Below are 57,671 nucleotides of genomic sequence, written 5' to 3'. Positions count from 1 at the left end.
CGCGGCCGCCGCTGAGGCCCGGGCCCGCGGCGCCCGATGGCTGCACGTCGACTACGAGCCGCACCTGGACTCCTTTTATAAGGGCTGCGGATTCAGCCCGACCGCGGCCGGGCTGCTGCGCCTGTGAGCCGGCCGGGCGCGGGGCCCGACCGGCCTCCCCGGTGCACCTGAGTACGGGTGCTCAGGTGCACCACGGGCGGGGGCGGCAGGATGGCGGGCACGGCGCAGCGCGCGCCACCACGCTCCGAGGTCTTAGGGATCCGCCATGCTCGGTCGCATTGCCACCACCGTCGTGCCGCTCTTCGGGACGCTGACGATCAGTACCGACGACCGGGCCGAACTCGCCCCCGGGAGCATCGTCGCGGCCAACCACACCTCGCTGGCGGACCCGGCCGTCGTCCTGGCCGCGCTGCACCGCTTGGGCGTGCGCCCGGTGGTGCTGGCCACGGCCGGCCTCTGGCGGATACCCGGGCTCGGTCGCGCGCTGGAGCGCGAGGGCCACATCCCCGTGCACCGCGGCACCCGGCGGGCGGCCGAGTCGCTGGACGCGGCGGCGCAGGCGCTGGCGAGCGGGCGGCTCGTCCTCATCTACGGCGAGGGCGGCCTGCCGCACCGCCGCGACGCCGGCGAGGCCGCGCCCGGCACCTTCCGCAGCGGCCTGGCGCGGCTCGCGCAGGCCACCGGCGCCCCGGTGGTGCCGCTCGGCCAGGCCGGCGCCCGGCGCCTCAGCTCCGGAAACTCCGCCAAGCAGCTCGCCGGCATCCTCACCGCCCCGCTGCGCCGCCCCGCCCTGCACGTCCACGTGGGCCCGCCGGTCCGGCTGACGGGTGACCCCGGACCGGCGAGCGCCACGGCCCAGCAGGCGGTCGCCGCCGCCTGGCGCCAGGCGGCCGAGCATGCGGCTGAGCGGTGGCGGCCGGCGCGGTGACCCGGTGGGGGCGCGGTCCTCGTGGCCTTCCGCGGCTGCCGTTACGTCGGGTCTGGCGGGGTGCGCTGGTCGAGGACGCGGACGGCGAGTTCGCCCCAGTGGATGTTCTCGCGTTCGAAGGCGATGCCGCGCAGCAGGGTGAGGTAGGGGCCGACGCGGCCGGCGGTGGCGAGGTGCTGTTCCTCGGTCCGGCCGTCCAGCAGGCGGGTGCGCAGGCGTTCGTAGCGGGCGAGCTTGGCGCTGGCCCAGGCGATGCGCTCGATGATGGCCGCGCGTACCGCCGCGCTGTCGCCGGCGTCGGCGCACTGCACCTTGACCAGGAGTTCGTCCCGGATGGTGGTGGGGCGGCCGGGGGGCTGCGTGGTGTAGGCGTGGACGGCTGCCAGGCCTGCCTCGGTGAGGGAGAAGACCCGCTTGTTGGGTCGTCGTTCCTGCTCCACGAGGCGGGCGGAGATGAGCCCCTCGCCCTCCATCCGCTCCAGCTCGCGGTAGAGCTGCTGGGGGGTGGCCATCCAGAAATTGGCGACCGAGGCGTCGAAGCCCTTGGCGAGGTCGTATCCCGATGCCTCGCCCTCCAGCAGGGCGGCCATCACCGCGTTGCGCAATGCCATCGCGCCAACCTAGCAGCCCTGGACGGGAGGCCCGGCGGCCCGCATAATCACCCACACACCTAGTCACTTAGTTGAATATGAGGGCTCGCCGATGCACCCCTTCCGCAAGGCCGTCGAGGACCGCGACGAGGACGCCGTGGCAGCGCTGCTGGCCGAGGACGTCGTCTTCACCAGCCCCGTCGCCTTCAAGCCCTACCCCGGCAAGGCGATCACCGCGGCGATCCTGCGCGGTGTGCTGCGCGTGTTCGAGGACTTCCACTATGTGCGCGAGATCGCCGACCCGGACGGCCGCGACCACGTCCTCGTCTTCGCCGCGACGGTGTCCGGCAAGCAGGTCCAGGGCTGCGACATCCTGCACTTCGACGAGGACGGGAAGATCGACGAGTTCACCGTCATGGTCCGCCCGCTCTCCGCCGCGCAGGCGCTGGCCGAGGCGATGGGTGCGCAGTTCGACCGGATCGCCGCGGAGGCGGTCGGGCGGTGACCGACCGGTGGTCGCTCGGGAGCCGCACAATGTCGACACCCGTATGCCGATAGCCGGTATCGGCGTTTGCATTGGTTGCTGACGCCGGGTCAGGTCTACCGTCGAGGGCAGCAGCACCCTGGCCTGCGTGTGCGGAGCGTCAGGGTGCGGACCACATGGCCACCACCCTCGGAGTGAATCAGACCATGGCAAGGATCCTTTTCGTACTGACCGGTGCCGACCACTGGACACTGGCGGACGGCACCAAGCACCCCACCGGCTTCTGGGCGGAGGAGGCCGTCGCCCCCTACCGGGCGTTCCGGGCGGCCGGCCACGAGATCGTCGTCGCCACGCCGGACGGCGTGGTGCCGTCGGTGGACCAGGGCAGCCTCGCGCCCGAGTTCAACGGCGGTGAGGAGGGCGCGCAGAAGGTCGCGGCCGCCCTCGCGGCGATGACCGAGCTCCAGCACCCGATCAAGTTGGAGGACGTGGTGCCGGGCGGCTACGACGCCGTCTTCTATCCGGGCGGCCACGGACCGATGGAGGACCTGGCCGTCGACAGCGACTCCGGCGCGCTGCTCACCCTCACGCTGCGCTCCGGCAAGCCGCTCGGCGTCGTCTGCCACGGCCCGGCCGCGCTGCTGGCGACCGGGGGCCAGGGCGGCGACTCGCCGTTCGCGGGCTACCGGCTGACCGCCTTCACCAACGTCGAGGAGGTCCAGGCCGGTTTCGCCGAGCGGGCGAAGTGGCTGTTGCAGGACCGTCTCGTCCAGCTCGGCGTGGACTTCCAGGAGGGTGAGCCCTGGGCGCCGCACGTGGTGGTCGACCGCAACCTGGTCACCGGACAGAACCCCGCCTCGGCGGCCCCGGCGGCTGCGGAACTGCTGAAGATGCTGCCCTGAGGGGACCGGTCACTGCTTCAGTGGCCGGGTCTCGGGGCGATGCGGTCGGCGGCTGTCAGTTGCAGTCGCCGCAACTGCAGCAGCACTCGCAGCATTCGATGCCCTGGCAGCAGCCGTTGCAGCACTCGAGCCCGCCTTCGCAGCCGTCGCAGCAGCCCGGGTGGCGCTCGCACCAGCCCTTGGTGCGCTCGCGGCTCCACGGGTCGTCGTGGTCGCAGCAGAGCAGCTGGCAGGTGCAGGCCATCAGCGTCCACATCGCGCAGCCGGCCAGGGCGGAACGCCGGGGCGGGCGCTTCTCGCCGCCGCCGCCGCCCGGGCCGAACGGCAGCCCGCCGGGGCCGCCCGGTCCACCCGGGCCGCCGAAGCCGCCCGGGTCGCCCGGCCCGTACGGCGGCTGGGCGCCGTAGCCGGGCGGCTGCCCCTGGTACGGGTCCTGCTGGTACGGGTTCGGGTGCTGCGGCGCGTTCGGATAAGGCGCGTTCGGGTAGGGCGCGTTCGGGTACGGCGGGTGGGGCGGCTGGTCCTGGTGCGGGCCCGGGCCGTACGGCGTCTGCAGGCGGGGAGCGCGGAAGACGCGGTCCACCGCCCGCCCGGTCTCGTGCGCGAGCAGCACGTGCACCAGCGCGCGGTCCGTGAACTCGACCTCGCCCAGCGCCAGTCGGATGCCGTGCACCGCGTCCCGGCAGAGGCGTTCGGCCTCCGCGCGGTCGGTGCCGGTCGCGGTGAGCGGGTTCCAGGCGCCGGTGGCGGCGTCCTCCGCCTGGTCCTCGGCGGCGTCCAGCAGGTGGGCCAGCCGGCCGAACAGGCGGCCGGCCTCGGCGAGGGCGTCGGCGTTGTGCGGGCACCCGGCCAGCACGGCGGTGTGCGCGAAGGCGGCCGAGGTCGCGCTCTCGGTCGGCTCGGTGACCAGCAGGACGGGGCTGCCCGGCGCCGCGTCGCGCTCCAGCTCGACCTGGCGGGCGGCGGCGGTGAGCAGCACGCCGGTGTCGAAGCCGAGCGTCGAGCCGCTGCCCGCACTCTGCCGGTCCCAGCGGCGGGCCACCGCGCGGGCGCCGAGCGCCACCGGCTGACGGGCGAACACACCGTCGCGGTCGGCGACGTGGTCGCGCATCTTCACCGAGGCGAGGGCCAGTGACACCGAGGCCGCGAGCCGGGCGCCCTCGCCGCGGGCCACCTCGGCGGTGCGCATCCCGCGCAGCGGGCACGGTCCGGCGGTCCGGCGTCCCGTCGGGTCGGCGGTGGGCCGTTGAGCCTCGACCAGCACCGAGATGATCAGGCCGTCGTAGTTGGTGGCGGTGCGCGCCAGCTGTCCGTGGTCGTCGCGCAGTGCGAGGCACAGGCCGCACAGGTGGGCCATCCAGGAGGTCCGCAGCCGCTCGGACAGATGGTGGCGGCAGGGCCTGATGATTCCGAACACGATCCCCCTCGTGAGCATGGGCCCGGACGGCCCGCGCTGGACGTCGCGTATCTTACGACCCGACAGTCTGACCAGCACGGACGGGTGCTGAGGGAGCCGGTGGGCCCGCGCGGTCCTGCTCCCCGTGGCGTCGGCCGTCGTGGCCGTCCGGGCCGCCTGGCCGGAAGTGCCTCATTGTGATCGACCGGTGACATTGTGTCGTCCGACCCATGGAGTTTCCTGTCGTGGACACGTAATGTTCCCCGCAGTCCGAACCACGGGATCGATCGAAGGGAATCGCCCCATGCTTCGAGCACTCGCGACGGGCGGCACGGCCGCCACGCTGCTTGCCGCGTCCCTCCTGTGCGGTACCGCCGCGCATGCCCGGACCGTCGATGTCACACCACCGGGATTCACCATCGGGCTCGTCAGCGTCAACGGCTCCGGCTGCCCGGCCGGGACCGCGGCGGTCGCCACCTCGCCCGACGACACGGCCTTCACCGTGACCTACAGCAACTACCTCGCCCAGGCCGGCGCGGGCTCCGGCCCCACCGACTTCCGGAAGAACTGTCAGCTCACCGTCCAGGTGAACGCCCCGCAGGGCTTCACCTACGCCGTCGCCGAGGCGGACTACCGCGGCTACGCCTACCTCGCCAGCGGCGCCAGCGCGCAGGAGGGGGCGAACTACTACTTCCAGGGGCAGCCGCAGACCGCCACGGCGACCCACAGCTTCACCGGGCCGATGGACGACAACTGGCAGGCCAGCGACACCACCACCATCGCCTCGCTCGTCTGGGCGCCCTGTGGTGCGACCCGGGATCTGAACATCAACACCCAGCTGCGGGTGAGTGCGGGCTCGTCGGATCCGAGCACCACCAGCTTCGTGACGATGGACTCCACCGACGGCAGCCTCACCACCATCTATCACCTCGACTGGGAACAGTGCGTCAGCTGAGCGCGACCGGTACGACCGGCGGCCGCTGACGGCTGCTCCGGTGGCCCCCGGCATGCCTGTGGCGTGCCGGGGGCCACTTGATGGAAACCTTTTCTGCATCTTGCTGAAATATCTTGCGAACAGTACGTTCTCCCTACTTGCCGCATCGCTGACGCCGCCTCAAGGGAGAGCCCGCGTGGTCAGAAGAGCCAGATTCCGCAGCCTGATCGTCTCGGCCGCACTCCTCGCGCCGATGGCAGCGCCGGCCTCGGTCCTCGCCGCGGTGGCACCGGCCGCCGCGGCCGCGCTGCCCGCCGCGCCGTCCGACCGGTCGCTCGCGGCCACCCCGGACCGGCACGATCTGACCCGTGAGCAGTACTACTTCGTGTTGCCGGACCGCTTCGCCAACGGCGACACCGGCAACGACACCGGCGGGATCACCGGTGGCCGGATGGACAACGGCTTCGACCCCACCGACAAGGGCTTCTACCACGGCGGGGACCTCAACGGCCTGATCGGCAAGCTGGACTACATCAAGAAGCTCGGCACCACCGCGATCTGGATGGCGCCGATCTTCAAGAACAAGCCGGTGCAGGGCACGGGTGACGCCGCGTCAGCGGGCTACCACGGGTACTGGATCACCGACTTCACCCAGGTCGACCCGCACTTCGGCACCAACGCCGAGCTCAAGCAGCTGATCGACAAGGCCCACGCGATGGGCATGAAGGTCTTCTTCGACGTCATCACCAACCACACCGCCGACGTCATCGACTACGCGCAGGGCAGCCAGGACTACCGCTCCACCGGCGCCTACCCGACCCTGGACGCCGACGGCCGCCCGGTGGACACCACCGCCATGGCCAACGCCAACGCGGCCAACGGCACGTCGAACTACCCGAAGCTGAACACGAGTTCCTTCCCCTACACGCCGGTCTTCGACAAGCCGGGCGACGCCACCGCGAAGAGCCCGGCCTGGCTCAACGACCCGACGCTCTACCACAACCGGGGCAACTCCACCTTCACCGGCGAGTCCGGCACCGAAGGCGACTTCTCCGGCCTGGACGACCTGGACACCCAGGATCCGCGCGTCGTCCAGGGGTTCGAGAAGGTCTACGAGGACTGGGTGAAGAACACCGGTGTCGACGGCTTCCGGATCGACACCGTGAAGAACGTCGACATGGCCTTCTGGCAGCAGTGGGCGCCGGCGCTGAAGAAGTTCGCGGCCGACCACGGCAACCGGAACTTCTTCATGTTCGGTGAGGTGTACGACAGCGACACCTCCACCACCTCCTCGTACGTCACCCAGGGCAAGTTGCAGGCCACGCTGGACTTCCCGTTCCAGTCGGCGGCGCAGAGCTACGTCGCGAACGGCGGGTCCGCCCGGGCGCTGTCCTCGCTGTACGCCGACGACTACAAGTACACCAGCGCCGACACCAACGCCTATGAGCTGCCGACCTTCCTCGGCAACCACGACATGGGCCGGATCGGCTACTTCCTGCAGTCCGCCAACCCGAACGACAGCAACGCCGAGCTGCTGAAGAAGGACCAGCTCGCCCAGCAGCTGCAGTTCCTGACCCGTGGCCAGCCCGTCGTCTACTACGGTGACGAGCAGGGCTTCACCGGCACCGGCGGCGACAAGTCGGCGCGGCAGGACATGTTCGCCTCCCAGGTGGGCGAGTACAACAGCGACACCGTCATCGGCGGCGCGGGCGGCTCCGCCGACCGCTACGGCACCGACACTCCGCTGTACGCGACCATCGCCGGCCTCGCCCAACTGCGCAAGGCCAACCCGGCCTTGGCGGACGGCGCGCAGGTCGAGCGCTACGCCGCGAACGGGCCCGGGGTGTACGCCTTCTCCCGGATCGACGAGAAGCAGCAGGTCGAGTACCTGGTAGCGGTGAACAACGCGACCAGTGCGCAGAGCGTCAGCCTCCCCACCTACTCGGCGGGCATGCGCTTCGACCCCCTCTACGGCGCCCCGGCCGGTGCCCTCACCACAGGTGCGGACAGCAGGCTGGCGATCACCGTTCCCGCGCAGTCCGCCGTCGTCTACAAGGCGGCCGGCAGGCTGGCCAAGCCCGCGGCCGGCCCCGCCGTCACCCTCACCGCCCCCGCCGCGGGCGCGACCGGCACCGCCACCGTGGCCGCGAGCGTCCCCGGCGGCGGCTTCGACCGGGTGACCTTCGCCGCCGCCGTCGGAAACGGCCCGTGGCAGACGCTGGGCACCGCCGACCACGCGCCCTACCAGGTCACCCAGAACCTCGCGGGCGTGGCCCCCGGAACGACCGTGCGCTACAAGGCGGTTGTCCAGGACAGCGCCGGCCGGCTGGCCGACGCCACCGCGAGCACCAGCGTCGGGACGCCCGCGCCGGTGACCAGGCCCACGGCTGCGAACCGCAGTTACGCGGTCGTCCACTACCACCGCGCCGACGGGAACTACACCGGCTGGAACCTCTACGCCTGGGGCGACCTCGCCGACGGCGAGGGCACCAGCTGGCCGGCCGGCCACCCCTTCGTCGGCCGTGACGCCTACGGCGCCTTCGCCTACGTGAAGGTCAAGCCCGGCGCGGCAGGCGTCGGCTTCATCGTGGAGAACAACGGCACCAAGGACGGCGCCGCGGACCGGTCCATCGACCTGTCCGCCACCGGCGAGGCCTGGGTGAACTCCGGTGACCCGACCACCTACACCAGCAACCCCGGCAGCACGCCGCCGGTTCCGGCGAACACCGCGATCCTGCACTACCACCGCGCCGACGGAAATTACGCCGGCTGGGGCCTGCACGACTGGACCGGCGCGGCGAACCCCACCAGCTGGACCGGCCCGCTGCAGCCCTCGGGGACCGACGCGTTCGGGGACGTCTTCACCGTGCCGCTGGCGCCCGGGGCCACCGTGCTCGACTACATCCTGCACAACGGCGACACCAAGGACCTGCCGGACAACCAGGAGCTGAACTTCGCCGTCAGCGGACGCGAGGTCTGGATCACCGACAGCACACCCGGCTACATCCTGCCGCAGCCCACCGCCTCCGCCGCCGACCTCGACCTCACCCAGGCCAAGGCCCAGTGGATCGACGCCACCACGGTCGCCGTCCCGGCCGGCTGGGGCTTCGGCCAGAACCTGGCCGCCGGCGCCTCGGCGGAACTCGTCCACTCGCCCACCGGCGCACTGGCCGTCAAGGACGGCGACCTCACCGACCCCGGCTACTGGCTGCGGCTGCTGCCCCGGGCAAGCGGCCTGACGGCGGCCCAACTGGCCGCCCACCCCGAGCTGAAGGGCTACGCCGCCTTCACCGTCGACCCCCGCGACACCCAGCGGACGGCGACCGCGCTGCGCGGTCAGCTGATCATGACCGAGCGCGAGGCGAACGGCGCGCTGCTCGCCGCCACCGGCGTGCAGACCCCCGGCGTGCTGGACGCGGTCTACGGCGCGAAGGCGAGCAAGGCCCAGCTCGGCCCGGTGGTCAGCGGCAACGCGGTGCGCCTGTCCGTCTGGGCCCCGACCGCCGCCAGCGTCAGCCTGGAGCTCTACGACAGCGCCACCGCCACCACCCCGCACCTGGTCGCCATGAAGCGCGACGACGCCACCGGCGTCTGGTCGGCGAGCGGCAACGGCTCCTGGAAGGGCAAGTACTACCTCTACCAGGTCACCGTCTGGGCCCCCTCGGTGCAGCGGGTCGTCACCAACCACGTCACCGACCCGTACTCACTGGCGCTGTCCACCGACTCCAAGCGCAGCCAGATCGTCGACCTCGACGACCCCGCCACCGCGCCCGCCGGCTGGCGCGGCGAGCAGTCGCCGCCGGCCATCAGCGCCGGGCAGCAGGAGGTCCAGGAGCTCCACGTGCGCGACTTCTCGGTCGCCGACACCACCGTGCCCGCCGCCGACCGCGGTAGCTACCTGGCCTTCACCGACCTGAACTCCGACGGCATGAAGCACCTGGCGGCCCTCGCCAAGGCGGGCGTCACCACCGTCCACCTGCTGCCCGCCTTCGACTTCAGCTCCGTCCCCGAGGCGAAGTCCGAGCAGTCCACCCCGCCCTGCGACCTCGCCTCCTACCCCGCCGACTCGCCGCAGCAGCAGGCCTGCGTGGCCAGGACGGCCGCCACCGACGCCTACAACTGGGGCTACGACCCCTACCACTACACCGTCCCCGAGGGCTCCTACGCGACGAACCCGGACGGTGCCGCCCGCACCGAGCAGTTCCGCCGGATGGTCGCCGCCCTGCACCAGGTGGGCCTGCGGGTGGTGATGGACGTGGTCTACAACCACACCGCCGCCTCCGGCCAGGACCCGCACTCGGTGCTCGACCAGATCGTGCCCGGCTACTACCAGCGGCTCTCGGCCACCGGCGCGGTCACCACCGACAGCTGCTGCGCCGACACCGCGCCCGAGCACACCATGATGAACAAGCTCGTGGTGGACTCCACCCGCACCTGGGCGACCCAGTACCACGTGGACGGCTTCCGGTTCGACCTGATGGGTCTGGACCCCAAGCAGACCATGCTCGACGTGCAGTCCTCGCTCCAGCAGACCGGCCGCAGCGAATTCCTCTACGGCGAGGGCTGGAACTTCGGGGTGGTGGCCAACGACGCCCGCTTCACCCAGGCCACCCAGGCCAACATGGCGGGCACCGGCATCGCCACCTTCAACGACCGCCAGCGCGACGCCGTGCGCGGTGGCGGCCCGTTCGACACCGACCCGCGCCTGCAGGGCTTCGCCTCCGGGCTCTTCACCGACCCCAACGGCGATGCGGCCAACGGGAGTCCGGACCAGCAGAAGGCCGCCCTGCTGCACGCGATGGACCAGCTCAAGGTCGGCCTGACCGGCAACCTGGCCGCCTACTCCTTCACCGACAGTGCCGGAAAGGCCGTCACCGGCTCGGAGGTCGACTACAACGGCTCCCCGACCGGCTACACCGCGAACCCCGGCGAAGCGGTCACCTACGTGGACGCGCACGACAACCTCACCCTCTACGACGCGCTCGCCTACAAGCTGCCGACCGGCACCTCGGCGGCCGACCGGGCCCGGATGCAGTCCCTGGCCCTGGCCACCACCGCGCTCTCCCAGGGCCCCGGTTTCGCGGTCGCCGGCAGCGACCGGCTGCGCTCCAAGTCGCTGGACGCCAACTCCTACGACAGCGGCGACTGGTTCAACGCGATCCAGTGGAACTGCGCGCAGGGCAACGGCTTCGGCCGCGGCCTGCCGCCGGCCTCCGGCAACCAGTCCTCCTGGCCCTACGCCCAGCCGCTGCTCGCCAACCCCGCGCTGGTGCCCGGCTGTTCGGCCGAGAACGCCGCCTCGCAGCAGTACCAGCAGTTCCTGCGGATCAAGCAGTCCACCCCGCTCTTCTCGCTGGCCACGGCGGCCGAGGTCCAGCGGCGGCTGAGCTACCCGCTCTCCGGTACCCCCGGCGAGGTCCCGGGCGTGCTCACCCTCCACCTCGACGGCGCCGGGCTGCCCACCTACCGCTCCGTCACCGTGGTCTTCAACGCCACCCCCACCGCCCAGCGCCAGACCCTGCCCGCCCTGGCGGGCAGCGCCGAGCAGCTGCACCCGGCCCAGGCCGGCGGCGCGGACCCGGTAGTGAAGACCTCGGCCTTCGACGCCACCACCGGCACCTTCACCGTGCCGGCGAGGACGGTGGCGGTCTTCGTCCAGCAGTAGTGAACGCTACACGTGCGCCGGTCCCGCGAACCGCGGGGCCGGCGCACGGCCGTGCCGGGGCGGTGCACCGCGTCGGCGAGGGATACGGCCGGTCAGTCTCCGGTGCCGGCGCCGGCGGTGAGCCGCCACAGGCCCGCGACCTCGTAGTAGACGCCGTTCACGAGCTGGAGCAGCACCAGCGTCACCGGCCACAGCAGGCCGCCGAGCCCGGGCACGGCGTCCACCGGCAGCGTGTAGGCCATCACGATGCGGGCCGCCGCGTCCGCGAGCATCGCGGTGCCCCAGATGACGGTGGACACCCGCCAGATCCGGCGGAAGGACGGCTCGCGCTCCCACAGGACGTCCCAGGAGGTGCCGTCGGAGCGGAAGCGCCCCTCCAGGAGCGGTCGGCCGCCGAGGAACACCAGCGGCCGCCGCGCGCGGACCGACGCCAGGAACCACAGACCGGCCAGCCCCGTCACCCAGCCGTCCCTGGCGAGCATGAACCGGGTGCTCCCGCTGACCAGCGAGGCCGCCACGCTCAGCAGCATCACACCCGCGACGAACGCGGCCATCGCGTCCAGGTGCCGCGCCCGCACCCACTGCACCGCGACACTCGCGGCGGGGGAGAGCGAGCCGGCCAGCAGCGCGAGGAAGGTGCTCGCGCCCGCAGGCCGTAGAAGAGGGCGATCGGCGCCGCGATGTCGATCAGCGTGGTCAGCAGCAGCCGACGTCCGCCGGGCCGTGCGCTCGGGGCGGTCACGGCTCGCGTACCGGGTCGAAGGCGCAGAACCGCACGGGGAGGTTCTTCCTCGCGCGGGCAGCCCGAAACCAGGCTGTGTGATCATGGCTGCTGCCGCGGCGGTGTCCGTGCCGCCGCGGGGGAGAACCGAGTACCACCCGAGGAGTTCGCGCGCGATGACGGACAGCTGGCAGACCCTGGTCGTCCCCGGTTACGACGGCTCCGGCCCCGAGCACTGGCAGTCCCGGTGGGAGGCCGCCGAGCCCGACTGGCGCCGGGTGGAGCAGCGCGACTGGCTGGCGCCCGAGCGCGCCGACTGGGTCGCCGCCCTGGACGCGGCCGTGGCCGGCGCGGAGCTGCCCGTCGTGCTCGTCGCGCACAGCCTGGGCTGCGCCACCGTCGCCCACTGGGCGGCGGCCCAGCCGGAGCGGGCGGGGCGGGTGCGGGCCGCGCTGCTGGTGGCCCCGGCGGACGTGGAGCGCATCGAGGACCTGCCGCTGAGCCCCTTCGCCCCGGTGCCCACCACGCGGCTGCCGTTCCCGACGCTGGTGGTCGGCTCGGACGACGACCCGTACTGCGCCCCGGAGCGCGCGGCCGGCTTCGCCCGCGCCTGGGGCGCCGAGTACGTCGAGCTGGCCGCGGCCGGCCACATCAACAGCGCCTCCGGGCTGGGGGAGTGGCCCGCCGGCCGGGCCCTGCTGGAGCAGTTGGTCGCCACCGCCGGCTGAGCCGCCGCTGGGGCCCGTCGTCAGCCGCGCGCCGGGAAGCGCTCCGCCAGGAACTCCTCGAAGGTGCCCGTGCCCACCGCCCGCTCCGGCGTCAGATGCCCGCCCGCCTGCAGCCTGCGGTAGGCCTTGCCCGCCAGCGGGACGTTGAGCAGCGGACGGCGCCGCCCGGTCGCCCGCTGGTAGGCGCGCACCAGCTCGGCCAGGGTGTGCACTTCGGGGCCGCCCATGTCGGGCACCCGTCCGGCGGGGGCGGCCAGGGCGAGGCCGGTGAGCCGGTCGGCGACCTCCGCCACCGCGATCGGCTGGTCGCTGATCCCGGCCGGCAGCAGCATCACCGGCGGCTTCGCCAGGGTCTGCAGCACCTGGAGCACCAGGTCGTGGAACTGCGTGGTGCGCAGCACGGTCCAGCCCAGCCCCGACTGCGCCACCTGCTCCTCCACCGCGAGCTTCGCCCGGTAGTAGCCGAGCGGGACCCGGTCGACGCCGACGATCGAGATGTAGACCAGATGGGCGACCCCGGCCCGGCGGGCCGCCGCGATCAGGTTCGCCGCGGCCTTCTCGTCCCCGCCGCGCGGGGTGGAGGCGCAGTGGACGACCACCTCCGCACCCGTGACCGCCGCCGTGAGCCCGGGGCCGCCCTCGCGCAGGTCGACGGCGTAGGGCTCGGCGTGCCGGCTGAGCACGCGGACCTTGTGCCCGCCCGCCCGCAGCCGCTCGGTGACGAGCCGCCCGAGCGTTCCGGTGCCGCCGGTCACCAGGATCGTGGTCATCGCTTCCGGTCCTCTCCTCGCGGGACGCTCCACCACGGAACGTCCTCGCCGAGGAGGACAACGGAGCTGCCGCAGGTGTGACATCCCGCGCCATGGTGGTGCGTGTGAGCAGCGTCACTCCGGGCGGCGCGTGCCTCAAGGGGTCCGCCCGACTGCCCTGACGTGGACCGTTGGTGACGGGAAGTCGGTCATTGGGGGCCCGGCCGCCCGCCGTGGCACGCTGGGCTCGCACCAGCGCGTGAGACGTGGAGTGAGACGAAAGCGAGCAGCCCATGCCCAGCACCATCCGTCGCGCCATCATCCCCGCCGCGGGCCTCGGTTCCCGGCTGCTGCCGGCCACCAAGGCGGTCCCGAAGGAGATGCTGATCGTCGGTGACCGGCCGGTGATCGAGCACACCGTGCGCGAGGTGATCGAGTCCGGGATCACCGACATCACCATCGTGATCTCCGGCGGCAAGAGCATGATCCAGGAGCACTTCCGGCCCAACCCCGCGCTGGTCGCCCAGCTCCGGGCGGACGGCAAGGACGGGTACGCCGAGGCGGTGCGCGAGATCGGTGAGCTGTCCCGGCTCGGTCACATCACCTACCTCGACCAGCACGGCCCGTACGGCAACGGGACCCCGGTCCTGAACGCCTACCGCCACCTCGACGAGGCCGCCCTGGTGATCTGGCCCGACGACGTCTTCGTCTCCGAGGTCCCGCGCGCCCAGCAGCTCATCACGGCGTACGAGAAGACGAACGCGCCGGTGCTCGCGCTGATGCCGATGGATCCCGTCGACTCCCACCGCTACGGCGTGCCCGTGGTGAAGGAGGACCTCGGCGAGGGCTCGCTGCGGATCACCGGTCTGGTCGAGAAGCCGAAGCCGGACCAGGCGCCGTCCGCCTACGCCGCGATCGGCGGCTACGTGATCACCCCGGGCATCGTGGACGAGCTGCGCGAGGCCACCCGGCGCTGGCACGAGAACCCGGTGGGCGAGATCTACCTGACCGACGCGATCAACCGCTACGCGGCGGGCCGGGCGGTGTACGGCCAGGTGATCGACGGGACCTGGTACGACACCGGCAACCCGCTCGCCTACATCAGCGCCCAGGTCGCCTTCGGCCTCGCGCACCCCGAGTACGGCCCCGCGCTGCGCAAGCTGGTGCCCGCCGCCGAGTAGGCCACGGCCCAGGGGCGGGCGCCTGGTCTGCCAGACTGCCCGAATGATCATCAGACTCGCGCGCGAGCAGGACGTCGACGGCTTCCTCGGCCTGGCCGCCGAGGTCGAGCACTGGTTCGGCCCGATGGTGGCGGAGCCCGGCTTCCACCGCGCCGTGGAGCGGCAGATCCGGAGCGCGACGGCACTGGTCGCCGTCGGCACGGGGCCGGAGCTGCCAGGGCCTCTCCTGGGCGGGCTGCTGTTCGGGGCCGAGGCGCCGACCTACCACGTGCACTGGCTGGTGGTCTCGCAGCGGGCGCGCGGGACGGGCGTCGGCCGGGCGCTGATGGCGGCGGCGACCCGGCGGTTCGTGCGGGGGCCGGGCAGCCTGGAGGTCGTCACCTTCGGCGCCGACCATCCGGGCGCCGTCGCCAGCGGGGCGCGGGTCTTCTACGAGCGCCTCGGCTTCACGGCCGGCGAGCCCACCGACCCGGGCCCGGAGGGCGGTTCGCGGCAGGTCTACCGCCGGGCCGTCGGGTGAACGCCGGCCCGCCCCGGTGCCGTGAGCGGCACCGGGGCGGGCCGGTGGCCGGCGGACGGAGGGGCGATCAGCCCATCTCCTCCAGGGACTTGCCCTTGGTCTCCCGGACGAACTTGAGCACGAACGGGACCGAGAGCACCGCGAACACCGCGTAGATCACGTAGGTGCCGGAGAGGTTCCAGCCGGAGAGCGTCGGGAAGGTCACCGTGATCAGCCAGTTGGCGACCCACTGGGCGGCGGCGGCCACACCGAGCGCAGCCGCGCGGATCCGGTTGGGGAACATCTCGCCGAGCATGACCCAGACCACCACGCCCCAGGAGAGCGCGAAGAAGAAGACGAACGCGTGGGCGGCGATCAGCGCCAGCATCCCCTGGCCGTGCGGCAGGGCGTGGTCGGCGCCGGTGCGGGCGGAGAAGGCCCAGGTCTCCAGGGCCAGCGCGAGCGCCATGCCGACCGAACCGACCACCGCGAGCGGCTTGCGGCCGACCCGGTCGACGAAGACCATCGCGACCACCGTGCCGATGATGTTGATGATCGAGGTGGTGAAGGAGTAGAGGAACGAGGAGCTGGGGTCGATGCCCACCGACTGCCACAGCGTCGAGGAGTAGTAGAAGGCGACGTTGATGCCCACCAGCTGCTGGAAGACCGACAGGCCGATGCCGACCCAGACGATCGGCAGCAGGCCGAAGCGCCCGCCGAGCAGGTCCTTGAAGGTGGAGCGGTGCTCGCTGCGCATGGCGTGCTCGATCTCGGCCACCCGGGCGTCCAGGTCGGCGCCGGCGCCCTCCACCTCGGCGATGACGGCCTTGGCGCGGTCGATCCGGCCGGTCGAGATCAGGAACCGGGGCGACTCCGGGATCGCGAAGGAGAGCAGCCCGTAGAGCGCGGCGGGCAGCACCATGACGCCGAGCATCAGCTGCCAGGCCTCCAGGCCCAGCACGTGGCCGCGCTGGTTGCCGCCGGCGGCCTGCAGGATGCCGTAGTTGGCGAGCTGCGAGACGGCGATGCCGATCACGATCGCCGCCTGCTGGAAGGAGCCGAGCCGGCCGCGGTAGGCGGGCGGTGCCACCTCGGCGATGTAGGCGGGGCCGATCACCGAGGCCATGCCGATGCCGATGCCGCCCAGCACCCGCCACAGGGCGAGGTCCCAGAGCGAGAACGGGAGCGCCGAGCCGACCGCGCTGACCGTGAAGAGGGCGGCGGCTATCTGCATCACCCGGATCCGGCCCAGGCGGTCGGCCAGCCGGCCGCCCAGCGCCGCGCCGATCGCGCTGCCGATCAGGGCGATGGCCACCACCTGGGCGAGGGCGCCCGAGCCGACGTGGTACTTGTCCCGGATCGCGGCGACGGCGCCGTTGATCACGGAGCTGTCGTAGCCGAAGAGGAACCCGCCCATTGCCGCGGCGGCCGTGATGAAGATGACGTGTCCGAGATTGTCCGAGGCTCCTGGCCTGCGGACCTGCGGCGCTTGGGCGGTGCTGGTCACCTGAACGCTCCTTGTCCCTGGGGAACGTGACAGGACTTCTGGCGTTCAGGTAATGAATCTGACTGGGACGCCATTGTCCAGTTCGACTTTGAGAACTAGAGCATAACTGCCGACATTCCCGGCTCGAGCCGGGGTCGGCTCTGGGTAAGTTTCATCAAGAATTGAACTGATGTGGGCATGACAGTTCAGCGCTGAAGTCGGCTGTCGATTGGAGCACGGCGGGTGGCCTCAGTCGCGGCGCCCGAAGAGCGGGCCGAGCGCGAGCTCGGCGGCCCCGAGTGCCACGGCGGCCGGGCCGGCGGGGGTGAGCGAGACCGGCACCTGCTGCCACTCCCGGTCCGGCAGCCGCGCCGCCAGCCCGTCGGCGATCTCTGCCGGGTACAGCTCGGGGTGGGCGAAGACGACCGGTCCGCCGAGCAGCACCCGGTCGACGTCGAGCAGTTGCACGAGGTTGGCCGCACCCACCGCCAGCAGCCGGGCCGCCGCCCGGTGGTCGCCGGTGGCCACGGCCGCCAGACAGAGCGCCTCCAGGCAGCCGCGCGAGCCGCAGCTGCAGGGCGGGCCGTCGAGCTGCACCACCTGGTGGCCGAACTCGCCCGCGTTGGTCCGGGCGCCGCGGTGCAGCGCCCCGTTCAGCAGCAGGGCCGCGCCCAGGCCGTCGCCGAAGTGCAGGTAGGCGGTGTGGCCGGGCCCGGCGCAGGCCAGCGCGGCGGTGTTGGTGTCCTTGTCCAGCCGCACCGGCCAGGGGGCCAACTGCTCGGCGAGCGCCTCCCGCAGCGGGAAGCGGTCCCAGGATGCGAGGCCGGCCGGGCGGTGCAGCACGCCGTGCGCGTGGTCGAGCGGGCCCCGGCAGCCGACGCCGACGCCGAGCAGGTCCGCGCCGGCCGGGGCCGTCGCGGCGACCTCGCGCACCAGGGCGGCGATCAGCTCGACGGTCTGCCGCGGCGGCGCGTCCGCCAGGCCGGTGGGCGCGGTGGCGCGGTGCCGGATCCCGCCGCACAGGTCGACCAGCAGCACGGTGGTCCGGTGGCGGTCCAGCTCGACGCCGACCGCGAAGCCGGCCGCCGGGCGCAGCCGCAGCAGCGTGCGCGGCTTGCCGCCGGTGGAGGCGCCGCGCCCGTCCTCCTCGACCAGCGCGGCGGCCAGCAGGCGGGCCACGATCTTGCCGATCGCCTGCGGGGTGAGGCCGGTCCCGGCTGCCAGCTCCACCCGGCTGCTGCCCTGCGGGGCGGCCCGCAGCAGGCTCAGGACCAGCGCGGTGTTGTGGTCGCGGAGCCCGGTCAGGTTGCTGCCGGCGTGCGGTGTGTCCATGGGGACCATTCTGCGGCCGGGTCCGGGGTGCTCGGCCGGCGTCCGTTGCACTTAGGAAACAGTGTTGCTTAACTGGTCCCCATGGGTACCCCCACCGAAACCAGCACCCCGTTGCGCGTCGCCCTGGTCGGCTACGGCCTGGCCGGACGCGCCTTCCATGCCCCGCTCATCGCCACCACGCCCGGCCTGCGGCTGCACAGCATCGTCACCGCCGACCCCGGACGCCGGGCCGAGGCGCTGCGCGACCACCCGGGCGTCAAGGTGGTCGCCGACACCGGGCAGCTGCTCGCCGACCCGGCGGACCTGGACCTGGTGGTGATCGCCTCCCCCAACCACACCCACGTGCCGGTGGCCCGCGCCGCGCTGGCGGCCGGTCTGCCCGTGGTGGTCGACAAGCCGCTCGCCGCGACCGCCGCGCAGGCGCGCGACCTGGTCGAGCTGGCCCGGGAGCTGGGCCTGCTGCTGACGGTCTTCCAGAACCGCCGCTGGGACGCCGACTTCCGCACGCTCCAGGACCTGCTGGCCCAGGGGGCGCTCGGGACGGTGCACCGCTTCGAGTCCCGCTTCGAGCGCTGGCGCCCGGCGCCCGCCCCCGGGTGGCGGGAGAGCCCCGACCCCGCGTGGGCCGGCGGCATCCTGCACGACCTGGGCAGCCACCTGGTCGACCAGGCACTGCGGCTCTTCGGCCCGGCCGAAGGGGTGTACGCCGAGATCGACGCCCGGCGGCCCGGCGCGCTGGTGGACGACGACGCCTTCCTCGCGCTGACCCACGCCGGCGGCGTCCGCTCCCACCTGTGGATGAGCGCGCTGGCCGGGCAGCCGGGCCCGCGGCTGCGCGTCCTGGGTGACCGGGCGGCCTTCACCGCCCCGCGCCTGGACCCGCAGGAGGCGGCGCTGCGCGCCGGGTCGCGCCCCGGTCCCGGCTGGGGCGCCGTGCCCGAGGCGGACTGGGGCCTGCTCGGCACCCCGGAGGGCGCCAGGCCCCACCCCTCGCTGCCCGGTGACTACCCCGCGTTCTACGCCGGCCTGGTCACCGCGCTGCGCGAGGGTGCGCCCGCCCCGGTCGACCCCGCGGACGCGGTGGCCGTGCTCACCGTGCTGGAGGCCGCCCGCCGCTCCGCCGCCTCGGGCCGCACGGTCGAGCTGGGCGGCTGAGACCCGATGACCGGCCCGGACCGGCCGGCACGGCGTCAGGCCGGGCGGTGGTCCGGGCGGTGGTCCGGGCGGTTCGGGTGGTCCAGGCCGGTCAGGTGGTTCAGGTGGTGATGGTGGCGACGGGTTCGAGGCCGTACGTGCGGGCGTAGCCGTTCTCGGTGCCGACGAGGAGGTCGACGACCTCGAAGTAGCGGTCCCAGAACGGCGTTTCACGCAGCGCGTCGATCAGGAGCCGATAGGCGTGGTGGTCGTCGGCTTCCCACACCCAGACGTCGGTGACCCGCGCCGAGTAGAACTCGGTGTCGTAGAAGCGCGACCGGACGCCGGTGGTCCTGGCCTCGATCGTGGGCAGCACCTGGGTGGTGAAGGCCTCCACGCGTTGTTCGACGGTCAGGGCGAGCCACTCGGGTGTGGTCTTGACGAGCATGAATGCCGTGACCGGTGGTTCGGTTCGTGCCGTGGTCATCAGGGTTCCTCCAAAGGGGGTGGCGGGTGGTGGGCCTCAGGAGAGGACGGCGGGCTTGAGGGTCTGGGCGCACCACTGCTCGAAGCCGGTGGGGGAGGCGGTCCCCGGGGTGCGCGCGACGCCGGTGTCCAGGCCCTGGTCCTTGGCCCGCTTCATGTCGACGATGCCTTGGACGAATGCCTCGGTGAGGCCGTAGCCGACGAGGGTGGTGTGCAGCTCGTCGAGCGGCTGGCGTTCGTAGCGCACGGGGCGGCCGAGCTGTTCGGTCATGATCCGGGCCAGGTCGTTGGGGGACAGGTCCTGCGGGCCGAGGACCGGGACGCTGCCGCTGCCGGTCCACGAGCGGTCCAGCAGCAGCCCGGCAGCCGCGGCCGCGATGTCGGCGGTGGCGACGAGCGGAGCCCTGCGGTCGGCGTCGGCGGAGTCGGTGAAGACGCCCTCCTCGCGGATCGAGTCGGCCTCCTCCAGGAGGTTCTCGAAGAAGGACGGGTTGGCCAGGGCCCGGTAGGCGACGCCGCTCTCCGCGATGAGGTCGTCCAGGGCGAGGGTGGCGGTGACGAGGCCGGCCCGGTCGGCGAGCGGGGTGCCGCGGCCGAGCGCGGAGACGCCGACGACATGGCCGACGCCGTGGGCGGCGAACGCCTTCACGGCGGGTCCGCTGAAGCCGCTGTAGGCGTCCTGCGGGGTCGCGGCGGGGACCGGGGGGACGAGCCAGAAGACGGCGTCCGCACCCTCGAAGGCCCGGTCGACGACCTCGGCGTCACCGTGCGAGCCGACGACCACCTCGACGCGTCCGCGCGCCGCGTCCGGAAGCCGGGCGGGGTCGCGCACGATCACGCGCAGGTCCTCGCCCGCGGCGGGGGCGGACTCCAGGAGCCGGGAGAGCAGGTGGCGGCCGATGTTCCCGGTGGGAGCAGTAATGACGATCATGAAAACCTCGCAGGTCGTGCCGGTCGGTACACCCCCATCCTGCGAAGGAGCATGGTGTTGCCACAATGGGAACTTCAGCACGGAATCATTGACTGAAATGGAATGATGCTGGTGAACAGCCCGGATCCGTCCCTCGACGCCAACCTCGCCATCGCGCTGGACGCCCTGCTGGCCGAGCACAGCGTGACCCGGGCCGCCGCCCGCCTGCACACCTCGCCCGCCGCCATGAGCCGCACGCTCGCCCGCCTGCGCCGCACCCTGCAGGACCCGCTGCTGGTCCGGGCCGGGCAGACCATGGTCCCCACCCCGCGCGCCCAGGAGCTGCGCGAGGAGGCCGCAGCCGTGGTGCAGCGCCTGGGAGCGCTGCTCAGCCCCGGGACCGGGGTCGACCCCGCCGTCCTGCGCAGCACCTTCACCCTGCAGACCGCCGACCTGGTCGGCGCGGCCCTGGCCCCCGGACTGCTGCGCCTGGCCGAGCAGGAGGCGCCGGGGGTCTCGTTCCGTCTCCGGGCCGAGGAGTTGGAGGCCGGCCCCGCGCTGCGCGACGGCCGGATCGACCTGGAGGTCGGGTCCATCGACCATGCGGACCCCGAGACCAGGGTCGAGGAACTCGTCAGCCTCCGGATGGTGGCGGCCGTACGGCCCGGCCATCCGCTGACCGAAGGACCCCTGACCCCGGCCCGGCTCGCCGCCGCCCAGCACGTCGCGGTCAGCCGCCGCGGCCGGTTCACCGGCCCCCTCGACACCGCCTTGGCCGCGCAGGACCTCGGGCGGCGGGTCGGCATCGTCGTCCCCAGCCACCTGGCCGCCATGACCCTTGCCGCGCGCAGCGACTTCGTCTGCCTGGTACCCGCCGCACTCCCCGGCGCCGCCCCCTCGCCGCTCACCGGCGACGCCGTCGCCCTCGGACTGCACCTGCTGGACATCCCGCTGGCACTGCCGCCCGTGACCATCGGCATGGCCTGGCACCCCCGCCATACGGCCGACCGGGCCCACCACTGGCTCCGCAACGCCGTCCGCCGAACCCTGCGCACCCCCGGGAGTCCGACCGGCTGATGCCGGGCCGCTGACGGTGGCGCAGGTGGTCAGCGGGGGCGGTGGGCGATGACGGCGAACATCGTCACGGACAGGAGGAAGGCGCCCTGCTCGGCGGCGGAGGCGAGGTCGGCGCAGAGGCGGTCGCGCTGCTCCTCGGTGATCAGGTTCCGCCCGAGGGCCGCGGTGCCGAGTCCGTGGACGATCGGCCAGCTGACCGAGTGCGGGTCGTGCACGAGGACGTCGGAGCCGAGCTCGTCGACGGTCAGGCCCGCTGCGGCCAGCCAGCCCGCCAACTGGCGTCCGGCGTCGGGGGTGGCGGCGGTGCCCTGGGTGACGGCGGCCAGCGCGGGACGGACCTCCGGAGCGGCCGGGTGGAGCACGAAGGTGGCCCAGTCGGTGTCGAGCAGGGCCACCCGGGCGCCCGGGCGCAGCGCCCGGGCGATCTCGGCGACGGCCCGCGCCGGATCGCTCAGGTGCTGCAGCACCCGCTCGCACCAGACCACGTCCAGGTCGGCGTCGGGCAGCGGCAGTGCGAGTGCGTCGCCGTCCAGGAACCGGGCCGGGCTGCCGGCGTCGGCGGCCCGCTGCTCGGCGACGGCGCGCAGACCGGGGTGGGGTTCGAGGCCGGTCGCGACGCCGCCCGGGGCGACCGCCGCCGCCAGCACCCTGGTCTCCGAGCCGGTGCCGGAGCCGACGTCCACCGCCCGCTCGCCGGGTTGCGCGGCCAGGTGCGTGTGCGCCCATGCGCGCAGCCCGCGCACGCCGGGGTTGGCGGCCTGGGCGTCCAGCGCGGCGATCAGCCGCTCGGTGACCTCGGGGTCGGCGTTGGCCGCGTGAAACGCCGATGTGGGGCGCGAGTTGGTCATGGCGCCGACTATAGGCGGGCGCGTGCTTCGGGAACGGGGATCTCTCTGTCAGTCCCCCGCACTGGGGAAGCTGGCCGGACGGTAGTGGGGCTGCTGCTGGCGGAAGGTCCGGGCCAGGTGGTGCTGCAGGCGGACGTGGCGGAACTGGTAGACCGCGCCGGTCTGGCGCAGCACGCCGCGGTGGTAGGCGTCGTCCAGGAAGGCCACCGTGTCCCAGGGGAGTCTGCCGGTCAGCGGCAGCCAGACCCGGGACAGCAGCGCCCACTGGCCCCAGGCGGTGAAGGCGAGGGCATAGGAGGCGGCACCGCCGATCCCGGCGACCGCACCGATCAGCAGACCGTCCGACAGTCGCCAGGTCAGGTGCCCGAGCACGCCGTCGAGCAGGACGACGACCAGCCGGCCGCCGGTGGCCACGATGAGGGCGAACAGCGGTGCCAGCACCAGGACCTGACGGCCCACCGTGGCACGGTTGGCCGCGAGCAGGCTGACCGGGGTGGCCGCGGAGGTGACGTCCACGGGCGCCTCCAGCGCGGAGGTCAGCCCGAAGACCAGGGCGGCCGCCAGGCCGAAGATCAGCCCGAAGCAGAGCATGTTGACGAGCGTGCCGTTGATGACGTCGGGATCGCTCAGCGGGAGCCCCCAGGACAGCGCGCGCTCCAGGCTGATCGCGCACGCGTAGCCGACGCCCATCACGGAGCCGCCGAGCAGCCCGTCCCGGAACCGGACGGCGAAGGTGCGCAGCGGGCGGCGGCCGACGCCGCTCCGGGTGCCGGGCAGCCGCCAGCGCACCTGGGCCGGTTCGAAGACGGCCCCGCCGCCGTAGAGCATCATGGCCGCGTACACCAGGCCGAAGGCCAGGCCGGCGACCGGGCCCATCAGGATCCCCTGGAGCAGCACCTCGCCGATCCCGAGCCCGGTGAGCAGCAGGGAGAGCAGCCAGTCGGCCAGTGTGACGCACAGCGTGGTGGCCAGCACGACGACCAGCAGCCGGGTCGAGCGCCGCAGCGAGTCGCCGATCCGCCACCAGGCGAGGTCCTGCTGGTCGTGGTCGAGCCGGACCAGGTGGTGCGAGAGGTGGCCGAGCCACTGCTGGGCGCGCTGCGGCTCCCAACGGTGCGGCCGGCGCGGGCCCGTGGCCGCGGCCTGTTCGGGAACGCGGCGCCGGTAGACCGCCGGGACGAAGCCCGCCAGCAGGTGCTCCTCCAACGACCTGGCCGTGGGGAAGCGGGTGGCGTCCAGCAGTTCGGCCGGATCCCGGTCGGGCGTCCCGCTGTACATGGTGCGCGCCAGGATGACCATGAGCGGGGTGGTCAGCACCTCCGCGAGGTTGGCGCCCGCCGGGGTGTCACCGGCGCGCACGGCGGCCAGCACGCCCTCCCAGAGCGCCCCGCGCCCGCCGGTCCCGGGGCCGGCGCCGTGGGCCACCTCCCGGACGGTGCGCGGCAGGTAGCCGGCCAGGTCGTCCGGCGCGAGATCGGTCAGCTCGATGCCGGCGGCCCAGACCAGCGGTGCGCGGGCCGCCTGGACGGCCTCGGCGAACTCGGCCCGCCGACTGGTCAGGACGAGCGGCAGCGAGGTGGCGTTGAGCGCTTCCAGGGCCTCGCAGCGCAGACCCTCCGCGATCTCGTCGAACCCGTCGAGCACCGGCAGCACGAGGTCGGCGTCGACCAGCGCGGCGGCCAGCGTCGAGCCGGCGGCGCTGCGGCGGGCCAGGTGGGGGTGGTCGCGCAGCAGCCGGGCGATCAGCCAGTCCCGCAGCGAGGTGGTGGTCGGGTCCCAGGCCCCGAGGCTGAAGACGACCGGTACCCGGCCGGGTGCGGCCCCCGCCCCGATGAAGTCCAGCACGAACCTGATGGTGAGGATCGACTTGCCCGAGCCGGCCCGGCCGAGCACCACCAGCCGCCCGGAGGAGATCCGCCGGTAGACCTCCGCCACGCTGCGCAGGTCGCCGCTCAGGTCCACCTGGCGCGGCACCGCCCCCGGCCCGAGGCGCTGGATGTTCTCCGAACGGTCCGTCAGACCGGCCGGCGCCGGCTGCCAGCGCACCGGCAGCGGGAACGGGTCGTGCACCTGGCGCTGCTCCTCCTCGCGCCGCCAGCGCCGCCGGATCTCGCGCGCCAGTTCCTGCACGGTGTCGGCGAGCGCGGCGGGGACGTGGACGGGCGGGGGCGGCGGCACGGGAGCCGGTGCGGGGTGCTCGGACGGGGACGCGGACGCGGGCCCCGACGCGGGCGCGGACCCGGACGCGGGCAGCACGCGTGCAGATGCGGGCGCTGCGGGCTCCGGTGCGGCTGCCTGGGGCACCACCACGGCCGACGCCGCCCCGGACGGCGCCCCGGACCCCGCCCCGGCGACCGCGTCCTGCTGCTGCGTTCCGGTGAGCGTGGCCGCCAGCCGCTGGCGGTCCTCCGGCCCGACGTCCAGGGCGTCCGCCAGCAGGTTCACCGTGCCCAGCCGGTGATCGGCGGATCTGCCCGTCTCCAGCCGGCGGATGGTGCGGACGCTCACCCCGGAGCGCTCCGCCACCTGCTCCTGCGTCAGTCCCGATTGGTGGCGCAGTCGGCGCAACAGAGTGCCGAGCTGATCTGTCACCGGGTCAGCCTTCCTACTTGCCGGTACGGCCGCCGGTGAGCCTACCGTGACGGCCGGTCACCACCGGCCGGTCACCACCGGCCGGTCACCGATGGCCGGTGCCGTGGCCTGTCCGCCGAGCAGCACGGACGTGACGATCGACGGCGGGGTGGCCGCGTGGGCCGATGACGATCCCCACGTGGCGACGACCGAGGGAGCCGGCATGGCCTACCGCTACTGGTGCGGTGAGTGCGGTTTCAAGACGCCCTGGCTCAGCCAGGCCCAGGGCGAGCAGCAGCAGATCGAGCACTACGCCAGGCGCCACCCCGGCATTCCGCCCGGCGGCCACGTCGAAGCGAACCGAAGAAGGCCGAACGGAGGGCACGGCTGCCTCCCGCTGATGGTGATCGCCGTGCTGCTGCTGATCCTGGCGGCCGTCCGCCGCCGCCCGCCGGGGCCGTCGGCCTGACCGTCCGCCGGGGCCGTCGGCCTGACCGCGCGGCGGCCGCCACCGCCGACCAACCACCGCACACCGACCGGCCGGTCGGCCTCGCACCCAGGTGTCGAGGCGGGCGGCCGGCTCATCGAAGGGAACCGACAGGTGTCCGACACGAAGCTGCACAAGGTGATCAGCCGCTGCACGGCGGTCCTCGGGGTCGCCGCGCTGGCGCTGGCCGGCGCCGCCGCCGTACCGAGCCCCGCGCACGCCGACACCCCGCACCACTACTACGTCGAGATCGGCGGCACCGGTTCGGCGGTGGACGGTCCCGCCTGTACGTCCACCTACACCTACGCCAACCAGCACCTGGACGGCGGGATCCCGGTGCCGGTCTGCTACCCGGCCAGCGGCGGCCCGTTCGTCGGGAGCCACAACGAGATGCCGGCCCCGCTCGCGCCGAGCTTCGCCGACAGCGTGCAGCAGGGCTACCAGAACGCCCTGACCACGCTGCAGAACACCTACCGCGCGGACCCCACCGCCCGGTTCACCGTCGTCGGCTACTCCCAGGGCGCCTGGGTCGGCGACCTGCTGCTCCAGACGATCTCCGCCAACGGCACCACTGTGCCCCGCTCGCAGGTGGACGGGATGCTCTACTCCGACCCGAGGCAGCCCGGCACCGGCTTCTGGCACCTGCTCCCGGCAGGTGTCCCGCTGCCGCTGGTCGCGGTCTCCCCGGGGACCGGCCCGGTGGACTTCCCCGGCGTGCCGGTGCAGCGCTTCTGCATCCACACCGACGGCATCTGCGACGCGACCGGCCTGGACTCCTTCGCCGGCTTCCTCCAGCAGCACCCGCGCTACTGGCAGGACGGCAACGTGATGACCCGGACCATCGCCCAGGACGGCGGCAGCGGGATCGTCTGGCTCCCGGCCGAGGCCTGACCGGGGCTCGACGCGGGGGAGCGGGGCGACGGCCGGGCAGCGCGCTCCGGCCGCCGTCCCCGTGCTTCCGCACCGCATCAGCGACACCCACCTCGAAACCAGCGGTACCGACCTCGAAGGAGATCAGGATGTCCGTCACACCCCGCCCCGAGGGCGAGTTCACCCGGCGCTCCGTGCTCGGCGCCGGCCTGGCCCTGGGCGCCGGCCTCACCGTGGGCTCCGGCCTGCTGCGCGCCACGCCCGCCGCCGCGACCAACGGGATCGGCCAGACCGGCGCACCGCTGTGCCAGCAGCCCGGCGACTCCGCCGCCCGGGTGGGGCTGGGCAGCGGCGACCTCGGCATCCCCTACTACCGGGAGCACGACAAGACCTGGGGCTACGTCTTCGGCGACTCGAACGACGCGAACAACGGCTACATCGGCTCCCCGGTGATGCTCAACCAGGCGACCTTCGACCGCTCCGGGGCCACCCCGATCGGGTTCACCTACGCGATGCCGAACGGCAGCGCCGACCAGCTGTTCCACTACACCCACGGGGTCGACAACGGCTACGGGGTGGAGAGCACCCGCATCCCCAACGACTGCATCGAGTTCGGCGGCCGGACCTACCTCCAGTACACCTCGGTGCACAACGGCATCGGCAGCTCCGACCTGCCGCCCGGCGAGGACGGCTCGTTGATGTCCGGGGTGGCCTACTCCGACGACTTCGGCGTGACCTGGACCGACTACCCCTACCACTGGGACGGCCAGTACCGCGGGGTGAACCAGTCCATGTACGGGATGTGGTCCTTCGCCGGCATCGACCCGGACGGCTGGCTCTACATCTTCTCCAAGCGCTGGAACGGCAGTCACAAGAACACCGCCGACCAGGGGGCGATCCAGCTGTTCCGGATCGACCCGGCTGAGTTCCGGGCCGGCAACTTCGGCGCCCAGCAGAACTGGGCCTACAACGGCAGCGGCTGGTACTGGGCCACCGACGGCACCCCGCCCACCCCGCTCTTCGCACCCGGCAACAACATCGGCGAGTTCTCCGTCAAGCGGATCGGCAACACCTACTGCATGAGCTACCTCGACCTGGTGGACGGCTCGATCTGCACCCGCACCGCCCCCAGGCCCGACGCGGCGTGGTCCGCGCCGACCCCGCAGATCGTCGCGAACACCAGCTGGCCGCCGAACCACTGGCTGCGCCCGCAGCTCGACAGCCTGTACGGCGGCTACATCCACCCGGGCAGTGCGAGCGCCACCTCGCTGACGCTGATCGTCTCGCAGTGGACCCCGCAGGGCGCCTACCGGGTGCTGCAGTACGACGGCATCCGGCCGTAGCACCCGTGCCCGCGCCCGCTCCCGTGCCCGCAGGTGCTCCCGCGCGGAGCACGACCGTCGATGCGAAGGAACTCCCGTTGAAATTCGGCATCCTGGCCAGGGCGCTGACCTGCGTCCTGGCCCTCCTGGCCGCCGCCCTCACGGCGGCTGCACCGGCCACCGCCGCCACGGCCTCCGGTGACGGCGGCAGGACCGTGCGGTACCACGGCGTGAGCCTGCGGGTGCCGGCCGCCTGGCCGGTCGTCGACCTGGACCGGGCGCCCGGCAGCTGCGTGCGGTTCGACCGGCACGCCGTCTACCTGGGCCGTCCCGGGGCCGCCCAGGACTGCCCGTCCCACCTGCGCGGACGGAGCGAGGCCGTGCTGGTCCAGCCGGCCGCCGCGGGCACCGCCCAAGGCGCCCGGGCGGACACCGCCGCCCACGAGATCACCGTCACCACCGCGCAGGTGACCGTCACCGCGACCTACGGCACCGACCGCGCGGCCGTGCAGGCGATCCTGGACAGCGCCGGCCTGCCCCGTCCCGGCCGGGCACCGGCGGAGCCCGCCGCCCCGGCCGGCCGCGCGGCGGGCGCGGCGACGAACGCCGCCGCCAGGCCCGCTGCGGTGGGCCCGGGCAGCACCAGCTTCACCGGCCAGGGCTTCGACCCCTGCGAGGCCCCGAGCTCCGCCGTCATGGGCAACTGGCTGAACTCCTCGCCGTACGGCGCCATCGGTCTCTACATCGGCGGCGTCAACCGCAGTTGCGACCAGCCGAACCTGACCGCCGACTGGGTCGCCCACCAGGCCGCGGCCGGCTGGCACTTCTTCCCGCTCTACGTCGGCTACCAGGCCCCCGGCGCCTGCAGCGGCTGCGCCACGATCCCCTCGCCCGGGCAGGGCACGTCCGACGCCGACGACGCGATCGCCCAGCTCTCCTCCCTCGGCTTCCCCGCGGGCACGCCCGTCTTCATGGACTCCGAGGCCTACGCCCCCGCGTACAACGGCACGGTGCTCGACTACCTGTCCGCCTGGACCACCGAGTTGCACGCCCGCGGCTACCTGTCGGGGGTGTACGGCAGCACATGGGCAGCACGATCGCCGACCTGGTGGCCAACTACACCTCCGCGCCGATGCCGGACCTCATCGACTTCGCCTCCCTGCCGGGGGACGGGAGCACCAGCACCTCGGACCCGGCGATCCCCGACGACGAGTGGGCCGGTCACCAGCGCATCCACCAGTACACCAACGGTCATGACGAGACCTACGGCGGTGTGACCATCAGCCTGGACTCCGACTACCTCGACGTGCAGCCGGCGGCCCCCGGCGGCGGCTGGGACGACTTCGGCGACGGCCGCCAGAACCCGGCGGTCGGCCGGGAGGCGAACGGCGCGATGATCGCCTTCGCGGTCTCGCCGGACCAGCAGTCGCTCTCCTACCGCGAGCAGTCGGTCCCCTCCGGCGGCTGGGGCGCCTGGCAGCAGCTCGGCGGCCCGGTCGGCGGCCTGCCGGTGGTCGGCCGCGATCCCGACGGACGGCTTGAGCTGTTCGTGCTGGGCCCCGGCAAGAAGAACATCGCACACATCTGGCAGACCGCTCCGTCCGGCGGTTGGAGCAGCTGGGACGCCGGCTTCGGCGGCCCGGCGGGCGGCCTGTCGGTGGGTCGGAACGCGGACGGCCGCCTGGAGGTGTTCGCGGTGGCGCCCGACCTCGGCTCGATCTCGCACATCTGGCAGACCGCGCCGGGCGGTGGCTGGAGTGCCTGGAACGGTGACGGCGACGGTGCCTTCGGTGGGCCGGCGGGTGGGGTGCCGGTGGTGGGTCATGAGGCCGACGGGCGGATGGCGGTCTTCGTGCTGGGGCCGAACGGTTCGTCGGTGGCGGAGCGTGAGCAGGTGGCACCGTCGGCGGGCTGGGGTGCCTGGAACGGCTCGTTCGGCGGCGCGGCCAGTGGCGTGACGGTCGGTGAGAACGCGGACGGCCGGATGGAGGTGTTCGCGCTCGCTCCCGGTGGCGCGAACATCTCGCACATCTGGCAGACCGCGCCGAACGGCGGTTGGAGTGCCTGGAACGGTGACGGCGACGGTGCCTTCGGCGGGCCGGCGGGTGGGGTGCCGGTGGTGGGTCATGAGGCCGACGGGCGGATGGCGGTCTTCGTGCTGGGGCCGAACGGTTCGTCGGTGGCGGAGCGTGAGCAGGTGGCGCCGTCGGCGGGCTGGGGTGCCTGGAACGGCTCGTTCGGCGGCGCGGCGGCGACCGTGAACGTCAGTCACAACGCCGACGGCCGGATGGAGGTGTTCGCGCTCGCTCCCGGTGGCGCGAACATCTCGCACATCTGGCAGACCGCGCCGAACGGCGGCTGGAGCGCCTGGAACGGTGACGGCACGTTCGGCGGCCCCGCCTGGACCGGGGCGTGAATCCGGTGCGTCCGGTGAACCCTACGAGAGGAGTCGTTGAGACCATGAGGTCCACGTCCACCCACCCCGGACAGCCCCCGAGCCGGCGCGGCCCGGCAGCGGCGGTCCGCGCCCTGCTGACGGCCGTGGTGCTCGTCCTCGCCCTGGCGGGCACCGGCCTGGCCGGCGCCGGCCACGCAGCGGCGGATTCGGTGCTCGGCGGCCGGATCACCCGCAGCGAGATCATCTCGCGAGCCCAGTACTGGGTGGACAACCAGCCGGGACCCTACGACTCGAACGCCTACTCACCCGGCCCCGGCGGCGACTTCGACTACCGCCGCGACTGCTCGGGTTACGTCTCGATGGCCTGGCACCTCAACACCAACGCCTGGACCGGGTCGCTGTCGGACAGCTTCTCCACCGAGATCGCGCGCGGCGACCTGCGCCCCGGCGACGTCCTGGACGACTACAGCGACCACGTGCTCCTCTTCGACCAGTGGCTCGACGCCAACGGCGGTTTCTCCTACTACACCTTCGGCGCGACACCGGTCCAGCACCTGACCGCCAACATCAACGACGCCTCGCTCGACGGGCACCCCAACAGCGCCTACACCGCCCGCCGTTACAACAGCGTCATCGAGGACAGTGTCGCCAGGCCGCACCCCTACCCGTCCGGCCGCGTGGTGTCCGGCCGGGACGCCGACGGCCGGCTGGAGACCTTCGCGGCGGGCCCGGACGGCGTCTGGCACACCTGGCAGACGGCGGTCAACGGCGGCTGGTCGGAGTGGACCAACGTGGGCGGTCCGGCCGACGCGCAGCTGGCGATCGCGCCGAACCAGGACGGCCGGCTCGAACTCTTCGCGGTGAACGGCTCCGAGCTGGACCACAGCTGGCAGAACGCGCCGAACGCCGACTGGTCGGCCTGGTCCCGGCTGGGCGGCGGCGGGACCAGGATCGCGGCCGGCAGCAACGCCGACGGCCGGATCGAGCTGTTCGCCTCCAGCGCGGCCGGCGTCTTCCACACCTGGCAGACCGCGCCGAACAGCGCCTTCGCCGACTGGGCGGGCGTGGGCGGTCCGGCCGACGCGCAGCTGCAGATGGAGAACGCGCCGGACGGCCGGCTGGAGGTGTTCGCGCTCTCGGCCACCACCTTCGGCCACCTCTACCAGAGCGCGGTCAACGGCGGCTGGTCGGCCTGGGAGGACTTCGGCGGCGGTGGCACGGGCCTGACGGTCGATCATGACGCCGACGGGCGTCTGGAGGTGTTCGCCTCCAGCGCCGCCGGAGTGTTCCACCGATGGCAGACCAGCTTCACCACCTGGTCGGACTGGGCCGCCACCGGCGGCGGGGCGACCGGCTCCGAACTCTCCTCGGCGCGGTCGGTCGACGGCCGGATCGAGGTGTTCGCGATCAACGGCAGCACCGCCACGCACCTCTGGCAGACCGGCGTGAACGGCGCCTGGTCCACCTGGGAGACCTTCGGCACCGGCGGCACCGGGATCACGGCGACCGACAACCAGGACGGCCGGATCGAGGTGTTCGGCACCAGCAGCACCGGCGTCCACCACCGGTGGCAGACCGGCTTCAGCACCTGGTCCGACTGGGCCTGGGTGAACTCCACGCCGGGCCCGTCCATGGCCTGAGCCCCGACCGGACGGCCCTGCGGCGCTGCGGCCCTGCCACGCGAACCCCGCGCGGCAGGGCCGCTCCGTCAGTTGTCGCGCGGGTACTGCCCGGTACGCGGTACGCGCTCGCGCTAGTGTTCGTGCGTGAGCCTTCACGTCGTCATCGGATTCGGGCCCGCCGGGGCCGCCACCGCACGGCTGCTGGCCGACCAGGGGCACGAGGTACGGGTGGTCACCAGGTCGGGCCGAAGCCCCGAGCCCGGCATCGAGCACATCGCGCTGGACACGACCGACAGCACGCGCCTGACCGAGGTGGTGCGGGGCGCGGCCGCGGTGTACAGCTGCGCGGCGCCGCCCTACCACCGCTGGGCGAGTGACTGGCCGCCACTGGCCTCCTCGCTCTGCGCGGCGGCCGAGGCCGGTGGGGCCGTCCTGGTGATGCTCGGCAACCTCTACGGCTACGGCCCGGTGGACGGTCCGCTGACCGAGCGGCTGCCCCTCGCGGCGACCGGCACCAAGGGACGGGTGCGCGCCGCCCTGTGGGAGCAGGCCCGGAGCCTGCACGAGCAGGGCCGGATCCGGGCGGTCGAGCTGCGGGCCTCGGACTTCTTCGGGCCCGGCGTGACCGACGGCGGACATCTGGCCGCGCGGGTGATGCCCCGGCTGCTGCGCGGCAGGCCGGTCTCGGTGCTCGGCGATCCGAACGCCGCGCACAGCTGGAGCTACCTCCCCGACGTGGCCCGGGCGTTGGCGGAGCTCGCGGGCGCGGAGCAGGCCTGGGGACGGGCCTGGCACGTGCCGACCGAGCCCGCCCGCTCCGCCCGGGAGATGGTCGACCAGCTGGCCGCCGAGGCGGGTACGGGGCCGGTCGCGGTGCGCGGGCTGCCCTCGGCCGTGCTGGGCCTGGCCGCGCTCTTCTCCCCGCTGCTGCGCGAGTTGAAGGAGGTCCGCTACCAGTTCGAGGCGCCCTTCGTGATCGACGCGAGCGCTTACCAGGCGGCCTTCGCGGTGCGGGCCACGCCCCTCGACGCGCAGGTGACGGCGACCGTGGCGTGGTGGCGCGCGCGCCTGGCCGCGCCGCGCCGGACGACCGGCTGAGCGCCTGGCCGTCCCGCCCCATCACCAGTCCGAGCCACTGACCGTCCGACCCATCAGCCGTCCGACCCACTGGCCCGCCGCAGCTCGCGGCGGGCCTTCTCGTATGCGACGAAGCGGTCCACCGCCGCCGGTGGGCAGGCGCGAGCGTGTTCCGGTCGGCGTTCGGAGGGTTGACGTGGCCTCGGCACGGGGCGAAGGTGTCAGCAGCAAGGCCTGACATGCGACGTGTGATATTGCACAGTGATGTCCGGGCCTCGCTGTTCCGTGTCGCCGGGCGGGCGGGCCGGCCCCTGGATCCTCCGCAGTCGGGGCAGGCTCAAGAAATGTATGACGCGTGACATTGTACTGTCACTCGTCTGGTGGCAGGATGCACGTCAACCCCCCTGGCGTCACTTGATGTTCAGTCAACTCCCCCCACAGGAGAAGGGCTTTAGCAGTGCGTCTGCGCATACCGCTCCCCACCCTCATGGCCGGTGTCGTCGCCGGCTGTGCCACCGCCGCCACCCTGCTGCCGGCGCCCGCGCTGGCCGCAGCGGCACCGGCCGCCGCCCGGCCGCCGGCCGCGACCGCACCCGCGGCCGCCGCCTCCGCCGTCCCCAAGCCGCTCGGGCCGACCGTGGCCGCCGGATCCGACGACTTCGCCCCCGCCGCCGCCCCGCTGCCACCGGCCCTGCTCGGCCAGGCCGTGATGGGCCAGCCGGCCGGCACGGCCGTGCAGACCACGCCGCGTCCGGCCGCCTCCGCGCCCGTGCCCGCCAAGCCGAAAGCGGCCCGCGCCAATGGTGCGAAGGACACCCAGAGTTGCACCCCGGCCGACTTCGGCAGCCGGACCGGGTCCGGCCTGGTCTCCTTCGTGGAGGGCTCGACCACGGACTGCGTCAACACGCTCTTCAACGTCACCGGCACCGACGCGGGCAACGTCTTCAAGGAACCGCAGATGCTCTCCGTCGCCCAGGCGTTCCAGAGCCTGGCGGCCGACTACACCGGCGACGACTCCACCGGCATCTGGCAGCTCGTGCTCTTCCTGCGGGCCGGCTACTACGTCCAGTCCTACAACGCCGGCGCCGTCGGCAGCTACGACGCCGCGCTCACCAGTGCGACCAAGGCCGGACTCGACGCCTTCTTCGCCGGGCAGCACTGGACCGACGTCAACGACAACAACGGCAGTGTGCTGTACGACGTGCTGGTGCTGACCGACAGCGCGAACCTGCAGGGCGACTACCTGAAGGTCTACAAGCAGGTCCTGAGTAGCTACAACAACTCCTACAACGCCTTCCCCAAGCTGGTGAACGCGGTCAACTCCGTGCTGTCGGCGCCGTTGTGGCGGGGCAACTACAACCCGGACTTCGTCACCGCGGTCACCGCCGACCCGAGCATCCTGGGCACCCTCAGCACCTTCGCGCTGGGGCACGAGGACCTGCTCACCGGCCCGAACGCCTTCCTGGACGAGAACGCGGGCAACGACCTGGCCCGGATGTCCGGCGACAACGCCACCATCGAGGCGGCGGCCAGGCCGCTGGTCAAGGCGGTGCTCGACTCCGCCCGGATCACCGGCAGCACCGGCCCGCTCTACGTGCACACCGCCTACCAGGCGGACGCCTTCGACGGCGCCCAGTGCTCGTACTACAACACCTGCGACCTGCCGGCGAAGCTGACCGCCGCGATCCTGCCCGACACCCTGGTCTGCGACAACCGCACCATCGAGACCGAGGACCTCTCACCCGCCGACCTGGCGGCGGTCTGCACCAGCCTGCGCGGCGAGGACACCTTCTTCCACAACATGGTCAAGGACAACGGCCCGGTCCCCGGCCAGTACGACAAGACCATCACGCTGGGGATCTTCGCCAACCAGGCCGACTACGTGAACTACTCCTGGGCGATCTTCGGCAACTCCACCGACAACGGCGGCCAGACCGTCATGGACCCGACGGACCCGACCAACCAGGCCGTCTCGGTGATGTACCAGAAGTCCTGGAACGACGGCTTCACCGCCAACGTGTGGAACCTGAACCACGAGTACACGCACTACATGGACGGCATCTACGACATGAAGGGCAACTTCACCACCGAGACGTCCGTCCCGGACATCTGGTGGATCGAAGGGGTCGCCGAGTACGAGTCCTACGCCTACCGCGGCACCACCGACACCCAGGCGATGCAGGAGGCGGCCAACCACACCTACAAGCTCAGCACGATCTTCCAGAACACCTACGACAACTCGGACTCGACCCGCGTCTACCCGTGGGGCTACCTCGCCGTCCGGTACATGTTCGAGAAGCACCCCGCCGACGTCACCAACATGCTGAACCACTTCCGCGCCGGTGACTTCCAGGGCGCCTACGCGGTCTACAACAGCATCGGCACCGCCTACGACGCCGACTTCGACAGCTGGCTCACCAGCTGCGCCGCCGGCGCCTGCTACGCCGAGGGCCCGACGGCGCTGTTCGACGCCTCGGTCAACGGGGCCACGGTCAGCCTGAGCGACAAGTCGGTCGAGACCGCCAGTTCGGACAGGATCACCTCCTGGCACTGGACCTTCGGCGACGGCACCTCCTCCGACCAGCAGAACCCGACCCACACCTACGCGGCGGCCGGCACCTACACGGTCGCCCTGACGGCCACCGACAGCAGCGGCAAGAGCGCCAGCACCCCGGCCTCGGTCACCGTGACCACCGGTGGCACCACCACCCTGCCCACCTGCACCGACGCGCGCACCGACGCGATGGGCCAGAACTGCTCCCGCTCCGGCCGCGCCGAGAGCGCCGGCAACCTGGACTACCTGTACATCTACCTGCCGGCCGGCACCACCACGCTGAAGGTCTCGACCTCCGGCGGGACCGGCAGCGCCTCGCTCTACTACGACCCGAACACCTGGGCCTCGCCGAGCACCTTCACCGCCTCGTCCACCACCCCCGGTAGCACCGCCCAGTCCCTCACCGTCACCAACACGACGGCCGGGTACCGCTACCTCAGCCTCTACGCCAACACCGACTTCAGCGGTGTGACGGTCAGCACCCAGTACTGACCCGGCGCCACCTGGGCGGGCACGGCGACGGCGGCGGCCGTGGCCGTGCCCGCCCGGCGTTCCCCGGCCCCTGACGGACCGTCAGTCCGGGGCGGGGTGCCCGGCCGCCCGCGCGGAGGTGTCCACGCGGTGGCCGCCCGCCGCCGCGGACCTGCGATCATGGGGGCATGGTGGAACGAATCATCGCAGCGTGTGACGGAGCGGCCAAGGGCAACCCCGGGCCGGCGGCCTGGGCCTTCGTGGTGGCGGACAGCGCGGGCGTCCCGCAGCGCTGGCAGGCCGGCGCGCTCGGGCACAGCACCAACAACATCGGCGAACTCACGGCGCTGGAGCAGCTGTTGGCCGCCACGGATCCCGGCACGCCGCTGGAGGTCCGGCTCGACAGCACCTACACCCGGGACGCGGTGACCAAGTGGCTGGCCGGCTGGAAGCGCAACGGCTTCAAGACCGCCGCCGGCAAGCCGGTGGCCAACCGCGAGCTGATCCAGCGCATCGACGCCCTGCTCCAGGGCCGGGACGTCACCTTCGTGTACGTTCCGGCCCACCAGGTGGGCGGTGACCCGCTCAACGCGATCGCCGACCAGGCCGCCAGCGACGCCGCCCGCTCCCAGCAGAACGCCGGCGGCACCGCGGCCGACCTCCCGGTGCCGGACCCGGCCGCCGCCACCGCCGCGCCGCGCGCCGCCCGGTCCGGCGCGTCGTCGGGCGGTGCGTCGGGTGGTGCGTCCGGCGCCAGGCGCGGCTCCGGCGGCGGCTCGCGCACGCTGGCCGCGCGGTTCCCCGGCACCTGCCCGTGCAGCCGCCCGTACGGCAAGGGCGACACGATCACCAAGGTCGGCAGCAGCTGGGGACACCCGGAGTGCGCGACGGCGCAGCCGCGGGCCTGACCCGTACCCGAAAAGCTGGGGTGCCGCCCCGGGATCCCGCCGACCGGGCGGGGCCCTGGGGCGGCCCGGCACGGCGGCGCGGTCGGGGCGGCGGTGCTGGTGGGAAGACGCGCAGGGCGTCCTTCTCCGTGCGGCGGCAGGGCGATCGCATACGCGTGCCGCGGGCGGTATACCAGCCGGGTGGCGCAGCCCCTGCTGGCGCCCCGGGCGCGCAGGGCGCAGCGTGGAGGAGGACACCCAGGCGAGCGAGGTGATGGCGGTGGCGGGACAGGAAGGCGCCCTCGGACCGGAGGGCACGCTCAAGGTGGTGGTCGGCGTCGACGGCTCTGCGTCGTCGCGGGCGGCCGTCCGCTGGGCGATCGGCTACGCGAAGCTGATCGGCGCGGTGGTCGAGGCCGTGGGGGTGGTGGAGCTCCCGATGAACTACGGCTGGTCGGCGCCGGTGGTCGACACCTCGCTCGACGAGGACACGGCCCAGCGCAACTTCCGCCAGGAACTGGACGCCGTGCTGCCCGCCGCGCTGGGGGAGGGGCAGCCGGTGGAGGTGCGGGAGCTGCTGGTGCGCGGAAACCCGGCCGAGGCGCTGATCGAGGCTTCGCGGGACGCGCAGGTGCTGGTGGTCGGCAGCCGCGGTCACGGGACCTTCGCACGGGCGATGCTCGGCTCGGTCAGCCAGCGGTGCGCGCAGCACGCGCCGTGCCCGGTGGTGATCGTCCGGCCGGGGTAGGCCCGAGTAGGCCCGGGTGACCCCGAGCAGCCGAGACCGGGAGGAGCGAACGCCATGACCAGGACCCACCCCAGGACCGACCCCGCCCGCCGGTTCGCCCGCCGCTGGCCGGCCGTGGTGAGCGTGCTGCTCGTCGTGGCGGCACTGGTGCTGCTGATCGTGCTGCTGGCCACCTTCCCGCTGTCGTCCAGCTGAGCCGCGCTCGCGACGGCGGGTGGTGGCCCGTGCTGCTCAGGTGCTCAGAGGGACAGGCAGGGTTCCCCGATCTTGTCGAAGTGGCCGTTGACGCCGTCCCAGCCGACCACGCAGTAGTTGCCGGCGTCGGCGTGCACCCGCCAGGAGGACCCACCGGCCACGTCGCCGGCCCCGAACGTGCCGTCCCGGCCGTTGAGTTCGTGCCCGCTGGGCTGGAGCAGCTGGAAGTGGCCCGTGAAGGTGCGGTCGTAGGCCCACGCCTTGACGGTCACCGTGCCGGTGGAGCCGTCGATGGCCATGCAGACGTCGCCGTTGCAACCGCTGTTGTCGCGGAGCTGGGCGGGGGCGACGGTGGCCGAGGCCGTCGGCGCCACCACGGTCGTGCCGGCCAGCGCCAGTGCCGCGGCCGCCAGGGACAGGATGCTGGAACGCACGGGTCTCCTCCGTTGCTCGGTGTCGTGCTCGATGCCTTGCACGATGGCTGAAGTGGCCCTGCGCCATGGGCCGCAGGGCGTTGCCACCGTAGCGAGCGACACCGCCGCCACGGGGTGAGGCGCACCAGGCGCGCCGTGGTCGGCGGCCCTACATCACCCGTCCGTGGAACGGGGCACCGAGCAGGCGGAGAGCTGGGAGCAGGCGCAGCCTCAGGGCACCGGGCGCACGGCGGTGGGGGAGAGCGAGTCCTGGTGCCCGGTGGTGGCGAGCATCCGTATCTCGCCCCGGTCGCTGATCTCGGCCCGGACGGCGCCGCTCGGGTCGGCGTAGATCGGGTGGCCGCCCGGCCCGGTGGCGCCGGTCGGGCGGACCGTGACGACATCCTGATCGTCCTCGCCGGGGCCGTGCGGGTCGTGGGCGAAGACGAGTTCGTAGGCTTCGGCCATCGGAGGCCTCCCTGATCGGCTGAGGGCTGTTCGACCTGGCCGATCGGCTCGGACTGATCGGCTCGGGCGGTGCCCGGGGCGCGGGTCCCTCTAGCCACGGTAGTGCCCGGGCCGCGCTCCTGGGCTGTGCTGCGCTGCACCGGGCTGCGGGGCCGGGCCACGGGGCAGGGCAGCCGGAGCGGCTACGCGCTCCGGTCGGTGAGCGGGTGTCGCGCCCGGCTGACGGCCTCGCGAACCGCCAGGGCCGGGCTGGTCAGGACCGGGACCGGGAGGTCGGCGAGCAGGGCGGCGGCGGGTGCCATCGAGGCCTGGGCGAGGAGCACCACGTCGACGGCTCCGGCCGCGGCGCGGACCCGGTCGGCGACGGCGGCGTGGTAGCCGGGCAGGTCGCCGGCCTCGAAGAGCGGCCAGGCCGCCGGGCAGGCGATCTCGACCACGCGGTCGCCGGCACCGACCTCGGCCAGCAGCGCGCGGGTCGGGGCCAGGGTGGACTCGACGGCGTACCCGACACCGATCCGCGGATACCGGGCGGCGGCCTCGGCCATCGGCCGGTCGATCCGCACGACGTTCGGGGCGGCCTGCTCGGCGGCCCCCGCGATCGTCGAGCAGGTGCAGACGACCACCTCGGCCCCGGCGGCGCCCAGCTCGCCGAGCCGGGCCCGCAACCCGTCCTGGTAGGGCCGGCCCGCGCGGGCGTCGGCGAGCAGGCCCGGGTCCACCACGTGCCGGTCGGCGATCCCGGGGGCGAGTTCGCGCAGCAGGGCGCGGAAGGCGGGCACGTGCACGTCGGCGGTGTGCAGGAATCCGATGGTGGTCACGCGGCCCATGATGCCGTACGGGCCGGGGCGGAGACCCGTCCCCGGCGGCCTGTCCCGGCGTCCCGTCCCCGGCGGGCCGTCAGGTGCGGGCGCCCTTGGTGTAGCGGCCCGGGGTGGTGCCGATGACGCGTTTGAAGTGCCGGGTGAGGTGCGCCTGGTCGTAGAAGCCCGTGGCGGTGGCCACCTCGCGCGGCGGCTGCCCGTCCAGCAGCAGGCGGCGGGCCAGGTCGACCCGGCGGGAGACCAGGTACTGGTGCGGGGCGATGCCGAAGGCCGCGCTGAAGGCGCGCACCAGATGGGCCGGGTGGGCGTGCAGCAGACCGGCGGCCCGCTCCAGGGTGAGGCCCTCGACCAGCCGCTCGTCCAGCAGCTCCCGCAGGCCGCCCGCGATGCCGCCACCGCCCTGCGGCTGCCCGAAGGCCGGGCTGGGGCGCAGGTGGCCGCGCAGCCGCTCGCCGATCAGGGCCAGGCGGCTCTCCGCCTCCAACTCCTCGCCCCGGTGGGCGAGGGCCGTGTGCAGGCGGGCGACCCGGTCGCGCAGCAGCGGATCGGCGAGGTCCGGGCCGTCCACCGCCGCACCGATGAACCGCTCGTCCAACTGCGTCATGTCGAGGTACAGCACGCGCTTGCGGAACCCCTGCGCGGTGGCGGGTGAGCCGTTGTGCGGCACCTGCGGCGGCAGCAGGCTCACGGTGCCGTCCGGGGTGCCGTGCCGGTGGCCGTCCAGGTCGTAGCGGACCGCCCCGTCGTCGACGATCAGCAGCGTCCAGGCGTCGTGGACGTGCATCGGGTAGGCGTGCTCGGTGAAGCGGGCGTGGAGCACCTCCACGACACCCGGGACCGACGGGTGCCAGGCGGTGAGCTGTGCTGCGGTGCGTTCCTGTCCCGGTGCCACGCGAGGAACGTACAAGACCGCGGAGCCGGGCACCCGGCAGTCTCGGTGCATGAGATCCACGAACGAGACCGAGTCCGCCAGCGCCAGCGCCCCCACCAGCGCCACCGCCCCCACCAGCGCTACCGCCGTCGGCGAGGCCGCCGCCGCCCCCGTCCGCTTCGACACCAGGATCGCCGTGCTGCTCCGCGACGACCTGGAGCCCTGGCAGCGGCTGAACGTGACCGCCTTCCTGGTCAGCGGGCTCGGCACGGTGGCCCCCGAGGTGATCGGCGAGCCGTACCGGGACGCCGACGGCACCGGCTACCTGCCGATGTTCCGCCAGCCCGTGCTGGTCTTCGAAGGGGCGAAGGAGACCCTGGCCGCCGGGCACGCCCGTGCGCTCTCCCGTGCGCTGCCGGTGGCCGTGTTCACCTCGGACCTGTTCGGCACCGGCAACGACCGGGACAACCGGGCGGCGGTGCGGGCCGTGGGCCGCGACGGACTCGATCTCGTGGGCATGGCCGTGTACGGGCCGCGCAACGCCGTGGACAAGGTGCTCAAGGGGGCGCACATGCACCCCTGAGTCCGCGGCGCCGCCGCGGTGGCCCCACCCCCGTGCGGGCCACCGCGGCGGCGCCGTGCCGGCGGTGGTGCGTGCCGCCAGGTGGGGCGAGGGTACGGGCGCCTGGCGCGCCGGGGTACCCCGACGCGTGCACAGCGCCGGCCGCCGCGGGTACCACCGATGCACATCCGCCCAGGTGGGGACAGGTGGGCGGGATCGGCCGGGGGCGTCAGTGCGGCTCGGCCGCTGCCTCCTTCGACGGCCCGATGGCGCCGACGGCCAGCAGGCTCAGGACCAGGTCGTGCGGGCCCGAGGGGGAGAGCAGATCGCGTTGCAGCAGCCGGTCGGCGGCCTTCAGGTGGTCGCGGACCGTGTCGGGGTAGAGCCCCAGCCGGGCAGCCGCGCGCTCCACCCGGGTGTTGCAGCCGACCCAGGTCAGCAGGGTGCGCCGCAGGTCACGCCCGTCCTGCGCGAGCGGGGCCAGCCACCGCTGCGCCCAGCCGCGCGCCGGGTCGGCGGCCAGCAGCCGCGCCAGCGGGACGGGCCGCTCGGCGAGGGTGCCGCTCGGCGGCTCGGACGCGGTCTGCAGCTGCAGGGCGAGGTCAAGCCGGGCGCGGGTCAGCACGTCGCCCAGGTCCAGCGCGAGCAGGGCCGCCGCGCGCTTGCGGGTGCCCGAGACCGTGTTGCGGTGCCGGCCGGTGAGGCGGGCCGCGCCCGTCACCCCGAACTCCAGGACCAGCCGCAGGGTGTCGAGCAGCGGTTCGCGCTCACCGCGGGGCAGCGCCAGGGCCGGCCCCAGCAGCGCGTCCGCCCACGGCCGGGCCCGCTGGTCGAGCACCTCCACCAGCTCGATCCGCGCTCCGCCCAGGGCCACCCGCTCGGCCAGCTGCCGGGCCACCGCCAACGCCCGTGCGGCGTCCCGGTAGGACTGCGCGGTCGCTGCCAGCGGTGCGGTGCCGCTGCCGCCGAGGTAGCGGTCGGGGCGGGCGGCGACGACCCCGCGCAGCCGCGCGCGGACGGTGTCCCAGTCGGCGCCCGGGCGGGCGTCGCCGTGCACCGGCGCCACGATGATCACGTTCCCGTCGTAGACCGGGCAGCGCACCACCAGCGCCGCGCCGACCGTGGCCGCGCCGCACTCCGCCACCGCGCCCTCGCGGTCCTCGGGCCGCCCTTGCAGGATCAGCACCCGAGCCTGCTCGGCGTCCAGCAGCCCGGGGTCGACGCTGGCGGCGGTCCGCTGGGCCAGCAGCAGTTCACCGCCCATCAGCATCTGCAGCACGCCCACCCGCGCGGCGGCCAGCAGCCGGTGCGCCCGCAGCTCCCGGGCGTTCGCCTCCCGGAGCCGCAGGAGCAGCGGCAGCAGGTCGGCCGCACCGGCCATCGCGTGCGTCAGCCCCGGGTCGAACGGTGCCGTCCGCCGCACGGCCAGCACCGGGCGCGGCGGGTGCGGGCCCACAGGCAGCAGGCGCAGCTGCCCGGAGCCGAGGTCCAGGCCGGCCGCGTCCAGCTCGCCGGCGCGGACGCGGGCGATGCTCGGTGCGGCCTCCGGCGGCAGCTCCCGGGCCCCGGCGGGTGCCTGGGCCGTCGGGGCGCCGGTGGCGGCGATCAGCGCGACCTCGCCGGCGACCGTGCGGGCGAGCCAGTCCAGCACCGCCTGCACCTCGCCGTCGACGCCGGTACCCTCGCCGTCACCGCTGCCGCCGTGCATGCCCTGACCGCCGTGCCCGCCCTGCCCGCCGTTGGCTTCGGACCGGCCGCGCAGCCGGGCGAGAAGTTCGCCCGGCAGCCGGGCACCGGCCTGCGCGGCCCGGTGGCGCTCGTCGCTGACGGCCTGCGCGACCTGCGGCCAGTCGACGCCCTCGGGGACGGCGAGGAGCGGGAGCGCGACCCGCTCCGCCGCCGCGGCCAGCACCGCCGGCGCCGACCGGCCGTCAGGACCGGCCGGGCAGGCGAGCCCGGCCACCCGCCGCTCCGTCAGCCGCCGGAGCAGCAGTTCGGCGCCCACCGGGTCGAGCGTCCCCGCGGCGCCGGGCGGCAGCAGCACCAGCACGTCCCGCAGGTCCAGCTCGGCCGACGGCAGTGCCAGGCTCGCGTCCAGCGGTCGCACGCCGCGCACCGGCCGGTCGGCGAACCGCTCGGGAACGCCGCTCGGCCGGGCCGGACCCAGCGAGCGGCTCAGCGAGGACAGGGTCGGGCCGGCCACCGCCGCCCCCGGCCGGACGCCGGGAGCCTCGCCCCCGCCCGCAACGCCCACGTCCACCGGCACATCGGCGTCCACCGGCACATCAGCGTCCACCGGCACATCGGCGTCCACCGGCACATCCACGACCCATGATCCCCTGGCTCGAGCCACAAGCGGCGTCCGCACGTACGACCCGCCCCTCCCGCATGCCGCCCACCGGGTCGATGGCGGCAGCCCAGCCTGCTCCGGAACCGGCCGCCGACGCAAGCCCGGGAGTGCGGGCGGGCAGGCCGCCGCAGGGCCGGCGGCGTGCGGCCGGACTCGGCCGTGCCCTCGAACGCGCCTTCGTCTAGCACGACTTCGCTGCACCCGGTGACGCTTCCCGGGACAGACCCCTCGCACGAGCGAACCTGGCGGCGATGCCGGTACGACAAGTCCGGGGCGTGGCAAGTCTGGTGCCAGCGCCGGTCCGGCCGATCGGGGCGGCGGGGGCGTGGGGCGGCTGGTCCGCACTGCCTGCCACTGGTGTGCGAAATGACTGGAACGACCCGAAAGAAAGTGTCAAATCAGCTTTGGTGCAAGAGTTTTGAGATTTAGTCAGAAATATTCCGAACCGGCTATGCTGCTCGCCGCCGGAGCCGGTTCCGATCCGTCCCTCCCCGTACGCTTCGATCGCTCTTGAGGATGCTGAATGCTTGCTGGAACGTCACCCGGAAGCCGGCGCTCCGCTCCCGTGCTCGTGTGGCTGCTGCCCACGGTCGTGACGGTGGCGGCGGCCGTCCTCGCCGCCTCGGTGGTCTCCCCCGACGCCCGCGAGGGCGTGGTCTGGTGCGGAGTGCTGGCCGTCGTGGGGGTGGTGGCGGTGGCCGTCGAGACCGCGCGCCGGGGGCGTGCGATGGTGGGGCTGCGCGAGCGGGCCGCGCGGCTGGAGCAGGAGCTGCGCCACCGGCTGGCCCGGCAGGAGAGCGAGACGCTCCGGCTGGCGAGGACCGACCTGCCCGACGCGGTCGCCCGGCTGCAGCGCGGCGGTTTCATCGAGGACGTGCTCAAGGTCTACCAGGCCCACGACCCCGCGGTGGGCGCGGAGTTCCAGGCCGCCCGGCTGGCCGTGCTGCGCTCGGTCCTGGAGGCGGTCGACAACGAGGAGAACATGCGCGAGTCCGCGCAGCGGGCCTTCGTGAACATCGCCCGCCGGGTGCAGGCGATCATCCACCGGCAGGCCCAGGACCTGCGGGAGATGGAGGACCGGCACGGCAACGACCCCGCCGTCTTCGACGACCTGCTGCGCCTGGACCACGGCAACGCGCTGGTCGGACGCCTGGCCGACAGCATCGCCGTGCTCGGCGGCGCCCGCCCCGGGCGGCAGTGGAGCAGGGCGGTGCCGCTGTACAGCGTGCTGCGCGGCGGCATGTCGCGGATCCTGGAGTACCCGCGGGTCGAGCTCCACCCAGTCTCGGCGGTGGCCGTGGTCGGACCGGCCGTCGAGCCGCTCATCCACGCGGTCGCCGAACTGCTGGACAACGCCACCCGGTACTCCCCGCCGCAGACCAAGGTGCATCTGACCGCCGCCGAGGTGCAGACCGGCATAGCGATCGAGATCGAGGACGGCGGCCTCAGCCTCAGCGAGGAGGGCCGGGCCCGCGCCGAGCGGATGATCGAGGAGGCCCGGGCCGGCATCGACCTCAACGACCTCGGCGAGACCCCGCGGCTCGGCCTGGCCGTGGTCGGCCGGCTGGCGAAGGCCTACGGGTTCCAGGTCTCGCTGCGCCCCTCCGCCTACGGCGGCGTGCGCGCGGTGCTGATCGTGCCGCAGGAGTACCTCACCACCGCGCCCGCCACCGGCCTGGCCCACGGCATCGGCGTCACCGGCGGGCCCCGGGACGCGACGGGGACGCGGCGGCGGTCGGCCACGCTGCCGGGCTTCTCGGCCCGGCCCGCCTTCGGCACCACCGCGGCGGCCCGGCCGGGGCCGTCCCACCAGGACGACGACGTCCCGGTGGTCACCGAGCGCACCGCGAACGGCCTGCCGCAGCGCCGCCGGCACGCCGCGCCGTTCCGGATGAGCACGGGCCAGGCACCCCGGACCAGCGCCGCCGGGACCCCGAAGGCCGCCGAGCCGGCCAAGGAGGTCCAGCCCGGTCTGTGGCTGGCCGCGTTCACCGAGGGCGTGAACGGCCACACCAGTAGCGAAGAGTCGGCAGAGAAGGGCGAGCAGTGATTCAGCAGCGGACCAACATGGACTGGATGCTCAAGGACCTGGCGGACAGCGTCCCGTGCCTCCGTCACATCATCGTGCTCTCCGCCGACGGCCTGCGGATGGCCCAGCACGGCACCTGCACCGACACCGCCGACCGGCTGGCCGCGGCCTGCGCCGGCCTGCAGAGCCTGGCCGCGGCGGTGGGGCAGGAGTTCCCCGAGGGCGACGGCCGGATGCGGCTGGTGGTGATCGAGGTGAGCGGCGGCTTCTTCTACCTGATGGCGGCCGGTGCCCGCGCCTTCCTCGCGGTGCTGGCCGACGAGGGTGTGGACGCCGGCCTGGTGGGCCAGCGGATGCGGGACCTGGTCGCCCGGATCGGCGAGCACCTCAGCACGCCCGCGCGCAAGGGCGAGGTCGCGTGAGCCGGCGGTGCGGACCGCCGAGCGTGCCGAGGCGGTCGCATGAGCACACCTGAACGCGGCGAGGGCGGCATCCCCGAACGCCTCTACGTGATCACCCGTGGCCGCAGCGGCCTGGCCGACCAGACCACGTTCGACCTGGTCACGCTGATCGTCGCGCGGGCCGAACCGACGCCGGCGATGCCGCCGGAGCACGCGGCGATCCTGCGGATCTGCGGTTCGCCGCTGTCCGTGGCCGAGATCTCCGCCTACCTGCGGCTGCCGGCCAGCGTGGTCACCGTGCTGCTGACCGACCTCCTCACCGAGGAGCGGATCGAGGCCCGCGCGTGCGTCCCGCAGGCGATCCTGCCCGAGCGCGCCCTGTTGGAGGCGGTGATCAGTGGACTACAGCGACTCTGAGCGGGTGCCCGACGGCACCGGGCCGGTGGCGGTGGCACCGCAGGGACCCGCCGTGGGGCCGCAGGACGAGGACCTGCTCCCGGACTCGGCCACCATGGCGGTCAAGGTCGTGATCGTGGGCGGCTTCGGCGTCGGCAAGACGACCCTGGTCGGCTCGGTGAGCGAGATCCGCCCGCTGACCACCGAGGAGACGATGACGCAGGCCGGGGAGGGCGTCGACGACCTCTCCGGGGTCGAGCGCAAGACCCGCACCACGGTCGCGATGGACTTCGGCCGGATCAGCATCAGCGAGGAGCTGGTGCTGTACGTCTTCGGCACGCCCGGGCAGGAGCGGTTCTGGTTCCTCTGGAACGGGCTGTTCGAGGGGGCCCTCGGCGCGGTCGTGCTGGTCGACACCCGTCGGCTGGAGGTCAGCTTCGACGTGATCGGGCGGCTGGAGGACCGCGGCGTGCCGTTCGTCGTCGCGGTGAACACCTTCCCCGAGTCCCCGAGTTATCCGACCGAGGAGCTGCGCACCGCCCTCGACCTGCCGGCGGAGGTGCCGATCGTCGCCTGCGACGCGCGGACCCGCGAATCCAGCCGGGACGTCCTGATGGCCCTGATGCACTACCTGTACACCCTCTCGGCCCCGCCCACGCGGTGACCGCGCCACCCTGGCCGGCACGCTCGACGACCGCCTCGCGCTGACCCCGGAGATACCGTGACCACCCCGTTTTCTGACGACGCTCCCCTCACCCCGCCGCCGGGCTGCCCCGCCCACGGGCTCGACGCCGCCGGGTACGACAGCGGGTTCGACCCAGGCTTCGACACCGACGGACTCGGCGTCGGCGGGTTCGCTGCCGACGGGTTCGCCGTCGCCGGACTCGCCGCAGGCGGAATCGAGACAGCCGGGCGCGGCGCAGGCGCCCTGCGGCGGCTCTACGGGCCCGAGGCCGAGGCCGACCCGGTGGGCCTGTACGAGAAGCTGCGGGCCGAGTACGGCGAGGTGGCGCCCGTGCTGCTGCACGGCGACCTGCCGGCCTGGCTGATCGTCGGCCACTCCGCGAACCTCACCGCGATGCGCACGCCCTCCCGGTTCTCCCGCGACTCGCGCCGCTGGCGGGCCTTCCAGGAGGGGCAGGTCGCCCCGGACTCCCCGCTGATGCCGGTGATCGCCTGGCAGCCGCTGTGCGTGTTCGCGGACGGCGAGGAGCACCGGAGGCTGCGCCAGGCGGTCACCGACAGCCTGAACCGCTTCGACCGGCGCGGGATCCGGCGCCACGTCACCCGCTTCACCGACCAGCTGGTCCAGGACTTCGGCCCCACCGGCCGGGCCGAGCTGGTCTCCCAGTTCGCCGAGCACCTGCCGATGCTGGTGATGACCCAACTGGTCGGCATGCCCGAGGAGTACGGCCCCCGGCTGGTGGAGGCGGCCCGGGACCTGATGAAGGGCACCGAGACGGCGATCGCGAGCAACGACTACGTGGTCGCCACGCTGCGCCGGATGATGGACCGCAAGCGGGTGGCGCCCGGCGCCGACCTGGTGTCCTGGCTGATGCAGCACAGCGCCGGGCTCAGCGACGACGAGGTGCTGGAGCACCTGCGGGTGGTGCTGCTCGCCGCCAACGAGACGACCGTCAACCTGATCGCGGACACCCTGAAGATGGTCCTCACCGACCAGCGGTTCCGGGCCCATCTGTCGGGCGGTCAGATGACCCTGTCCGAGGCGCTGGACCAGGTGCTGTGGGACTCCCCGCCGATGTCGCTGGTCGCGGGCCGCTGGGCCACCGGGGACACCGAGCTCGGCGGGCGGCGGATCAAGGAGGGCGACATGCTGCTGCTCGGCCTGGCGGCCGGCAACGCCGACCCGGTCGTCCGCCCCGACCTGTCGACGCCGCTGCACGGCAACCGCTCCCACCTGTCCTTCGGCAGCGGCCCGCACGAGTGCCCCGGCCAGGACATCGGCCGGGCGATCGCGGAGACCGGCATCGACATCCTGCTCACCCGGCTGCCGGACATCCAACTCGCCGTCGAGGAGGAGGAGCTGACCTACACCTCCGCCTGGATCTCCCGTCACCTGGCCGGGCTGCCGGTGCACTTCGAGCCGCGCACGCCCGACGAGGAGGAGCCGCCGCCGGCGCTCGGGGCGGACGCGCCCGCGCTGCCGCGGCTGCCGCAGGCCGCGCCGGGCGTCGCCGGGACCGTCGGCATCCCCCGGCAGCGGCGCGGCTGGTGGCGCACGCTGACCGGGCTGTTCCGCCGCTGACGGCGGCGCCCACCCCCCGGGGGGCGGGCCGTACGGTGGTCAGGGCTGGTCGTACCAGGAGAACGCGGCGATCCGCCAGCCCTCCGGGGTGCGGACGAACTGGAAGGTCTTGGTCCCCACCCCCTCGTACGGCTCGCCGTCCAGGGTCCCGGACTTGCGGTACTCGCCGAACCGGCAGGCGATGTCGCCCGCGATGTCGGTGCGCTCGGAGGTCTCCCACTCGGAGAACTCGACCAGCCGCCCCTCGCTCAGCAGCTGCCGGCGGGGCTCGATGAACTCCTCCACCGTGTAGACGGTGAAGTGCGCACCGGTGTTGACGATCACCCCGCTCGGCAGCATCAGCCGGCGGATCCGGTCCACGTCGGCGGACCGGCCGCCGCGGTTGTCAAAGGCGCCGAAGAACTCGGCAGTTGCCGCGTCTATCTCGATCTTGGACATGGCGGGACAGTAGCACCTGAGCCCGGAGCCCGGGGCGCAGCCGCGGCAGGGAGCCCGGCGGACGCGGCACTGGCCGGGCCGCCCCGCGCGGTGGGCGCGCGGCGCGGCCCCGCTCGCTCAGTCGGTGCGCCGGCCCAGCGGGAGCAGGTACTGCAGCGGCTGGTCCGTGGCGTCCAGGCCGAACAGCTCGTGGGCCAGGTCGTCGAGGAAGCCGGACAGCGGCACGCTGCGCAGGCCGAGCGCGGTCGCGGTGAGCAGCAGCGTCTGGGCGAGGTGACCGGCCTCCAGGAGGCCCAGGCGCAGCGCCCGCAGGCCGTAGCGGCCGCGCAGCAGGCCGAACTCCAGGTGCAGGCCCAGCACCGCGGGCACCTCGGCGATCCCCACCAGGTCGGGATCGCCGGCGGGGCGGGAGAAGTAGGAGGAGAGCGCGGTGAGTTCGTCGATGCTCGGGGCGGGGCCGATCGGTCGCAGCGCGCGCTGTTCGGGGACGCAGTCGTAGGTGCCGGCGGCCAGGCCCGGGACGTCCAGGGCGATCAGGCGCAGCCGGGCGGTGTAGAGCGCGCCGGCGCTCGGGTAGGGACGGTGCGCCGCGACGTAGCGGGTGCCGTCGGGCAGCAGCCGCTCGCTGTGGTGGCTCTCGGCGAGGGTGGACCAGAGCAGGGTGCCCAGTGTGTCGGCGGCCAGCGGTCCGGTCAACTGGCCGCGCGCGGTGACCCGTTCGGTGAGCGCCTGGTGCAGCGAGGACGTGGGCGGCGGGCCGGCGGGCAGCGCGACATCGCGCGGCCCGGGGCGGCCGAGCGCGGTCGACGCCTCCGGTGGCAGCAGTCGCAGCGCGCTGTCCTGGGGGCGGCCGGCCTGGAACTTGCTGCGTTCCAGGTACTGGTGGTCCGGGGCGCGGTGGCCCTCGGGGAAGAAGGAGGGCGGCTCGCCCGCGTCCAGCAGGGCGCGGGCCGCCAGCCGGCAGACGGCCCGCTCCTCGTCGGGGGTGATGCCGAGGCGGTTGAAGAGCATGTGCAGGTGGGAGGCCCACACCCACGGCTCGCGGACGGTGGCGGCGCGCACCCGCTCCGCCCAGCGGGTGAGCCAGGGGGCGGCCTGCTGCGCGGGGTCGGTCCAGAGGGCTTCGGCACGGCCCACCAGGGCCTGGTGCTGGAGCGCGAAGACGGAGTTGACCCGTGCGTGCACCGTGGCGCCCGGCAGCACCGGGACTTCGGTCACCCAGCGCCAGCCCGACGCCTGCCTGCGCAGCCACTGGGCGCCCGACAGCCGGTCCAGGCCGAGCGCGAGCGCGGTGGTCAGGGCCAGGTCGATGCCCAGCGCGAGGCGTTGGGAGGCGCCCGGCCCGGGTTCCAGCGCCAGCACCGCCACCCGGGAGGAGAGCGCGAACACCTCCTCGGCCTCCGGCAGCGCCGACTCGCCGCCGTAGCGCTCGGTTTCGGGGACGTAGGGCACCAGCCGCAGCTCGCCGTGGCTCGATTCCCAGGGGCCGTCTAGGGAGGGCAGCGCCTTGCCGAGCCGGCCCAGCGTGGCGGCCAGCTCGGCGGAGTCGGACCGGCTCAGGTCGCGCACCCGGATCCGCAGGTGCGGGCCGCCCTCGCCGTAGCGGATGAAGAACCAGGCCGAGGCCCGCCCCTCCGCGACCAGGCCGTCGAGCAGCGGGGCCAGTTCGGCGGTGAGGAAGCCGTCCACCGCCGCGGTACCGCTGTGCAGGTGGAGGTGGAAGCTGTCCCAGTCGGGCATGAGGGTCCTCGGTCTGTCGGCATCGCGGGGGCGGTCTGGGCGCTGGTGCGGTGGGGGCGGCGCAGGCTCAGGGGAACGGGTGCGGATGGATCGTCAATTCGTCGTAGCACAGCGGCCGTTCGGTGCGGCCGAGCCGGTGCGGGACCTCCAGCAGCCGGGGCAGTCCGCGGGTGCGGTGGTTGACGTGGCCGAAGGTCATCGGCAGCGAACCGGGCACGACGACCTTCGCGCTGTACAGGCCGAGTTGGTCGCGGATCCCGGGTTCGTCCTGGCGCACCGCGATCACCTCCAGGTCCAGCCCGGCCAGCCGCCGGACGGTGCGCTCCAGCAGCTCGGTCAGGTCGGGCACCGGCTCCGGGGCCCCGGGCCAGGCCTCGCGCCAGTCCAGTTCCGGCGTGTCGGCGAACAGGAAGGCCAGCCGCGACTGCGCCTCGGGCAGGGTGTTCACGCCGACGTGGTCCTCCAGGCCCAGGACCAGCTCCGGCTGCGTCAGCATCGGTCGCAGCCGCTCGGGCGCGTAGGGCTGCTCCTCGCTCTGCGAGCGGCGTGCGCAGGCGTGCACGGTGGTGACCACCTCGACCACCGCCGCCCGGATCGCGCTGCGCGGGTCGTGGTGGGCGCCGGCGGCGAGGAACACCCTTGGTGCCTCCGGGTGTTCGCCCTGGTAGCGGCAGACGGCGAGGACAGCCGGGATGCCGAAGTCGTTGGTGGCGTCCAGCAGGAGCAACTGGTAGCCGAGCAGTGCCGTGCGGTCGGCGAGCAGCCGCAGCCCGGGGTCGTCGGCGGGCAGCGTGATCCGGCGCAGCGGGGTGGCGGTGTACCAGGCCATCAGGAAGGCGTCCCGCTCGGCGACCTCGAACAGGCCGTACAGCACGGCCTCCTGGGGGCTGTTGCCGAGCCCGCAGCCGTTGGAGGACTCGTAGACGACACGCGGCCGGTCGGGGTCGGGGACGTCCCAGTAGGCCACGTGCTCGGGGACGGCCAGTGCGCGCTCCCGGGTCAGCGACCAGCCGTGCACCCAGTCCAGCTCCAGCTGCGGGGTGTAGGGGACGGTGCGGCTCGCCGGGTGGCCGTGGTAGGCGGGGTCGGGCAGGCCCAGCCGTGCCGGGTCCACCGCGCGGTCGGGGCCCAACTGCTCGTAGCAGGCGCGCAGGACGGTGCGGTGGCCGGTCGGGCGCATCCCGGTGTAGCGCTCCACGGCCTCGAAGAGCGCCACGCGTTCGCTGCTCTCGAAGTCGTCCGCACGGCCGTAGCCGCCGTCGTCCACCGCCCGGCCGTCGGTGGGGTAGGCGCTGGTCAGGCTGAACGCCGAGTCCTCGGTGCGGATCAGCCGGCGGACCGGGCCGAACCGGGTGTCGTACAGGGCGCCGCGCAAGCCGGCGGCGCCGGTACGGGAGTTGGGGCCGCGCAGTACCGTCGGGTCGGCCATCGGACGGGCGACGCGCGGCAGTTCGGCGTCCGCGGGGGCGTCGGCGGGCAGCGGGGCGCAGACCGGGCAGCCGCCGATCGGACGGATCCGGTGGGTGGACCAGGTGGCCCGGGCGCCGTGCAGTAGGTGAACGGTCGCGCCGGGGCGGTCCACGGCCGGGTCCGGTGGCGCATCCGGGTCGGCGAGCAGGTCGGCGGCCAGTGCCATGGCGGCCTCGTCGAGGGCCGGTGCGGCCGGCCCGGCGAGCGCCAACTGCGGGCTTTGCCAAGGCACCCGGCCGCCGGTGGTGGCCAGTCGCTGGTAGTCGGTGCAGCACAGACAGGCCGCCGCCCCCGGGCGCAGCACCGGGCCGATCACCGTCAGCGCGCCGTCGCGGCGCACCGGGACGTACAGCACGGAGTGCTGGAGCGCGTGCCGGCTCAACTCCTCGGCCAGGCCCAGGCTCCACTCCTCCAGCAGGACGACGGCCGAGCCCTCGGTGGCCGCGAGGGCAGCCGCACCGGTGAGGACGGGGAGGGCGGGCGGTGCGCTCATCGGGCGGCTCCGGGGGTGCGCAGGACGGTGAAGCCGCAGCTGTGCAGGGCGACGAGCACTGCCTGGGCGTCCGTGGCGGTGGCGGCATCGGTAGCGGCGGTTTCGGCGGCGGTGGCGGCATCGGTGGCGGTATCGGTGTCGACGGCGGTCTCGGGTGTCCAGGCGCTGGCGCGCAGGGTGGTGGCCCGGCGCAGGTCGGCGTGCAGGGCGGGCTCGCGGGTGGCGAGGTCCGCGAGCCAGCCGGTCGTCCAGCCCTCGTCCTCCCAGCCGGTCAGCTCCAGTCCGGCGACCGCGAGCGGGGCCGAGGCGCCACTGGGCAGCGACAGTCGGCGGGGCGCCGGGGCGAGACGTTCGCCGATGGTACGGGCGAGCGCGCCCAGCGCCGCGAAGGTGGCGGCGTCGCCGGGCGTCGCCTCGATCGCGTGGCCCAGTGGCCGGCCGGCCGCGCGGACGGTGGCGGAGTACACCGCAGTGTTGAGCTGACGGACTATCAGTTCGCTTTCTGTGTCGATGTATTCGACGAAGGTGCGCCACCAGTGCCGGGCCTGCGGGTGCGCTCCCCAGGACTCCGGGGGCAGCAGCTCGCCGGGGCGACCGTCGGCCGCGGTGCGCGCTGCCGCCCGGCGCAGCGCGCGACCCCAGGCGTGGCCCGCGCTCGCGCCGACCGTCACCTCGGACTCGCCGTCGCTCAGCCGAAGTTCGGCCGCCCGGCAGAGCGCGTCCAGCCGGGCCAGATCGGTGCGCGCGCCGGCCGCGAGGAGCGTGCCCCCGGGCTGCGCGCAGGTCACCATCGCGACGGGCAGCTGCGGCAGCGCGCCGGGCAGCGCCGGGGCGAGGACCCCGACCCGCTCGTCCCCGAGGGCGGTCACCCGGCGCAGCGCCTGCTCCAGGGTGGCTGGCTCGGGGAGCGGCCTGGCGCGGTCGGGGTCCAGCACCTGTGGGCCGAACCAGCTGCGGTGGTCGGCCCGCAGCGGGCGGGCGTCGGCGACCAGCGCCGCGGGCCGGTCCGGCAGCACCCGCTGGTCCTCGCCCTCGTGCGCGGGATCGGGCAGCCCGGCGACGGCGCAGAGCAGCTGCTGGGCGGCGGCCGCGGCCACCAGGGTGGTGAGGGTGCTCGGCGTGCCCGGCCCGGCGTCCGGCGTCAGGCCGAGTCGGGCCGTGAGTGCCGCGGCGTCGGCAGCGGCCTGCCCGGGGCTGCCGGGCGCCGTGACGAAGCCGCCGTCCGCCGTCGTCAGCGCCGCGACCGCGATCGGTCCGCCCGGTCCGTCCGACCCGCTTGGTCCGCCCGGTCCGTCCGCGAGCAGGAGCAGCCCGGCGGGCCCGGCGGCGAGGCTCGGCTCGGCCCCCGCGCGGCGCAGCGCCCGGGCGGCGGCCTGGGCGAAGGGGCCCGCCGGGTCGGCGGCCAGCACCCGCGGGCGGGCCGCCGCGATGGCCGCGGCCGCCGCGGTCGGGTCCGCCGCGGCGGCGCGCAGCCACGGCGAGGCGGCATCGCTGCGGACCACCAGCAGGTCGTGTGCGTGCAGTTGGTCGATCAGGGTGTTCAGCGCGGTGCGCAGCGGCGAACCGGCCGGGGCGCGCTCGGTCAGCGCGGCGTGGTCGCCGGTGCGCAGCGCCTGCTCCAGCAGCTGCCACAACGCGGGCAGCGCACGGCTGCCCTCCAGCGTGACCGCGGCGCGCCAGCCCCGCAGGTGCAGCCCGTCGCGCAGGGGAGTGACCGCGACACCCGGCCGCAGCTGCTGACCCGCCAGTGCGGCGACACCGTCGGTGGCGTCGTCCGTGGCGCTGGCGGCGTCGTCGTCCGTGGCGCCGTCGGTGGCGCCGTTCTCGGTGCCGTCCTCGGTACCGGGTTCGACCGTGGTGCTCACGAGGCGGCCTCGACGGCCGTGGCGACCTCGTCCAGCCGGTCGCGCCAGCGGTGTCCGGTGAGGACCGGCACGGCCTGGACCACCAGGTGGGCGGCCAGGTAGCGCTCCAGCGGCCGGACGTCGCAGATGGTGAAGAGCCGGTAGAGGCCGTTGGTGCAGGCGCGGTAGACCAGGTAGTCGGGGCGCCGGAACATCGACCCCTGCGGATCGGAGCGGCGCAGCAGCTGGTGGAACTCGCTGTACCGGGTGCGGAGGTCGGGGCTCCAGCGCTCCAGCTGGGCCGGATCGCCGGTGGCCGCCGCGCGCTCCTGGTACGCCGCCGGGCTCCCGTGCAACTCGGCGCCATCCTCCAGTCGGCGCTCCGCCAGCTGCCAGGCGTCGGCCGACCAGCGGGCCCAGGGCCGCTCGCGCTCCAGCAGGTCCCCGGCGGCGATCCGCTCGACCAGGGCGGTCACCGCCTCCCGCGAGTCCTGCCAGCGCTGCTCGAAGGCCTGCCGCAGCCGGCCGTCCTGGTCGTCGTGGACCAGGAAGTCCTCCAGGTGCGAGACGTAGGAGTAGTGGCCGCCCACCAGCGAGTCGGGATGCGCGGCGGCGTGCGCGGCGAGCGCCGACACCAGCAGCTGGATCCGGGCGGTGCTGCCGTCGCCGTGCTCGCCGAGGAACTCCGAGCCCGCGCGCAGGGCCGGCAGGCCCAGGCGCAGCAGGTCGTCGCGCAGGGCGGCGCCGTCGGGGCCGAGAAGGGTGCGCAGCGCCGTGCGGTCGACGCGTTCGATCCGGACGGTGTTGTCGGGCACCACCGGGCTGTAGGGCGGGGGGATCAGCTCGATGCTGCCCGCCTGCGCGGCCTCGGCGAGCAGCTCGGCCTCGCTGCGGTCGCTGCGCGAGGGGTGCGCGTGCAGCCAGCCGCGCAGTGTGCTCGCGCCCTGCTCGGCCGCGGCGGCCACCTGCTCGGGCGGGCCGTCGATCCGCAGCCGCAGGTGCGGGCCGTGCAGCCAGTGCCGTTCCACCTGGACGGTCAGCCCCTGCGCCGCGTACCGCTCGGCGAGCGGCAGGACCGCCTCGCGCAGCAACGGGCCCTTGACCGGCTGGTGGTAGTAGGCGACCAGGTCGCGGGCGCTCTCGTCGGACACGGGTGACTCCTGCTCGCGGCGATCGGGACGGCGGGTCGTGGTGGGGCCGGGTACGGTCACGACGGTAGCCCGGTGGGCCGGCCGGCGCGGTAGGTCTCGGCCACCAACTCGACCGCCCGGGTGGGCCGGTGCTGCCCGCCGGGTGCGGGCAGCGCCTCCTCCAGCACCACGCCGTGCGGGTTGCGGGCCAGCCAGCGGCCCAGGCAGCGCAGGTGCAGGGCATTGCCGAGGTCGACGAACTGCGGCTTGGGCTGGCGCAGTCGAGTGAGCAGATCGTCGGCGGTCCAGCCCGTCGAGGCGGCCGGGGCCGGGCGCAGGAAGAGCTGCTCGGGCAGGTCGAGCCGGGCGCGCCAGCGGGCGGTGGTCGCCACCGGCACCTCGCGGCCGGCGCCCAGCTCGGCGCCGAGCGCCGCGACCGCCTCGGCGGGCAGCTGCCAGCGACGCCGCTGCAGCACCAGGTGGCGGTAGGTCAGCCGGGGCGTGCGGACCACCTGGGCGCCGCCGGGTGCGGTCAGCACGGCCTGCGGGAGCAGCGCGCGGAAGTCGACGACGCCGTGCGGCTGGTCGGACAGCAGGGGGGCCAGCCGCTGCGGCAGCATGACGGGGGCCAGGAAGCCCGCGTACACCACCTCCAGCCACTCGCCCGTGTCGCGCAGCCGCAGCCGCACCTGGTCGCCGGCCGGGTCGTGGACCAGCTCCAGATCGGCCTCGCCGATCGATGCCCAGCGCCGGTCGGGGCCGATCTCGTCGGGGAGCAGCCGCGGGTGCAGGTTGGCGTTGAAGCCGCCGACCGGCCGGACCTGGGCGGCCCGCACCCCGGGGCCCAGCCCCCGGCGGATCTGCCGGGCGACCTCGGTGGTGGCGCCGGGTTCCAGCGCGTCCAGGAACCGGCTGGTGAACCGGCCCCAGCCGCCGTACACCTGGTTGACGCAGAGCCGCTCGCCGTCGCTGTCGCGCTGGACGAAGTAGGAGTAGCTGAGCGGGCGTTCCAGTGCCCAGGCCGGCAGTCGGGCGCCGAGCCCCTGGACCAGGCCGGTGGGCAGCTCGACGTTGCGCAGGCCGTCGTCCGCCGTCCGCCCGCCGCGGAGAGCGGCTCGCACGCTGGTCCGCAGGTCGGCCAACTCGGCAAGGCTGTCGGGGAATTCACCGGGCTGCCGGACCAGGAGCGGCAGTTGCCAGGCCTGCTCCCAGGCCGCGGTCACCTCGGCGCCGAACTCCCACAGGTGCGGACAGCTGCCACCCACCCCGTAGCGGGCCACGAAGCGGTCGCGGACGATCCGGCGGACCACGTGGCCGGTGTCGAACAACTCGGCGAGCGGCGTCAGTTCGGTGAGCGCCTCGGTGTCCGCGGTGCTGAGCTGCCCGTCCAGGCGCAGCGCCCGCGGTGCCACCACGTCCTCGGACAGCACGCTCAGCGCGGCGCCCTGAGCCAGCACCGGGCGGCCCGCCCGGTCCAGCACCTCGGTCCAGCGCGTCTCCAGATCGGCGAGCGCGGCCGGTCGGCGGTCGGCGGCCAGCTGGGCGAAGCGTGCGGTGGTCCGGGCGATCTCCTCGATCCGGTCGGCGAGTTCGGTGTCCTCCGGCCAGGACCGCAGCCACTGCGCCAGCCGGGTCAGGGGCTCGCCCTCCTGGGGGTCCAGCGGCTCGCTGGGGAGCAGCAGGCCGGCCTCGGTCAGTCGCGCCAGGAAGCCGGCGGCCGCCGCGCCGTTCGGCGGACCGGCCAGGGCGGCGCTCAGTCGCTGCGTCAACTCGTCGAGTGCGGCTGGGGTGTGGCTCTGCTCGGTGACGAAGGAGAGCGGCCCGGTGGCGGCCAGCGCGACCTCGTCCTCGGAGCTGATCAGGAACCGGCCGCCGGCGAACTCCAGCCGGCTGCGGGCGTAGGCCGCCTGCCCGTCGCTGATCCGCGCGGTGCTGGTGATCCGGTGCGGCAGCCCGGCGCGTCGGCGCGGGGAGTCCAGCAGGGCCTGGCTGAGCGCGCTGACCAGCGCCCGGTTGACCTTCACCACCGCGGTCAGCGGGCCGGTGGCCAACTCGGTGCTGGCGTATTCCGGTTGGCCCGGTCCGGTGGGCGCGGCGGTCAGCAGGCCCCAGCCGACGGCGGTGAACCAGGAGAGCGGACTGGTCTTGGTGCTGGCCCGCAGGGCGTACCGCAGCACCCCGGGCTCCTCCTTGCGGGCCCGCTTGTCGGTGCTGCCCGCCCCGGCGCGCTCGACGGCCCGCAGCAGGTCGCCGCTGGTCAGCGCGACCGCCCTGGCCAGCGCGGGCTCCCGGCAGAGCGCCGCCAGCGCCTCGCGCTCGGCGGCCAAGGCGCGGGCGGCGGTGGTGTCCGTGGTGGCGAGCAGCTCCTCCTGCCGCCGGCGCAGCGCCAGCCAGGCGGCCAGCTCGGGCACCCGCGCGGGCAGCTCGCCGAGGCGCTGCAGCAGCGCGGGGCGGGGCTCGCGCCCCTGGTGCAGCGAGCGCCGCAGCGGCAGCACCACCTCGTGGTGGAAGTCCTGCGGGTGGCCGGCCGCACTGGCGTACAGGGCGTCGCCCAGCAGTGGCCGCAGCTCGGCCAACTCACGTTCGATCTGGGTCAGTTCGGATGCCTCGGCGCGGAACGCCGTGGCTCGGGGGTGCTCGGCGGGGTGGCACAGCACGGTGGCGCGCACCAGGGCGTACGGTGCGCGGTGAACGGCGTAGCCGACCGCCCGGCGGGCCGGCTCCGTG

At 74.0% G+C, this 57,671-nt stretch carries 48 protein-coding genes (2 of these 48 only partly in view); 27 read left to right on the top strand and 21 right to left on the bottom strand.

The features are described from left to right. Both OG500_RS04900 and OG500_RS04895 read left to right on the top strand, forming a co-directional pair. On the top strand, window positions 1-127 hold the 3' portion of the coding sequence (locus OG500_RS04900) for a GNAT family N-acetyltransferase (RefSeq protein ID WP_329576949.1). 278 nt of this gene lie to the left of the window's left edge; 127 of the gene's 405 nt are visible here — the last part of the coding sequence; its start codon lies beyond the left edge, outside the window; its stop codon occupies window positions 125-127. 138 nt (window positions 128-265) lie between these two features. Further along, window positions 266-928: a lysophospholipid acyltransferase family protein gene (locus tag OG500_RS04895; protein WP_329576946.1), complete on the top strand. Its 663-nt coding sequence runs from the start codon at window positions 266-268 to the stop codon at window positions 926-928. A 41-nt stretch (window positions 929-969) separates the two neighbouring features. On the opposite strand, the gene OG500_RS04890 is transcribed toward OG500_RS04895, so the two are convergent. After that, entirely contained in the window at window positions 970-1,539 is a 570-nt protein-coding gene (locus tag OG500_RS04890) for a PadR family transcriptional regulator (RefSeq protein ID WP_329576943.1), read from the bottom strand. 91 nt (window positions 1,540-1,630) lie between these two features. Between OG500_RS04890 and OG500_RS04885 the strand changes: the two genes are divergently transcribed. Together OG500_RS04885 and OG500_RS04880 are read left to right on the top strand one after the other, a co-directional pair. Then, the gene (locus OG500_RS04885; RefSeq protein WP_327065109.1) at window positions 1,631-2,023 is read left to right on the top strand and encodes a nuclear transport factor 2 family protein; all 393 of its coding nucleotides are present in this window, start codon (window positions 1,631-1,633) and stop codon (window positions 2,021-2,023) included. Window positions 2,024-2,208: 185 nt separating this feature from the next. After that, window positions 2,209-2,904 (top strand): type 1 glutamine amidotransferase domain-containing protein, encoded by a 696-nt coding sequence (locus tag OG500_RS04880; RefSeq protein WP_327065108.1) that lies wholly within the window; start codon window positions 2,209-2,211, stop codon window positions 2,902-2,904. A gap of 55 nt (window positions 2,905-2,959) precedes the next feature. Here the strand turns inward: OG500_RS04880 and OG500_RS04875 are convergent, their stop codons facing one another. Continuing rightward, a complete protein-coding gene (locus OG500_RS04875) occupies window positions 2,960-4,321 on the bottom strand; it encodes a DUF5685 family protein (protein ID WP_329576940.1) in 1,362 nt (453 codons plus the stop codon). A gap of 283 nt (window positions 4,322-4,604) precedes the next feature. On the opposite strand from OG500_RS04875, the gene OG500_RS04870 reads away from it, so the two are divergent. Together OG500_RS04870 and pulA are read left to right on the top strand one after the other, a co-directional pair. Further along, a complete protein-coding gene (locus tag OG500_RS04870; RefSeq protein WP_327065106.1) occupies window positions 4,605-5,255 on the top strand; it encodes a DUF4360 domain-containing protein in 651 nt (216 codons plus the stop codon). A gap of 232 nt (window positions 5,256-5,487) precedes the next feature. After that, on the top strand, window positions 5,488-10,899 hold the full coding sequence (pulA, locus tag OG500_RS04865) for a pullulanase-type alpha-1,6-glucosidase (RefSeq protein WP_329587416.1): 5,412 nt from the start codon (window positions 5,488-5,490) through the stop codon (window positions 10,897-10,899). Between the two features lie 92 nt (window positions 10,900-10,991). Here pulA and OG500_RS04860 read toward each other — a convergent pair whose 3' ends face one another. Then, window positions 10,992-11,726 (bottom strand): VC0807 family protein, encoded by a 735-nt coding sequence (locus OG500_RS04860; protein WP_329576936.1) that lies wholly within the window; start codon window positions 11,724-11,726, stop codon window positions 10,992-10,994. Window positions 11,727-11,796: 70 nt separating this feature from the next. Here OG500_RS04860 and OG500_RS04855 point away from each other — a divergent pair, with 70 nt between their 5' ends. Next, the gene (locus OG500_RS04855) at window positions 11,797-12,348 is read left to right on the top strand and encodes an RBBP9/YdeN family alpha/beta hydrolase (protein WP_329576933.1); all 552 of its coding nucleotides are present in this window, start codon (window positions 11,797-11,799) and stop codon (window positions 12,346-12,348) included. Between the two features lie 20 nt (window positions 12,349-12,368). Here OG500_RS04855 and OG500_RS04850 read toward each other — a convergent pair whose 3' ends face one another. Then, entirely contained in the window at window positions 12,369-13,118 is a 750-nt protein-coding gene (locus tag OG500_RS04850) for an SDR family oxidoreductase (protein WP_329576930.1), read from the bottom strand. Window positions 13,119-13,390: 272 nt separating this feature from the next. Between OG500_RS04850 and OG500_RS04845 the strand changes: the two genes are divergently transcribed. After that, window positions 13,391-14,278: a UTP--glucose-1-phosphate uridylyltransferase gene (locus tag OG500_RS04845; RefSeq protein WP_327065102.1), complete on the top strand. Its 888-nt coding sequence runs from the start codon at window positions 13,391-13,393 to the stop codon at window positions 14,276-14,278. Between the two features lie 43 nt (window positions 14,279-14,321). Continuing rightward, complete coding sequence (locus OG500_RS04840) at window positions 14,322-14,798, top strand: GNAT family N-acetyltransferase (RefSeq protein WP_327065101.1); 477 nt, start codon at window positions 14,322-14,324, stop codon at window positions 14,796-14,798. A 67-nt stretch (window positions 14,799-14,865) separates the two neighbouring features. On the opposite strand, the gene OG500_RS04835 is transcribed toward OG500_RS04840, so the two are convergent. Continuing rightward, window positions 14,866-16,284: a sugar porter family MFS transporter gene (locus OG500_RS04835; protein ID WP_329576925.1), complete on the bottom strand. Its 1,419-nt coding sequence runs from the start codon at window positions 16,282-16,284 to the stop codon at window positions 14,866-14,868. A 228-nt stretch (window positions 16,285-16,512) separates the two neighbouring features. Further along, the gene (locus tag OG500_RS04830) at window positions 16,513-17,595 is read right to left on the bottom strand and encodes an ROK family protein (protein ID WP_329576922.1); all 1,083 of its coding nucleotides are present in this window, start codon (window positions 17,593-17,595) and stop codon (window positions 16,513-16,515) included. An 81-nt stretch (window positions 17,596-17,676) separates the two neighbouring features. On the opposite strand from OG500_RS04830, the gene OG500_RS04825 reads away from it, so the two are divergent. After that, on the top strand, window positions 17,677-18,750 hold the full coding sequence (locus tag OG500_RS04825; protein WP_329576919.1) for a Gfo/Idh/MocA family protein: 1,074 nt from the start codon (window positions 17,677-17,679) through the stop codon (window positions 18,748-18,750). A gap of 100 nt (window positions 18,751-18,850) precedes the next feature. Here OG500_RS04825 and OG500_RS04820 read toward each other — a convergent pair whose 3' ends face one another. Beyond that, on the bottom strand, window positions 18,851-19,216 hold the full coding sequence (locus tag OG500_RS04820; RefSeq protein WP_329576916.1) for a darcynin family protein: 366 nt from the start codon (window positions 19,214-19,216) through the stop codon (window positions 18,851-18,853). 36 nt (window positions 19,217-19,252) lie between these two features. After that, entirely contained in the window at window positions 19,253-20,146 is an 894-nt protein-coding gene (locus tag OG500_RS04815; RefSeq protein ID WP_329576913.1) for an NAD(P)H-binding protein, read from the bottom strand. 102 nt (window positions 20,147-20,248) lie between these two features. Here OG500_RS04815 and OG500_RS04810 point away from each other — a divergent pair, with 102 nt between their 5' ends. Further along, window positions 20,249-21,202 (top strand): LysR family transcriptional regulator, encoded by a 954-nt coding sequence (locus OG500_RS04810; RefSeq protein ID WP_329576910.1) that lies wholly within the window; start codon window positions 20,249-20,251, stop codon window positions 21,200-21,202. A gap of 29 nt (window positions 21,203-21,231) precedes the next feature. Here OG500_RS04810 and OG500_RS04805 read toward each other — a convergent pair whose 3' ends face one another. Both OG500_RS04805 and OG500_RS04800 read right to left on the bottom strand, forming a co-directional pair. Then, window positions 21,232-22,050: a methyltransferase domain-containing protein gene (locus tag OG500_RS04805; RefSeq protein WP_329576907.1), complete on the bottom strand. Its 819-nt coding sequence runs from the start codon at window positions 22,048-22,050 to the stop codon at window positions 21,232-21,234. A 48-nt stretch (window positions 22,051-22,098) separates the two neighbouring features. Next, entirely contained in the window at window positions 22,099-24,642 is a 2,544-nt protein-coding gene (locus OG500_RS04800; RefSeq protein ID WP_329576905.1) for a helix-turn-helix transcriptional regulator, read from the bottom strand. Between the two features lie 46 nt (window positions 24,643-24,688). On the opposite strand from OG500_RS04800, the gene OG500_RS04795 reads away from it, so the two are divergent. The 10 genes from OG500_RS04795 to OG500_RS04750 all read left to right on the top strand — a co-directional run bounded on the left by OG500_RS04795 (window position 24,689) and on the right by OG500_RS04750 (window position 37,252). Then, window positions 24,689-25,090: a hypothetical protein gene (locus OG500_RS04795; RefSeq protein WP_329576902.1), complete on the top strand. Its 402-nt coding sequence runs from the start codon at window positions 24,689-24,691 to the stop codon at window positions 25,088-25,090. Window positions 25,091-25,222: 132 nt separating this feature from the next. Next, complete coding sequence (locus tag OG500_RS04790) at window positions 25,223-25,999, top strand: cutinase family protein (protein WP_329576899.1); 777 nt, start codon at window positions 25,223-25,225, stop codon at window positions 25,997-25,999. 128 nt (window positions 26,000-26,127) lie between these two features. Further along, window positions 26,128-27,321, top strand: a complete 1,194-nt coding sequence (locus tag OG500_RS04785; protein WP_329576896.1) for a DUF4185 domain-containing protein — start codon at window positions 26,128-26,130, stop codon at window positions 27,319-27,321. 77 nt (window positions 27,322-27,398) lie between these two features. Continuing rightward, window positions 27,399-28,577: a DUF1906 domain-containing protein gene (locus OG500_RS04780; RefSeq protein WP_329576893.1), complete on the top strand. Its 1,179-nt coding sequence runs from the start codon at window positions 27,399-27,401 to the stop codon at window positions 28,575-28,577. A 1,183-nt stretch (window positions 28,578-29,760) separates the two neighbouring features. After that, the gene (locus OG500_RS04775) at window positions 29,761-31,338 is read left to right on the top strand and encodes a hypothetical protein (protein WP_327065088.1); all 1,578 of its coding nucleotides are present in this window, start codon (window positions 29,761-29,763) and stop codon (window positions 31,336-31,338) included. Between the two features lie 126 nt (window positions 31,339-31,464). Beyond that, window positions 31,465-32,418 (top strand): NAD-dependent epimerase/dehydratase family protein, encoded by a 954-nt coding sequence (locus tag OG500_RS04770; protein WP_329576890.1) that lies wholly within the window; start codon window positions 31,465-31,467, stop codon window positions 32,416-32,418. A 436-nt stretch (window positions 32,419-32,854) separates the two neighbouring features. Beyond that, on the top strand, window positions 32,855-35,443 hold the full coding sequence (locus OG500_RS04765; protein ID WP_329576887.1) for a collagenase: 2,589 nt from the start codon (window positions 32,855-32,857) through the stop codon (window positions 35,441-35,443). A gap of 167 nt (window positions 35,444-35,610) precedes the next feature. After that, window positions 35,611-36,330: a ribonuclease H family protein gene (locus OG500_RS04760; RefSeq protein WP_327065085.1), complete on the top strand. Its 720-nt coding sequence runs from the start codon at window positions 35,611-35,613 to the stop codon at window positions 36,328-36,330. A 253-nt stretch (window positions 36,331-36,583) separates the two neighbouring features. Further along, the gene (locus OG500_RS04755; protein WP_327071448.1) at window positions 36,584-37,057 is read left to right on the top strand and encodes a universal stress protein; all 474 of its coding nucleotides are present in this window, start codon (window positions 36,584-36,586) and stop codon (window positions 37,055-37,057) included. Between the two features lie 54 nt (window positions 37,058-37,111). Then, window positions 37,112-37,252 (top strand): hypothetical protein, encoded by a 141-nt coding sequence (locus OG500_RS04750; protein WP_327065084.1) that lies wholly within the window; start codon window positions 37,112-37,114, stop codon window positions 37,250-37,252. A 44-nt stretch (window positions 37,253-37,296) separates the two neighbouring features. Here the strand turns inward: OG500_RS04750 and OG500_RS04745 are convergent, their stop codons facing one another. From OG500_RS04745 to OG500_RS04730, 4 genes are all read right to left on the bottom strand, one after another. Beyond that, window positions 37,297-37,686, bottom strand: a complete 390-nt coding sequence (locus OG500_RS04745; RefSeq protein WP_329576883.1) for a hypothetical protein — start codon at window positions 37,684-37,686, stop codon at window positions 37,297-37,299. A gap of 210 nt (window positions 37,687-37,896) precedes the next feature. After that, the gene (locus tag OG500_RS04740) at window positions 37,897-38,133 is read right to left on the bottom strand and encodes a DUF6296 family protein (protein ID WP_327065082.1); all 237 of its coding nucleotides are present in this window, start codon (window positions 38,131-38,133) and stop codon (window positions 37,897-37,899) included. Between the two features lie 182 nt (window positions 38,134-38,315). Further along, complete coding sequence (locus tag OG500_RS04735; protein ID WP_327065081.1) at window positions 38,316-38,951, bottom strand: arylsulfatase; 636 nt, start codon at window positions 38,949-38,951, stop codon at window positions 38,316-38,318. A 79-nt stretch (window positions 38,952-39,030) separates the two neighbouring features. Further along, window positions 39,031-39,846 carry an AraC family transcriptional regulator gene (locus OG500_RS04730; protein ID WP_442906997.1) on the bottom strand — a complete coding sequence of 272 codons (816 nt, stop codon included), beginning with the start codon at window positions 39,844-39,846 and terminating at the stop codon, window positions 39,031-39,033. Window positions 39,847-39,895: 49 nt separating this feature from the next. On the opposite strand from OG500_RS04730, the gene OG500_RS04725 reads away from it, so the two are divergent. Beyond that, complete coding sequence (locus tag OG500_RS04725; RefSeq protein ID WP_329576877.1) at window positions 39,896-40,408, top strand: DUF2000 domain-containing protein; 513 nt, start codon at window positions 39,896-39,898, stop codon at window positions 40,406-40,408. Between the two features lie 208 nt (window positions 40,409-40,616). Here the strand turns inward: OG500_RS04725 and OG500_RS04720 are convergent, their stop codons facing one another. Beyond that, the gene (locus tag OG500_RS04720; RefSeq protein ID WP_329576874.1) at window positions 40,617-42,713 is read right to left on the bottom strand and encodes a helix-turn-helix domain-containing protein; all 2,097 of its coding nucleotides are present in this window, start codon (window positions 42,711-42,713) and stop codon (window positions 40,617-40,619) included. Window positions 42,714-43,260: 547 nt separating this feature from the next. On the opposite strand from OG500_RS04720, the gene OG500_RS04715 reads away from it, so the two are divergent. The 5 genes from OG500_RS04715 to OG500_RS04695 all read left to right on the top strand — a co-directional run bounded on the left by OG500_RS04715 (window position 43,261) and on the right by OG500_RS04695 (window position 47,829). Then, window positions 43,261-44,787 (top strand): ATP-binding protein, encoded by a 1,527-nt coding sequence (locus tag OG500_RS04715; RefSeq protein WP_329576871.1) that lies wholly within the window; start codon window positions 43,261-43,263, stop codon window positions 44,785-44,787. Then, window positions 44,784-45,188 (top strand): roadblock/LC7 domain-containing protein, encoded by a 405-nt coding sequence (locus OG500_RS04710; protein ID WP_327065076.1) that lies wholly within the window; start codon window positions 44,784-44,786, stop codon window positions 45,186-45,188. Before OG500_RS04715 ends, OG500_RS04710 begins: the two co-directional genes overlap by 4 nt. 39 nt (window positions 45,189-45,227) lie before the next feature. After that, entirely contained in the window at window positions 45,228-45,584 is a 357-nt protein-coding gene (locus OG500_RS04705; protein WP_327065075.1) for a DUF742 domain-containing protein, read from the top strand. A gap of 25 nt (window positions 45,585-45,609) precedes the next feature. Further along, entirely contained in the window at window positions 45,610-46,227 is a 618-nt protein-coding gene (locus OG500_RS04700) for a GTP-binding protein (RefSeq protein WP_327071447.1), read from the top strand. A gap of 234 nt (window positions 46,228-46,461) precedes the next feature. After that, window positions 46,462-47,829, top strand: a complete 1,368-nt coding sequence (locus OG500_RS04695) for a cytochrome P450 (RefSeq protein ID WP_329587412.1) — start codon at window positions 46,462-46,464, stop codon at window positions 47,827-47,829. 39 nt (window positions 47,830-47,868) lie between these two features. Here OG500_RS04695 and OG500_RS04690 read toward each other — a convergent pair whose 3' ends face one another. From OG500_RS04690 to OG500_RS04665, 6 genes are all read right to left on the bottom strand, one after another. Next, window positions 47,869-48,267: a nuclear transport factor 2 family protein gene (locus OG500_RS04690; protein ID WP_327065074.1), complete on the bottom strand. Its 399-nt coding sequence runs from the start codon at window positions 48,265-48,267 to the stop codon at window positions 47,869-47,871. A 117-nt stretch (window positions 48,268-48,384) separates the two neighbouring features. Further along, window positions 48,385-50,007 (bottom strand): thiopeptide-type bacteriocin biosynthesis protein, encoded by a 1,623-nt coding sequence (locus tag OG500_RS04685; protein ID WP_327065073.1) that lies wholly within the window; start codon window positions 50,005-50,007, stop codon window positions 48,385-48,387. A gap of 67 nt (window positions 50,008-50,074) precedes the next feature. Further along, entirely contained in the window at window positions 50,075-51,970 is a 1,896-nt protein-coding gene (locus OG500_RS04680) for a TOMM precursor leader peptide-binding protein (RefSeq protein WP_327065072.1), read from the bottom strand. Beyond that, window positions 51,967-53,835 (bottom strand): hypothetical protein, encoded by a 1,869-nt coding sequence (locus OG500_RS04675; protein ID WP_329576866.1) that lies wholly within the window; start codon window positions 53,833-53,835, stop codon window positions 51,967-51,969. Before OG500_RS04675 ends, OG500_RS04680 begins: the two co-directional genes overlap by 4 nt. Then, entirely contained in the window at window positions 53,832-54,965 is a 1,134-nt protein-coding gene (locus tag OG500_RS04670) for a lantibiotic dehydratase C-terminal domain-containing protein (RefSeq protein WP_329576863.1), read from the bottom strand. Before OG500_RS04670 ends, OG500_RS04675 begins: the two co-directional genes overlap by 4 nt. A gap of 56 nt (window positions 54,966-55,021) precedes the next feature. Beyond that, on the bottom strand, window positions 55,022-57,671 hold the 3' portion of the coding sequence (locus tag OG500_RS04665; protein WP_329576858.1) for a lantibiotic dehydratase. Its footprint extends 14 nt past the window's final position; the window shows 2,650 of its 2,664 coding nt (coding positions 15-2,664); its start codon lies beyond the right edge, outside the window; its stop codon occupies window positions 55,022-55,024.

This window comes from Kitasatospora sp. NBC_01250 (assembly GCF_036226465.1).
In the GTDB taxonomy this organism is placed as follows: domain Bacteria; phylum Actinomycetota; class Actinomycetes; order Streptomycetales; family Streptomycetaceae; genus Kitasatospora.
The sequence above is the reverse complement of the archived record's forward strand: the minus strand, read 5'-3'. Positions and strand labels throughout refer to the sequence as shown.

Excerpts from the sequence above, each read along its gene's own strand:
- OG500_RS04895 (WP_329576946.1), top strand. The coding sequence starts at position 266 with ATGCTCGGTCGCATTGCCACCACCGTCGTGCCGCTCTTCGGGACGCTG.
- OG500_RS04890 (WP_329576943.1), bottom strand. The coding sequence starts at position 1,539 with ATGGCATTGCGCAACGCGGTGATGGCCGCCCTGCTGGAGGGCGAGGCA.
- OG500_RS04885 (WP_327065109.1), top strand. The coding sequence starts at position 1,631 with ATGCACCCCTTCCGCAAGGCCGTCGAGGACCGCGACGAGGACGCCGTG.
- OG500_RS04880 (WP_327065108.1), top strand. The coding sequence starts at position 2,209 with ATGGCAAGGATCCTTTTCGTACTGACCGGTGCCGACCACTGGACACTG.
- OG500_RS04870 (WP_327065106.1), top strand. The coding sequence starts at position 4,605 with ATGCTTCGAGCACTCGCGACGGGCGGCACGGCCGCCACGCTGCTTGCC.
- pulA (WP_329587416.1), top strand. The coding sequence starts at position 5,488 with ATGGCAGCGCCGGCCTCGGTCCTCGCCGCGGTGGCACCGGCCGCCGCG.
- OG500_RS04860 (WP_329576936.1), bottom strand. The coding sequence starts at position 11,726 with ATGATCACACAGCCTGGTTTCGGGCTGCCCGCGCGAGGAAGAACCTCC.
- OG500_RS04855 (WP_329576933.1), top strand. The coding sequence starts at position 11,797 with ATGACGGACAGCTGGCAGACCCTGGTCGTCCCCGGTTACGACGGCTCC.
- OG500_RS04850 (WP_329576930.1), bottom strand. The coding sequence starts at position 13,118 with ATGACCACGATCCTGGTGACCGGCGGCACCGGAACGCTCGGGCGGCTC.
- OG500_RS04845 (WP_327065102.1), top strand. The coding sequence starts at position 13,391 with ATGCCCAGCACCATCCGTCGCGCCATCATCCCCGCCGCGGGCCTCGGT.
- OG500_RS04840 (WP_327065101.1), top strand. The coding sequence starts at position 14,322 with ATGATCATCAGACTCGCGCGCGAGCAGGACGTCGACGGCTTCCTCGGC.
- OG500_RS04830 (WP_329576922.1), bottom strand. The coding sequence starts at position 17,595 with ATGGACACACCGCACGCCGGCAGCAACCTGACCGGGCTCCGCGACCAC.
- OG500_RS04825 (WP_329576919.1), top strand. The coding sequence starts at position 17,677 with ATGGGTACCCCCACCGAAACCAGCACCCCGTTGCGCGTCGCCCTGGTC.
- OG500_RS04820 (WP_329576916.1), bottom strand. The coding sequence starts at position 19,216 with ATGACCACGGCACGAACCGAACCACCGGTCACGGCATTCATGCTCGTC.
- OG500_RS04815 (WP_329576913.1), bottom strand. The coding sequence starts at position 20,146 with ATGATCGTCATTACTGCTCCCACCGGGAACATCGGCCGCCACCTGCTC.
- OG500_RS04810 (WP_329576910.1), top strand. The coding sequence starts at position 20,249 with ATGATGCTGGTGAACAGCCCGGATCCGTCCCTCGACGCCAACCTCGCC.
- OG500_RS04805 (WP_329576907.1), bottom strand. The coding sequence starts at position 22,050 with ATGACCAACTCGCGCCCCACATCGGCGTTTCACGCGGCCAACGCCGAC.
- OG500_RS04785 (WP_329576896.1), top strand. The coding sequence starts at position 26,128 with ATGTCCGTCACACCCCGCCCCGAGGGCGAGTTCACCCGGCGCTCCGTG.
- OG500_RS04775 (WP_327065088.1), top strand. The coding sequence starts at position 29,761 with ATGAGGTCCACGTCCACCCACCCCGGACAGCCCCCGAGCCGGCGCGGC.
- OG500_RS04760 (WP_327065085.1), top strand. The coding sequence starts at position 35,611 with ATGGTGGAACGAATCATCGCAGCGTGTGACGGAGCGGCCAAGGGCAAC.
- OG500_RS04755 (WP_327071448.1), top strand. The coding sequence starts at position 36,584 with ATGGCGGTGGCGGGACAGGAAGGCGCCCTCGGACCGGAGGGCACGCTC.
- OG500_RS04750 (WP_327065084.1), top strand. The coding sequence starts at position 37,112 with ATGACCAGGACCCACCCCAGGACCGACCCCGCCCGCCGGTTCGCCCGC.
- OG500_RS04740 (WP_327065082.1), bottom strand. The coding sequence starts at position 38,133 with ATGGCCGAAGCCTACGAACTCGTCTTCGCCCACGACCCGCACGGCCCC.
- OG500_RS04725 (WP_329576877.1), top strand. The coding sequence starts at position 39,896 with ATGAGATCCACGAACGAGACCGAGTCCGCCAGCGCCAGCGCCCCCACC.
- OG500_RS04715 (WP_329576871.1), top strand. The coding sequence starts at position 43,261 with ATGCTTGCTGGAACGTCACCCGGAAGCCGGCGCTCCGCTCCCGTGCTC.
- OG500_RS04705 (WP_327065075.1), top strand. The coding sequence starts at position 45,228 with ATGAGCACACCTGAACGCGGCGAGGGCGGCATCCCCGAACGCCTCTAC.
- OG500_RS04690 (WP_327065074.1), bottom strand. The coding sequence starts at position 48,267 with ATGTCCAAGATCGAGATAGACGCGGCAACTGCCGAGTTCTTCGGCGCC.
- OG500_RS04685 (WP_327065073.1), bottom strand. The coding sequence starts at position 50,007 with ATGCCCGACTGGGACAGCTTCCACCTCCACCTGCACAGCGGTACCGCG.
- OG500_RS04680 (WP_327065072.1), bottom strand. The coding sequence starts at position 51,970 with ATGAGCGCACCGCCCGCCCTCCCCGTCCTCACCGGTGCGGCTGCCCTC.